The sequence below is a fragment of the Fibrella aquatilis genome, assembly GCF_017353255.1.
In the GTDB taxonomy this organism is placed as follows: domain Bacteria; phylum Bacteroidota; class Bacteroidia; order Cytophagales; family Spirosomataceae; genus Fibrella; species Fibrella aquatilis.
In genome coordinates this window covers 1-57,671 of the sequence record NZ_JAFMYU010000021.1, presented here as the reverse complement: position 1 = coordinate 57,671, position 57,671 = coordinate 1, and the positions used below count along the sequence as shown (strand labels likewise).

The following is a 57,671-nucleotide window of genomic DNA, read 5'->3' as shown; positions in this document are numbered from 1 at the left end:
TACGGAACCGCTTTGCCTGCGCAATAAACGCTGCTGACCCCAGCAGCAACGACCCCACGGGGCACCCCAGGCCCTTCGACAGGCAAATACTGATCGAGTCGAACAGCCGTCCGTAGGCTTCGGGGGCGTCGCCGGTTTCGGCCAGGGCGTTGAAGAGCCGCGCCCCGTCGAGGTGCAGGGCCAGGCCATGTTCCAGACACAGTTGGCGAATAGCGGCGATTTCGGGCAGGGTATAATAGCAGCCACCGCCCTTGTTCACCGTGTTTTCCAGCGACACGAGCCGCGACAACGGCCGGTGGGGGTCGGTGGGGTTGTTGATGGCGGGCAGGATAAGGTCGGGTGTGAGCTTGCCGCGCTCACCGGCCAGCAGGGCTACCGATGCCAGCGCGTTCACGGCAATGCCCCCGCCCTCGTAGAGGTACACGTGCGAAAGCCCGTCGCAGATGACCTCGTCGCCGGGGCGCACGTGGGTGCGAATGGCCAGTTGATTAGTCATGGTACCAGAGGGGCAAAACAGGGCCGCTTCCATGCCAAAGAGGGCGGCGGCTTTTTGCTCCAGGGCATTCACGCTGGGGTCTTCGCCAAACACGTCGTCGCCAACGGGGGCAGCCATCATGGCGGCCATCATAGCGGGCGTGGGGCGTGTAACGGTATCGCTGCGGAGGTCAATCATAATAAGAGAAAGTATTGATTAGTGGCCCTCATTTTGTCGAGGCTACCACCCTCGCTCCACCCAACTTGTTACCCAGTATAGCGGTTAGGTACGGTTGGTAAGCAGGCGTGACGTAGATGGTATAGGTACCCAACCGAACTGCCTTATAATGTGGTTTCATAATCCGGGGTAATCGTTCGCTCAGGTGTTGAAAATCGTTGTTGGGAATAATGGCCAGATCGGCGTTTTCCCACTGCTTTTCCGTTGGCCAGATGTTGTAGTGCTTGTGGAAAATGGGGATCAGAAAATCGAAGACAAATACACTGGAGCGGCCAGGGATCTGGTTTGCAAGTTGTTGGATAACAGCTAGTTCTGGCCGGGGCAATAGCGACGCTTTCTCTGGGTCGAAACGGTTGGTGAGGCGCTTGCGCAGACCCGACAGTTGCAATGAATCGGGGCGAGCGTAGGCCACAATGGGTAGCTGAAGTAGTACCAGCAACAAACCCACCACCAGCGGTTGCCAGCGTGGAACTGGCTGCGTTTCGGTCTGTTTAAAGGCAAACCAAACGGCCAGCACATATACTACCGAGAAGGCATACAGGAGCACAAAACGCGGTGGCCACGTTAGCGACACGCTGTCGTAGTAGGGGTTGGTGCCCCAGTAAGTAGCACTTTGCACGGTGTTCGACACCAGCAGTGGCAATTGTGCAAGGCAATAAATGAGCATCACACTCCCTGTTTGTTGCCAGGCCACCCGGCCTAGCCCATACAGCAACAGACACACCGACGGCAGGAGTAACAGCACCGTTTTAACTAATAATAACAGGTGCGTTTTAATAAATGCCGCCTCGTGCAGACTCATGCTGAGGGCCGTAAGGGCTTGTTGCAGCCTGGGTTCTGGCTCAGCCGCGTGATTTTTCCAGGACAAGAACAGCATCCCGATCACGAATAACCCCGCCCAGCCGCCTAGCGTATACCAAAACCGCTGTTGTGCCAGAATGCCGAATACGGCGCGCTTTGGGTTGGCAATCAGGTAGTTGAGGCTTAAGAATGCCAGGTGGATACTGCCTGCCAACAGCGCGCCATCTTCTTTCACCAGCACCAGCATAGCGCCCGCCAGTATAATCCAGCCGATCCGTTGCGCCTGCAAGGCCAACAAAAAAAGAATCGACAGGGGGAAATAGGTCAGTTCGGGATGCCAGCCAATACCGGGGTGGTCATTGAACCAGATCCAAACCGGCCCAAGCAATAACACGCTCAGCACCAGCCAGCTATCGCTTCTGGCTAACGTACGACCCATGCTGCGTAGCAACAGCACATAGCTCAGCAGGGCAAGACCTGTTTGTGCGGCAAAGGCACCATAGGCACCAAATGTGTAGATCAGTGGCCCCCACAGCAACATGGCGTAGTTGTTGTGAATGCGGTCGTCGTAGCCCCATACGTTTTCGTACAGCAGTGGTCGACCGTCCATCCAGCTACAGGAGTTCTGGAGGAAAATATAAAGATCGTTGTAGGTGTAGTAGAGTGCCTGGAAACTGAACGCTTTAAAGGCAAAAAACAGCAGCAGGGCCAGGCTGCTGATGGCAACTGGACCGATCCATTTGGTGGACATACTCAACTTTTTCGCGTAGTGAATTTGAGGCGGCAAGCTGAGGAAACATACGCACTTTAGAAAATGGGTTAGCCAAAATTTTGGCTAACCTGCACGAGCTAACGCGGCCCGATTAACCAGTTTCTCGTTTACTCCACGAAAAATTCGGGGTTGAAATTCATCAGGAATGCCTCGTCGGTGGCGCGGGTGAGGGCGGTGTAGAGCCAGCGAATAAACTCCTGATTGGTTTGGCCTTCGGGCAGATACCCCTGGTCAATAAAGACTGCGCTCCATTGCCCACCCTGCGCTTTGTGGGTGGTGAGGGCATAGGCAAACTTCACCTGTAAGGCACTCAGATACGGGTCGCGGCGAATGGCCTCGGCCCGCTCTTTTTTGTTGGTAATGTACATGTAATCCTTCGCCACGCTCTCATACAGGGCCTTGTTCTGCTCCTGACTTAGCGACGGCGTGGCCGAATGCAGCGTATCGAGGATGATCTTGGCCTCGAAATCGGGCTGCTCTTCGTAGTCGATCATGTGCAGCACCACCGTGGCAAACCGGAACCCGTGCATCTCTTCCTGCCGCCGAATGCGCTGCACTTCCACAAACTCGCCATTGGCCAGAAAACCGGCGGGCGAGTCGTCGCCGAGGATGGTGTAATTATTCCGCGCAATCATCAGCATATCGCCCGCGTCTAGTTCTTCTTCGCGCTGATCGATCATGCGCCGCACAAACTGATTATACTGCACGGCCGTCTTATTCGACCGACACAAAATGGCCGTGTTTTCGCGGCCATACTTGTTGTAGGCATACCGCACGCCGTCTTCCAGCTTCATCAGCGGCATTTTGTAGAGGTCGTTAAACTGCCTGGTGGCAATTTGGATGTTGGCCTCCGGAGCGGGTGGTTTGGGGGGAGCGTCGGCCAGGAGGTGCTCAAACGAGACGGCTTTAGGCGGGGTGCCGGGGTTCAGAATCTCGTCGGCCAGCAGGCGGCGAAGTTCGGTGGCGTTATAGAGAATGCCCGATTCTTCGTCCTGCCGCATTACTTCGGTGAGTTCCTGTTCCACTACGGTCATATCGAACGACCGCGCCAGAAACCCCCGGTCTAGGGCTGGGCTGCCGTCGCGGCCTACGGGCGGTAGCTGTGCCGTGTCGCCCACAAGCATGAGCTTGTTGCCTTTGTTCTCAAACACGAAATGGATGAGGTCGCTCAGCAGGCCCTTGCCGCCAAACTCGGCTTCGTCGGAGATCATCGAGGCCTCATCGACGATGAAGAGGGTGTCTTCGTGGTAATTTTTTTGCCGCTCAAACGCCAGCGTACCCGACCCCTGCTCAGCCACCTGCCGGTATATTTTGCGGTGGATGGTCTGGGCGGGTTTCTTGGCGTAGTTGCTCATCACCTTGGCCGCGCGACCCGTGGGGGCCAGCAACACCGATTTAAGGCCAAAGCGGGGCAGTACTTTAATGAGCGTACTGATAAGGGTGGTTTTGCCGGTACCGGCGTAGCCGCGCAGCAGAAAGCAATCGCGGTATTTTTCGTGCTCTTCGCGGGTAATAAACTCGCCGATCTTCCCAAAAAATGCTAACTGCCCGTCGGTGGGCTTGTAGGGAAACCGTTTGGTCAGCAACTGAGCCGCCGTTTGCGTTTCATTCATACCCCTAATTTACGAAAAAATGGCTAGTCGAGGAAGCAGGCCGGATCAGCTTTTGTCAGTACTGCCCATCTGATTTGTCAGGTCTTACCAGTCAGCATAAACCCATACTTTTTTGTAGGCTGCGCTTGCCTTCCATCAGACTAATGTGCAACTTAGACCCCCGCATAACTCCTTAATAGCCATGAACATCCGTCAAGTTCTCCAGCGTAAAACAATCAACACCATCTACTCTGTCGTACCCGACGAAACCGTGTACCACGCCCTGGAACTGATGGCCGACAAAAATATTGGGGCCGTGCTGGTGCTGGAAGGCGACAGGCTGGTGGGCATTTTCTCCGAGCGCGACTATGCCCGCAAGGGTATTTTACAGGGCCGGGCCTCTAAAGACACCCTCATCCGCGACGTGATGACGGGCAGCGTCATCACGATCACCCCCGAGCAATCGCTCGAATCGTGCATGGTCACCATGGCCGACAAGCACATTCGCCACCTGCCCGTTATGGACGCCGACAAACTCGTGGGCATCATTTCCATCAACGACGTGGTAAACACGATCATCCACGATCAAAAAGCCCGCATCAGCTCCCTGGAAAGCTACATTTCGGGGAGTGCGTACTAAGACAGTGCTGAGTGGTAAGCGGTAAGTGGTGAGTGAGAACAAATACGCTGGCGGCAGCAAACTCACCACTTACCGCTTACCACTCAGCACTATTTTCTTCCCCTTATCTTTGCGGCTCTTTTTTGACCGAAACAATACCGTACCGTGACGCAACTCGTTGATGCACCCCGACAGCAAGTGGTAAAGTTATATGGCAACCGGCTCCGTACCCGTGTCTGTGGCCTCTACCGCAATGGTGAGCGCCTGCTGATGGTACGCCACCGGGGCATCGGCAAAACCGATACCTTCTGGTGTCCGCCCGGTGGGGGTGCGCAGTTTGGCGAAACCGCCACAGATGCCCTCAAACGCGAGTTCGATGAAGAAACGGGACTGCTCATCGAAGTGGGTAACCTGCTGTTTGTCAACGAGTTTTTGGAGCCGCCGCTGCACGCGCTTGAGTTGTTTTTCGCCGTCGATGCCATTGGTGGTGAACTACGTTTAGGGTCTGACCCCGAAATGGACGCCGACGGGCAGATCATCTCGGAGGTGCGGTGGATGACCTTCGACGAAATCAAAGCCTACCCACCTGCCGAAGTCCACACTCTCTTCAGCCGTTGCCAGTCGCTCGATGACGTGTACCGGTTGTCGGGCTACCTTAATTAATTGTCTGTATGCGTGCTACATCCTCGCTTGACGCCACCTTGTCGGTTCGCCCTGAAGTCTTCACGGCGGGTCAGGCTGAGAAATCTGTTTTGTGCCTTGAACTAGCCCCGCAACGCCTGCGCCTGACCCTCCTCGACCCGCGGCGGCGTATGGTGTGGCTCGACGAGTTTACGCAGCCGTCGTTGCTCAACGAACCCAGCCTGACCGATCAACTCCCCACGCTCTTCAGTCAGCACCCGCTGCTCAGCTACGAGCGGTTCGAGGCCATCCTGGTGGCGGTGAGTAGTCCGGCGTTTACGTTGATACCCAGTACGCTATATCGGAAAGAATACGCCACCAGCTACCTGTCGCTCATGCGCGGCTATCCGCAGCCACCTACCGAACAGGTGTTTGGCTATGCGCACAACGAAGGTTTCGTAGGGGTATTCAGCCTGGAACGGGCGCTGATCGAGTTCATGGGTGAGCAGTATGCGCTGCAACCCGTTACCTACGTTCACCAGAACAGCGCGCTTATCCAGGCCACCAACGCCAGCGACCGGCAAATGCTGTCGCCTAAAAATCTGTTTCTCTTTTTCGAAGACGAATACGTCACCATCATTTTTCGGGAAAGCCATGTGTTGCGTTACTGCAACCGGTTTGGCGTGAAAAACGCACAGGATCTGACCTACTATGTCCTCTACGTACTCGATGAGTTGCAAACGCATCCGTCTGACTGTCAGCCGGTTGTCTACGGTGAAATCACACCTTTTGCGGAAGGATACATTGCCCTGCGGCGGTTTCTGCCCAACCTGACCATCGGCACCATGCCCCCCGGCCTGAACCAATCCGATGACCTGACCGAACTACCCGAACACCGGTTCCTAAGCCTCCAGGGCCTGTGCTTGCTGGCGTAATTTTTCGGGGAGTATTGGGGAGGGGATCTGTGTATTGCTTCGCTAGCTAGGCCCCTCGACTGCGCTCGGGGTGACAACGACCTTGAATCAAGCTAGGATAGTTGCTTATTCCCCTGTCACCCCGAGCGCAGTCGAGGGGCCTAGCTAGCGAAGCAATACATAGACACCTTCCCTTAATCCCACCTAAAAAATTACGTCCCAAAACCCCTTACCAAATGTCCAGAATTGCCCTCTTTCCTGGTTCGTTCGACCCCTTCACCAAAGGCCACGAAGACATTGTGCGGCGGGGGCTACAGCTTTTCGACGAGGTCATCATTGGTATTGGCCGCAACGCCAGCAAGCAGCGGTATTTTCCGCTGGAACAGATGACCACCTGGATTGAACAAACGTTTCAGGACGCCCCCCAGGTGCGCGTAGTGGCCTACGACGACCTTACCGCTAACATGGCCCGCAAGCTGGGTGCCCGCTTTCTGCTCAGGGGCCTGCGCAACACTACCGATTTTGAGTACGAAAACGGCATTGCCCAGGTAAACCGCTACGTCTATGAAGAAGTAGAAACGGTATTCCTGATCACCTCCCCCCACCTGGCCCCCATCAGCAGCAGCATCATCCGAGACCTCCACCGCTACGGCCAGTCAGTAGAGGCGTTTTTGCCTTATAGCATAGAAACAAGAGATGAGAAACAAGAGACAAGAATACCACCCGCGACCTGAAAGGCAGCGCAACGATTCTTGCCTCTTGCTTCTCATCTCTTGTTTCTTACTCATTAAAAAAACCCCCATTCACCGTATTCAGGTACGCCTCGAAGGGGATGTCTTCCTGTTTTAGGAAACCCTGTTGGGGGAGGGTGCCGTTGGCAACCATCTCGACCACGGCGGCAATGGAACCGGCGGTAGTCCAGGAGATGGCCCGCCACGATTGCCCGTCGATGAGGCGGGGGTGGTAGGCGCGGTAGAACTCTTCGCGGGCCAACTGCCCGTTGCGCCAGCCTTCCACTACGGCATAAACATAGACTACGTCGTCCTGCACAGGTGGCTTGGCTTCGGTCAGGATTTTCTCGACCAGTTCACGTTGATCTTTCAGGATCAGTTCATACAGCAAAAAGCGCATCAGCTTGCAGTGGCCGGGGTAGCGGATGGTCTTGTAGTTGAGCGTGTCGACCTGCCCGGCGTAGGTTTCGCAGAGTGTGCCCAGCCCGCCAGAGGTACTAAACGCCTCAAACTCCTGCCCTTCAATATTGATCACTTCGATGCCGTCCAGTGCCGGAACGAGTTTGCGCTGCCCATTGGCGATCACTTCACAGTCGTTGATGTACTCGTTAATCACCCCCGCCGGCGACCACGTGAACGAGTAGCCCAGCAGCCCGTTTGGGTAGCGGGGCAGGGCACCCACGCGCAGTTCGATGTCGCGGAGCCGGTCGAAGCGTTTGGCCAGGTGCGACCCCACAATGCCGATGAGGCCGGGGGCCAGGCCACACTGCGGGGCCATTACGCCTTTGGCGGTGGCAGCCATTTGCCGGATGGCGTCAGTAGTGGGGACGTCTTCGGTGAGGTCGAAATAGTGGATGCCCAGGTCGTAGGCTACGCGGGCAATGGGCAGGTTCAGGTTGTAGGGTAGGCAGGAAACCACCCCATCGGCCCCCTGAAGGGCTTTTTTGAGGGCGTCGGTATCGGCTACGTCGCCGTGACTGACTGGAAAAGGGAGTGGGGTAGCAGGGGTCTGCCGGTCGAAGCCAGTGACCGAAAACCGTTTGCTGAGCAACAGCCCAACCAGTGAGCCTACTTTGCCCAGCCCAACCACAACAAGGGTATGCATACAGGGTAGTGTTATGTTGATGAGGTGGGCAAGATACACAAAAAGCCAACCCCGTTCAGAGCTGGCTTTTTTGTAATCTATTAGCGGAATGAGTTGCAGGTTCAATGTCTAAGGTCTAAAGTTGGCTCACGCAAGCGTATTCCCGCGCAAGCTAACTTTAGACCTCAGATATTGAACCTGCCACTTACTTATTTGGCCACCGTACCACGCAGGGCGCGTGGGATTTCGATGCCGGCCACGGGGTTAGCCGCCTGCTCGAGCACCTCGATGCCGTCGACAACGATCTCGCCAACCCGCACTACTTTGCCCAGGTCGAGCTTCGATACGTTCACGTCAATGTAGTCGGGGATATTGTCGATGGGGCCACGTACGCGCAGTTTGCGAATACGCGTCACCAGCTTACCCCCTTTCTGCACACCCGGAGCCGTGCCCTGCAACCGTACCGGAACAGCCACCGTGACCGGCTTATCGGTCACTTGCAGGAAGTCGGCATGGATCAGCGCGTCGCTAACGGGGTGAAACTGAGTAGCCTGCAATACAGCGCGGTACTCATCGCCTTCGATGTTCAGCGTGATGTCGAACACGTTTGGCGTAAACAATAACGGGCGGAACAAAATGCCGGGCACCGTGAAGTGAACCTGCTGCTCACCACCATACAACACACAGGGTACATTGCCTTCGGCGCGTATGGCTTGTGATTCCGTCCGGCCGAGATTCGCTCGTTGATACCCTACAATCTCGATTTTTTTCATGGAAGTAACATTTAAAGAATGAAAGCGTGAAAGAGCGAAAGAGTGAATCGGCATACCGAAACAGAGTGGCTGAGACTAACGCTCTTTCACTCATTTACTCTTTCACTCTTTAATACCGTATAAAAAGTGAACTAATAGATTCATGGTCACGGATGCGGCCGATGGCTTTAGCGAACAGCTCGGCAACCGACAACACCCTGATTTTCGGGTTGGCCTGACTCAGTGGCAGCGTGTCGGCTATCACCAGTTCGTCCAACACCGAGTTGGCAATGTTTTCGTGCGCCTTCCCCGACATAATGGGGTGAGTACACACCGCCCGTACCGATTTGGCCCCTTTGTCGAGCAAAATCTGGGCGGCTTTGCAGAGTGTGCCGCCCGTGTCGATGAGGTCATCAACCAGCACCACGTTCATGCCCTCTACGTCGCCGATTACCTGCATGGAGGCAATCTCGTTGGCCCGTTTCCGGTGTTTGTCGCACAGCACGATTTCGGCGTTGAAGTGCTTGGCAAACGTCCGGGCGCGACCCGCACCACCCACGTCAGGCGAGGCAATGATGAGGTTCTCCAGGGCCAGGCTCTTGATGTAGGGCACAAATACCGACGTGCCTTCGAGGTGATCGACGGGAAAGTCGAAAAAGCCCTGAATCTGCCCGGCGTGGAGATCAATCGTCATCAGGCGGTCGGCGCCGGCGGCGGCGAGCATGTTGGCCACGAGCTTGGCGGCAATGGCCACGCGGGGTTTGTCTTTCCGGTCCTGCCGGGCATAGCCGAAGTAGGGGATCACCACCGTGACGTAGTGGGCCGAGGCCCGCCGCGCCGCATCGACCATCAGGAGCAGTTCCATCAGGTTGTCGCCCGGTGGGGGGGTAGACTGAATCAGAAACACGTCGCACCCCCGCACCGACTCCTCAAAACTGGGCGACATTTCGCCGTCGCTAAACCGGCGACAGGTGTACCCGCCGAGGTCTTTTCCGTAATAATGGGCAATTTTCTCTGCCAGGTAGGTAGACTGACTGCCGGAAAAAATCTTGACGGGATTAAACGAAGCCATGCGGTGAGGTGCCTGAATTTCCCGCAAAGGTATGAATTTCAAGGCAGGAAAGCCACCGGATTGTGGAGCTTATTTACGGTTATACTCTCGGTTGAAAGCAGCAGATATCGCTTCTTGATCAGGATGATCTTTCCGAAAGATCGCTGCTGCATACACCCGGCTCAGTTCATGAGAGAATGGTAGGCGGATATAGCCCTCACTGTGGCGCAGATACCACTGCCCAAACAAGATGCGGCGGTTGCGCTCCATGTCATTATCCAGACTACAGACGTAGCTGATGATCAGTAACGGATCGGTCGCGAAGGCTCGTTGCAGCGTATCAATGACCGTGATCTCAATACGTGGGTCGCGTATGGGTGTCCGGTTACCTATTACAATGATGGAAAACGAGTAAAGATGCTGAGCAAACTCGTCGTTGGGGAAGTAGGCTTGATCAGACCGAAAGGCCAGTTGATACACAAAACCGTTGTCTGTAGTGAAGGTAAAGCCCTCACTGTTTTCCCGCAGGGGGTAGGGTGAAGGGCTTGACGAACTTGATGTGATCGGGCTTGGGGTGGGCATTAGGGTCCTGGAAGTACTGCTCAATCTTTTGTTTGTCCTCCAGCATCTGCTGAGCGATGCTCTTGGGACGGGCAACAAGCGTAGCCATATGGAAACTGTTTAGCGGAGGAAACAACTAGTAAATTGCTAGGGTGAAGATACCCGATTGATCACAGAACACGGCTCCTGGTCGAAGAGTTTGTTTAGTTGTATCTACGTGCTGTTGCCAGAATGTTGCGTAGTCAACAGATCGCCCGGCTCCACAGACGGCAAGACCGGAAATAGCGACTCAACCACGTCGGTCAGGCCAAACTGCCTGTTCAGATCAAGCAGCGCATAATCAGCATAGGTCATCTGGCGTGGGGGGCGGTGCGAAATCAAAGATAGGCGAACTGTACTACTCGACTACGGCCAAGTTTACCCCCCCCCCTGACAATCTATTGGTTAACTCGACTATCTGCATTTCCAGCAGTTGAATCTCCCGCCGCTGCGCCGCAATCAGTTCATCGCGGTAGTCAGCGTATACCCCGGCGTTAGCGGCGCATTCACCGAAGCGCCTAAGCCCGCCTGACGGCCTGCCCCAATTGCTGGATTGGTAGAAAATAAATCGGCTATACCTACGCCATAGACCTCGGCCAGCTTAGGTAGAAATGGGTGTTTTATGCTGGTATGATCGCTTTCCCAATAATGATGCGTATGCTGCTTAACGTCCACAAAATCGGCAATTTCTCCCTGTGTTAAGTCGGTTTTGAGCCGCAGGCGTATAAGTATTTTTCCAATTTCCATAATGCATCAGTTGAGTTGAGTAGACTGCCATGTATGTAGTTGATTTTGCAATGTAAAACACGTTACTCAGTAAATAGTCTAACTTTTTATCAAAAAATCGACAATTTTTTATCAACAAAGAAGATTGCTGTATTGAAAAAAGCGCACACTTTTGTTTCACTCAACGGAAAAGAAATCGCCCTGCCATGTCGGGACAGTCAGCTATCGATAGAAATGCCATCAGCGCACTGACGCACCTGCTTCGGCTGGCGAAGGTGCTTGTGACGGGGCTGACCATACGCGAACGACTGGAAGAACACCCCGACTTTCCGGCCCTGAGTGCCTTGTGCGATACACTAACCGAACTGAACGTATCAAATTTGGCGACGAAACTTCCTGCTGAGCGTCTAACTGAAGTTCCATTACCTGCACTGGTTCAACTACGGATTGGTGATGACGAACTATTTGCGCCCGTTCGGCAACTGACTGGCGAAACGGTTGAGTGGTATAACACCACAAGCGGTTGGCAACAGGAATCGTTTGATGCCTTTGTGGCACACTGGACGGGCGTTGCGCTGTTGATTGAGCCGAATGAGCAATCGGGTGAACAGCAGTATGCACACAACCGGCGGCGCGAACTGGCGCAACAGGCACGGGTGCCGTTGATGCTAACAGGGTTAGCGGTCTGCGTTGGCTTGTTGCTGTATGCTGTCTGGCCAACGGCCACGGGGCCAATGCTGGGGTTGCTTGCCCTGAAAGGACTGGGCACGGTCGTGAGCGGGTTGTTGATTGCCTATAGTCTGGATGCTACGAATCCGGCCCTTCAGCGGTTTTGCTCATTTAACAAGCAGACAAACTGCCGGGGTATTTTACAAAGCAGCGCGGCTAAAATCATTGGCGACTTTGGTTGGGCCGACGTAGGATTGCTGTATTTCACGGGCGGATTTGTAGCCCTCTCCGGTGCGCTACTAATGAATAGCGTCAGCATACTAAACTGGCTGATGGTCCTTACGTTGCTGGCCCTGCCCTACACAATCTGGTCAGTGTACTATCAGGCGATGGTGGCCCGGCAATACTGTACGCTTTGCCTGACGGTGCAAGCCCTTTTCTGGGCTGAACTGCTCATTGGCTATCAATTCTTGCACCTCAATTCTTTAGCTGAAAGTGCGTTGCTACCTGTGCTGGGCACGTTCGTAGGCGTAGCTGTGCTGTGGGTACTTCTGCGAAAACCTTTGTACGAATCTCGGCAAGTGCGTCCTCTTCGTCGAAGGTTGCAAGCGGTTAAATTCTCGGAAACATACCTGCACTATGCATTGGCTAAACAACCTCGTCAATTACCTTATTTGGATGGGCAACGAGTGCCAATGATTGGTGCGGTTGAGGCCCAACATACGCTGGCCGTTATTTCGCATCCTATGTGTGAGGTTTGCCGTATTGCGCATAAGCAATTAGAGACGTTACTGGAAAGAATACCCAATATGCGGGTCGAACTTATTGTGCTGGGCAGCCTGCATCCTGATGATCGGGCTGGGCAGGTAGTAAAACATCTTATTACCTTGCCTGATGCGAAAGTGGGTGGGGCACTAGCGCGCTGGTTTGCAAATCCGCAGCAGTCTATTAGTCGCTGGGTACGAACCGTTGGCGCAGACCCAATCTCTGACGAATCGACCGGGCAACTGTTGCTGACAAACCATTGGGCTACCCGTATGAATGTACAGCGTACCCCCGTCTTATTTTTGAATGGAGTGGAATTGCCACCAGTTTATCGCTTGCCCGACGTGATTCACTTATACCGGGCTTGGCCGTTTAAGAAAACTGGCTCTTTACAGAAGGATTCGGTTGAATCAACATAAATCAATGTTTCACAGTTAACCATGCTAACGACATGAAAAGTACTTTGACAAATTTTTCAGGTTTTGAACTGAACCGGACGCAAATGAAAGCTGCCAAAGGTGGCAAGATGGATTGTGGTGTTTGCTCTTCGGGTGGACCAAGCACACCCGGTTATCCTTCTAGTGGAACGTGCGGTGGCGGTATGAGTTCTGCAGACGCTCGTGCATTACGCGATGAGATGAACGCTGCGAACGATGGGTATACATACACTGTTACCCCAGGCTGTTAAGTAATTTATAGACTTGACAGTTTCAAATGGTTGTCTTCCATCTGAAACTGTCAAGTCTATAAACCGTATTTTACCAATATTCAACAATTAGTCGAAATGAATTTTATGAGAACTATTCCAATTTTGTTGATCTCATATTTGTTAATACCCTATTTCGTATTTGCGCAAAAAGACAATATACAAGGTGAGCCTGTTTGTAATATTCGTGGAATATGTGTTGATACTGCCAAGGTGGTGGGGATAAAAGCTTCAATATTTGGATTGATCAATGGACATATTAAATTTTTAGGAAATTGCGATGAAGCGGGCAAATTTGATGTGCGTTTGCCGTTGAATATTGAGCAAATAATTTTTAAAAACGAAGATTATCACACAATATCAAAAACGATACATATCGCAAATAAATTACCAAGTAGATGTTATTTTCATTTAAAAAATTTAATAATGTCGCCTAAAGATATTTTGTTCAAAACCCTTGATGACCGTACTGCTTTACGTAGCGAACTTGCTCTTAGTTTTAATGTAATCGATAGTATTTCGATCAATTATATACTGACTGACTCAATATCTTCAACTATAGCTGAGCTACCTTTCACTATATTTCAATTAAAGAAATCATGGACCGTGGGTTATTACACACCTGGAGATTATACAGCTAAACTATATACAAAAGACAACAAATTGATAAGCATGGAAAAACTCATAATATATCCTGGCCTAAATTTATTTTCAATTAAAGTTATTAAGCCTGCGCAGAAAGATACATCTGCTATTCGGAGATTGAGCAGAAATTACGCAGCAAACGTTTCTACTACCACAGTATTGTATTTTGATCAAAGTAGTTCGGACTTGCGTTCTCAATCTAAAAATGCACTTGATTCCGTAGCGAGACAAATTTTAGAACATCCGAATATAAAAGCAGTAGTCACAGGATATACGGATAATGTGGGGAGTAGAGACTTAAATATAACCTTGTCAGAATATCGAGCCAGAACTGTTGAGAATTATCTAAAACAACGTGGCGTATCTCCCCAACGTATCGCCGCTAAATGGAGTGGACCAGATACGAAACTAGCGCCACAGGACAAGGAGGAAGTAAAGTCAATGAGTAGACGTGTAGTCATTCAATTACTGCTTGAATAAGATATGCCCCGCAATTTTCCGCTCTATCGCCAGCTTGACGCAATGGACTGCGGGCCAACGTGTCTTCGGATGATTACGAAGCACTATGGGCGAAGCTATTCTATCGCCACGCTGAGGGAGAAGACGGAGATTGGGAAAGAGGGCGTGTCGTTGCTGGGCATCAGTCAGGCAGCAGAGAACATTGGGTTTCGGACGCTGGCGGTGCGGGTGCCGCTGGCCCGGCTGGTGCAGGAGACACCCGTGCCGCTTATTGCCCATTGGGGTCAAAACCATTTTGTGGTGGTCTACGCCCTCAACGCCCGGCAGGTGCAGGTGGCCGACCCGGCATTGGGTTTGGTGAAGTATACACTGGCCGAGTTTGAGAGCAAGTGGGTCAGCACCGTGCAGGAAGGCGAACCCAGCGGCATTGCCCTACTGCTGGAACCCACACCCCGGTTCTTCGAGGAAGACGGCGATGCTCCCACAGCGCGGGGCCTCTGGAGTTTGTTTGGCTATTTGCGGCCCCACAAACGGCTGTTGGTGCAGTTGGGGCTGGGGCTGCTGGTGGGGGCGGGGCTGCAATTGCTGCTCCCGTTTTTAACCCAATCCATCGTCGATACAGGTGTACAGACGCGCAATTTGTCGTTTATCACGCTCGTGCTCATTGCGCAACTGATGCTGTTTGCCTCGCGCATGGCCGTCGAGTTTGTCCGTAGCTGGATTTTGCTCCATATCAGCGTCCGGCTCAACCTCAGCATCCTATCCGATTTTCTGGCCAAGTTGCTGCGGTTGCCCCTGTCATATTTCGACTCTAAACAGACCGGCGACATTCTGCAACGCATTCAGGACCACGCCCGCATCGAGCAGTTTTTGACCGGCTCGTCGTTGAGCGTGTTGTTTTCGCTGGTCAACCTGGCCGTGTTTGGCGTGGTGCTGGCCTATTATAACCTGCCTATTTTCGGCGTGTTCATGCTCGGTAGCCTGCTCTACGCGGGTTGGGTGCTGCTGTTTCTGCGGGTTCGCCGCAAGCTCGATCACAAGCGGTTTGCGCTGGCCTCGGCGGGGCAAAGCAGCCTCATTCAGTTGGTAACGGGGGTGCAGGAACTGAAACTCAACACCTGCGAACACCTCAAACGCTGGCAGTGGGAAAACGTGCAGGTCCGTCAATTTCGGCTCATGATGCGCGGGCTGGCCCTGGGGCAATACCAGCAAACGGGTGCTCTGTTTCTTAACGAAGGCAAGAATATTATCATCACGTTTCTGGCGGCGTCGGCGGTGGTCAACGGCCAACTCACACTGGGCGGCATGTTGGCCCTGCAATACATTATCGGGCAGTTGAACAGCCCCGTGGAGCAGTTGGTGCAGTTTACGCAGCACTACCAGGATGCCCAACTGAGCCTGGAACGCCTCAACGAGATTCATACACAACCTGATGAGGAACAGTCGGTTAACCTGCTCACGAGCCTGCCCGCCGAGCAGGGTATTAGCTTCCGCAATGTGTCGTTTACATACCCCGGCGCGGGCAATGATCCGGTGCTGACCAACATCAACCTGACCATCCCGGAGGGGCAGGTCACGGCCATTGTTGGCAGTAGTGGCAGCGGTAAGACTACGCTGCTGAAACTGCTCCTAAAAATCTATGACCCCAGCGCGGGCGATATCCGGGTGGGGCGCACGAGCCTGTCTACCATCAGCCACCGGGTGTGGCGCGGGCAGTGCGGCACGGTCTTGCAGGACGGCCTGATTTTCTCCGACACCATTGCCAACAACATCGCCGTAGCCGACGAACGGCCCAACATTCCCCGGCTGCTGCGGGCGGTTGATGTGGCCAATATCGAAACGTTTATTGACGGGTTGCCCCTGCGCTACAACACCAAAATCGGGGCCGAGGGCAACGGCGTGAGTCAGGGCCAAAAACAGCGTCTGCTGCTGGCACGGGCCGTTTATAAGGAACCCACGTACCTGTTTCTAGACGAGGCTACCAACGCGTTAGACGCCAACAACGAGCGGGTGATTATGCATAATCTGAATCAGTTCTTTGAAGGCCGAACCGTGGTGGTAGTTGCCCACCGCCTCAGCACCGTCCGCAATGCCGATCAGATTGTGGTGCTGGAGCAGGGCGAAATTGCCGAAATCGGTACGCACAACGAGCTAACCCAACGCCGGGGTCGCTATTACGAACTGGTTAAGAATCAGTTGGAATTGGGAACGTAAATCAGTTTACTGTCTTCTGTCTTTTGTCTTCTGTTGCTTCACGAGCGTAAACTGCACAGCACCAGCGAAGCAACGGAAGACAGAAGACAGTAAACTGTAAACTCATAATTATGAAGCCCGCTGTAATGCCCCGCGTTGAATTGCGCAACCCTGAGGTAGACGACCTGATGGGTCAGTCGCCCGCGTGGATTGTGCGGTGGGGTACGCTGCTGCTGTTCGTAGTGTTGGGTAGTGTATTTGCGGTCGGCTGGTTTATCCGCTACCCCGACGTTGTACCGGCTCGGTTGGTACTGCTGGCCGACAATCCGCCGCGTTCGGTCATTGCCCGGACGGAGGGGCGTATTGTGCGGCTGCTCGTGCGCGAGGGAGCGGCGGTGCGGTCTGGTCAACCACTGGCTTATCTGGAAAGCACTACCAACCACGCCGAAGTGCTGGCTTTAATGCATCAGCTCGACGTGGCCGGGCGGCTGTTGCAACAGAACAGACTTGCCGAACTGGATCATCTGGCCCTCACTAACTACCATCAGTTGGGTGAATTGCAGACCATCTATCAGCCTTTTGCCCAGACCTACAGTCAGTTGCAGAACTTCATGACCGACGGGTTCTATCAGCGGAAAATGACACTGTTGCAACAGGAGCTAACCGACCTTCAGGCGTTGCACCAAAACCTGCTGGCTCAGCAAACCATGCAGCACCGCGACATAGATCTGGCCCGTGAGGAGTATGCCATTCAGCAAACCCTGGCAGACCAGAAAGTGATTGCCCCGCTTGAGTTGAAGCGTGAAGAAAGCAAACACATCGGGCGGCAATTACCGGCTCAGCAACTCGCTTCGGCGTTGATAAACAGTCAGTTGGCGCAACGGGCCAAGCAAAAAGAATTGATTGAGCTGACCAAACAGGTGCGGGAGCAGCGCGACGGATTCGGGCAGGCCCTCAACACGTTGCAGAGCGCGGCTTACGCCTGGAAAGCCCGGTATGTGCTGTCGGCTCCGGTGGCGGGGCGGGTGTCATGGCTGGTGCCGCTCTACAACGAACTATCGGTTAAAGCCGGGCAGGAACTGGGGCAGGTCGTACCCACCAACGGGAACGGGCAGGTGGCCTTTACGGGCGAGATGCGGATTGGGCAGTACAATTTTGGCAAGGTTAAAACCGGGCAGGACGTATTGGTAAAATTGCCCAGCTATCCATTTCAGGAGTACGGTTTACTCGTTGCCCGTGTGGAAGCTATCAGCCCCATTTCTACCGATACGACCTTCCGCGCTCAGGTCAGTTTTCCGAATGGATTGCGCACCACCACCGGTCATCAACTTATTGCCCGGAATGGTCTGGTGGCCAACGGTGAGATCATCACCGATGATACGCGCCTGATTGAAAAGCTCTTTTACGAATTACGACGGCTCAAGGGACGATAAACACCAACGAGCCAGGTACTCTCAACGACCTGTTTGTTTATGCCAGACGGGGGTTTGGAGGGGTAAGCGCCGCCCGTCGAAGGGGGGGTGGAGGGGGCCGTAGTAGGTGGTGAGGTAGGTGAGGATGGCCGGTTCGGCGTCGCCCAGGTCCCAGAGTTTTTGGGTGCGCTGCATCCACCGAATGCGCTCTACCCATTTCTCCCGGTCGAAGTGGCTTTGCAGAATCAGCTTGCTCGAATGGCAGGCCAGGCAGTTGCCTTTCACCAGCATCAGGCTTTTGTCCAGCGCCAGGCCCGATTCGGGGTCAACGGCCACAACGCCGGTCGTAGCGCTAGGCGCTGATATTGATTTCTGAGCCTCCAGCGGGGCTTTTTTTGCCGATCCCGGTTGTTGGGCCACCCAGGCGCAGAGCCACCACAGGCACAGGCTGCACAATAGTAAAGCGTGTTTTGTAATCATTGGTTTTATTGGACAGTTGATTAGTGGGCAGTGACAATAGGCAGTAGCAGTGGCTTCGCGCTCCAGGCCCCTCGACTGCGCTCGGGGTGACAGGGACATTGATTCAGATTCTTAACTTGATTCAAGGTCGTTGTCACCCCGAGCGCAGTCGAGGGGCCTGGAGCGCGAAGCCACTGCTACTGCCTATTGTCACTGCCACTGCTACTGCTACTGCCCAACCACATTAATAGCAATACGGTGGCAGGCATTGTTGCAGTAGCCTTCGGGGTTCCACTGCGGCATCACCATCGGCTGCGAGACGCCCGCCTCGTCGGTGGCGCGGACCCAGACTTCGTAATAGCCCGATAGAGGCGGGTTTACTTCGGCAGTCCAGTGTTGCCAGGCCAGGCGGTTTTTTGGGTCTTTCAGGTTGGCGGGTTGCCAGGTGGCGCCAAAATCGATGGAAACGGCCACGGATTTCACGGCCCGGTCGCCCGCCCAGGCGTGGCCGCGCAGGGCCAGTGGCTTGCCTAGTGGTAGCTCCAGGCCCGTTTTTGGCGACGTAATCAGTGATTTTACGGGCATCGACTCAATGATTTTGAAGTCACTGGCGGGAGGGTCAACGCCCGGCACTACCGGATGAATGGGCACCCGGTAGCTTTTGCCCGTCATCTTGGCCCCGTCGTGTACCTTGTTGCGCACGGCAATGGTGTGCAGCCACTTGCCCGACACCGATGCAGGCCAGCCCCCCACCACCAACCGCAGGGGGTAGCCATGCACAGGCGGAATGTCCTGCCCGTTCATGGCCCAGGCCAGCAGCGTCTCGTCTTCCAAAGCCTTGGCAATTGGCACCCCCCGCGAAATCACGGGCTGAGCAGGGTCGCCGCTCAGGTGCAGGTCTTTGCCATAATAGCCAATGTACACCGCCGAGTTGGTCAGGCCCACGTCGGCGAGGACGTCTTTGAGGCGAACGCCCGTCCATTCGGCGCAACCCACCCCACCCTCGGTCCACTGGTTGCCCGCCGTTTTGGGCACAAACCCCGACCGGCCATTGCCCGCACATTCCATCACCAATTGGTAGGTGTGGGGTTTGAATTTTGTCTTTAGTTCGGCCAGCGTGTAGGTCCTGGGTGCCTTGACCGACTCGCCGTTGATGGTTAGCGTCCAGCCCGCAGCGTCTAGTTTTTCGGGCATCAGGCCGTTGTTGCGGATAAACAGCTTGTCGGCGGGGGTTACGGCGTCGTCGAGGAGGTAGGCCGGGGTTTCCACGTTCCAGGGCTTGTCGTTAAGCACCACTAGGTTCTTGTTTTTGGTCGCCATGGGGTCAACCGGTCCCGATCCGTTTTCGTCGATTTGGTCAAACACCAGCGGCAGGTAATGCCGGGGCAGGCGGTCGGCAAAGACAATGTTGGTCCCCAGCAGGGCGGTCAGGGTGGAAAGTGACCCTGCTTTCAGAAAACCACGGCGGTTGAAAAGGGATGAAGCGTCGTTGTTCATAGAGGTACTGATAGGCAACTAAGTTGATAAATAAACCCTGTTGGGGGCCACACCTACTCCGCAACCGCCGCCATCGTGGCCCGGCGGTCAATTTTACCGGTGGCTGTTTCGCCGAACGCCCCAGTTACGTGCCATGCTTTCGGAATGGCGTAGCGCCCAAGCGCGGCACCAATGGCGGTCTGGATGGTTAGCCACTGCTCGGTGGTCAACGTCTGGTTTTCCAGGAAAAGCTCCACCCGTTGCCCCAGCCGCTCGTCGGGCAGGCCCGCCACAAACAGGCGCGGACTGAGGCCCCATTGAAGCAGTTGCTGCTGAATAATGGCCTCTACGGCCTCTGGCTGCACTTTCACGCCACCCGTGTTAATAATCGTATCGGCCCGGCCCAGCAGGCGAAACCGCACCGCATCGGCTTCGGCAACCAGTTCCACCACGTCGTTGGTCTGGACGCGTTCGTGGTTGGTGGCGGCCGCGGTGATGTGCAGGCAACCCCGTTCGTCGGTGCCTACTGTCACACCGGGCAGCACCGTAAACAGGTCACTTTTGGCGGGGCCGTTGAGTCGCCGGATGGCAATGTGCGACACGGTCTCGGTCATGCCGTAGGTAGCATAAACCGGGGCTTCAATCACCTGGAGGGCGTTTTCGAGGGCGGCACTGGTGGCTGCTCCACCTACCAGGATGGCCTTCATCCGGTTCAGAATCGGCAGCGCAACAGGCACGTTATCGGGGCCAACGCTGGCCAGGATGGTTTGCAGTTGGAGGGGAACAAAAGCCGCAAAATCGAACTGCGTGGTAGCCGGGTCGAAGCCAGCCAGCGGGTTGCCGGTGGGTGCCACAAGGGTCAGTTGCAGGCCCAGCACTTCGCCGCGCACCAGCATCATCACCCCCGCAATGTAGGCGGTGTTGAGGCATACCAACGCCTTGTCGCCGGGTTGCAGCCCGAAGGTTTGGCCTGTAAGCCGGGCACTGACTTCCAGCTGCATCCGTGTGAGCACAATAGGTTTTGGCGTACCCGTAGACCCCGATGTATGTAGCGTGAATTGGGTATCACCCGCCCGCCAGGCCGTAAGAAAATCGGTAGTCATGTTGCTCTAGTCTCAAAGAAGACTGATAAGGAGTACTAATCGTTGCGAAACAATGATTTGCCCATTGGCCTCAACAAATAAAAGGCTCAGTCGGTAACAAGTAGACGCCCAATTTCTGCCACTTTTGCAAACAAACGGGGGATTTTGGCAGCCCAATCCTACGTTACAACAAACTCTTTAGTGAAACATCTCTCCTCTCTTCTGACCTTCTTAGTTCTTGCCCTGCCTACCCTGGCGCAAAAGAAGAACACCGCCTACCAGTACTATATTCATCAGGCCACGTCGCCTATTACACTTGATGGTAAGCTGGACGAACCAGCCTGGCAAACGGCCCAGTTGACGCAGTCGTTCTGGATGGTGCTGCCCATGGACACCTCCCGTGCCCGTATACCTACCGAGGTGCGGATGGCCTATGACCAGCAGGCCATGTACCTCAGCGCCGTATGTTACTACGACACAGCCACTAATCGGGCGCAGCAGGCCAACTATATAGTCGAATCACTACGCCGCGACTGGAATTTTGGTCGAAACGACAACTTCATCTTCTTCCTCGACTCCTTCGACGACCAGACCAATGGCTTTGCGTTTGGCACCAACGCCGTGGGGGCGCAGTGGGATGGATTACTGTATGAGGGCAGCAAAGTGAACCTAAGCTGGGATAACAAATGGACGTCGGTGGTGCGTAATTACCCTGACCGCTACGTGCTCGAATTGGCCATCCCGTTTAAGACCATCCGTTACAAGGCGGGCATTACGCGTTGGGGTATCAATTTCAGCCGACAAGACCTCAATTCGACCGAAAAATCGGCCTGGGCACCCGTACCGAGACAGTTTCCTACAGCATCGCTGGCCTACGCGGGTGTGCTGGTGTGGGATCAGGCCCCGCCCGTGCCGGGTCCCAATATCTCGGTGATTCCCTATGCGCTCAGTGGCATGTCGAGTAACTACCAGGCAAAAACGCCCGCCCAAACCCGCTTTGATGTAGGCCTGGATGCTAAAGTGGCCGTTACTACCTCGCTCAACCTCGACCTGACCGTCAACCCCGATTTTTCGCAGGTAGACGTCGACCAGCAGGTGACAAACCTGGACCGGTTTGAATTGTTCTTCCCCGAACGGCGCCAGTTCTTCCTTGAAAACGGCGACCAGTTTGCCAACTTCGGCTATGCCACTATCCGCCCGTTTTTCAGTCGGCGCATTGGCCTGGGCGGGGTGCCCATCCGGTTTGGGGCGCGGCTAAGCGGTAAGCTCAACAAAGACTGGCGGCTGGGTATCATGGATATGCAGACTGGCGCTACTGACGGCGTCGGGCCGGGTGGTGCGCAACTACCTGCGCAGAATTTCGCCATTATGGCCCTGCAACGGCGCGTTTTCTCCCGGTCTAACATTGGTGTGTTGTTTGTTAACAAAGAAACGCTTGATAACGTCATCGTGGCCGACAAGCCTCTGTACAACCGCTATAACCGCAACCTGGGGTTTGAGTATAACCTGGCCTCCGCCGACAACCTGTGGACAGGTAAGCTGCTGTATATCAAATCATTCACACCAGGGTTGCCAGCTGAGAGTGCCGTGTATGCGGGCAATTTGCAGTTCAACAACCGGCGTTGGCTGGCGCTGGGGCAGTGGGAAACTGTAGAGCGCAATTACACCGCCGAGGCCGGGTATGTTCCGCGCCGGGGCTACAGCCGCGCTACTGCATCAGTGGGCTACACGTTTTTGCCCAAAACAGGATCTATTCTGTCGCACGGGCCGCTGGCACAGTCTAGCTACGTGTTCGACCTGGCAGGTCGGGAGACAGACAACACGAGCTACCTTAGCTACAGTTTTACCACCCGGAGCCGGAGTGTATTTACGGCCTGGACAGCCACCGATTTTGTGCGTTTGCTGCAACCCTTCGACCCGACTAATTCGGGCCGTGAGACCCTGGCGGCAGGCACCGAGCATAGCTGGAAATCGTGGGGAACGGTGTTTGTCTCGAAGCCACAACGGTTGTTCACCTATGGCTTTACCACGCGTTATGGTGGCTATTATGCCGACGGCACCCGCCTGAACCTGACCGCCGACGTGGGGTACCGGTTTCAGCCTTATGTGAGCCTGGCGGCCAGTGCCAGCTATAACGACATCCGGCTACCCGGACCCTGGGGCCGCACTACGTTCTGGCTCGTGGGTCCCCGTTTCGACCTTACACTCACCAACACGCTCTACCTGACCACCTTCGTTCAGTATAATGAGCAGGTGAAAAATATGAACATCAATGCCCGCATTCAGTGGCGCTACAAACCAGCTTCTGACCTGTTTATTGTCTACACCGACAATTACCTGCCCACCGTGGGTCAGCCCAACAACGACCTGATCCCCTTCGCTATCAAGAACCGCGCTTTGGTGATTAAGTGGACGTATTGGTGGAACATTTGATTTACGAATTACGATGTACGAATTACGATTTATGGCTGACGCTAGAATACGCCTGCGTCAGCCATAAATCGTAATTCGTACATCGTAATTCGTAAATTGTAATTCGTAATTCACTCCCTCACTCTCACTTCCCCCGTCGCCTGGTCTACGGTGACGGTATATTTTTTGAGGTTAGCCGAGGATGAGCCGTTAAGTACGGCGCCTTCTGTGCTGAAGGCCGACTGGTGAAGCGGGCAGTAGAACCGGTTGTTGCCGCTTTGGAAAACAAGCGTGGTGTTACCCTGATCAGGGCAAGCAGCCGACACCGCTACAAAAGCGCCCGCCTGCGTTTGGGCCACAATGACTCCTTTCTCCACGAAGTAGCCTCCCTTGGTTTTCAGGTTGCTATAGGGACTCTGGTTCCAGTTGACGGTGAAATCGAGCGTGGTAACGGGCTTATCAATAGCTTCTTTGATGCAGCCCGACACGCTATTGACAATGGCCAACAGGCCAATGCCGGTGCCTATCAGCCGCAGGAAATGAGTGCGCGATAGGGTAGGTGGGGTGGTATGAATAGGGGTATTTTCCATGATGATACCGGTAGGGAGTGTCCCAAATAAACTAATTTTGCCCCACAATAGGGTACTCGGCTAGTCTGACTTTATCAGCAAAACTACTCGGATGACCCTCCCAAACAATCCCCCCGAACGGGTAGTTACCCACTTTATGGAAGAAGCCCAAATCGTCAATCCAATTTCGCCCGACAAGGTGACGGATCGGCCCGGCCTGCTCGAGTACGCCCACACGGCGGGCGGTGCCATCATTAGGCCGGAAGACAAAGGCAAGATCACCGGTCGCGCTGTGTCGGCCATGCGCGAACAGACCGATATGCAGATTGCGCAGCTCTACAAGCAGATGCAACTGCTGGCCGAACAAGCCACGGCTATCCGCAACCGCGTCGACGTGTCGGAGCGGATTTACAGTGCGCAAATGAGCTTTGAACCCATCGTTGGCCATACGTATTACTTCTACCTGCGCAAAAACGGCACCGACGCCCTCTCTATGATTGCCCCCAATGAGTGGGGCCGTAAATTTCCCTTCGAGCGCTGCGTGGCCACCGTGCGTATGCTCGCCGACCACACCTGGGACGTTTTTTATCACGACACAGACTTCAATGAGTGAAGAGGATTTGGGATTTTGGATTTCGGATTGGGGATTGTTGCTGACGCCAGAGAAAACGTACGCTGGCGTCAGCAACAATCCAAAATCCAAAATCCCCAATCCAAAATCTCACGAAAGCATGAGCAATTACAACTGGCAGTCTATCCGCGAGTATCGCGAGATTAAGTTTGAGTTTTTTGAGGGGATCGCGAAGATCACCATTAACCGGCCCCACAAGCGTAATGCGTTTACGCCACTGACGGTCAAAGAGATGTCGGAGGCGATGGAAATTGCCCGGCAAGACCCGGCGGTGGGTGTAGTGATTCTCACCGGCGAAGGCCCCGACGCATTTTGCAGCGGCGGCGATCAGTCGGTGCGGGGACATGGCGGCTACATCGGCGAAGACGACGTGCCGCGCCTGAACGTGCTTGACTTTCAAATGCAGATCCGGCGCATTCCCAAACCCGTGGTAGCTATGGTAGCGGGGTACGCTATTGGCGGTGGGCACGTACTGCACGTGGTCTGCGACATTTCTATTGCCGCCGATAACGCCCGTTTCGGCCAAACCGGACCTGTTGTCGGCTCGTTCGACGGGGGCTTCGGGGCGTCGTACCTGGCGCGGGTGGTGGGTCAGAAAAAGGCCCGCGAGATCTGGTTTCTCTGCGACCAGTATAATGCCCAGGAGGCGCTGGATATGGGTTTGGTGAATAAAGTAGTGCCGCTGGACAAGCTCGAAGACGAGACCATTGCCTGGTGCCGTAAAATGCTGGAGAAAAGCCCCATTGCCCTCCGTATGCTCAAGGCCGCCTTCAACGCCGAACTCGACGGGCAGGCGGGTATTCAACAACTGGCTGGCGATGCCACGCTCCTTTACTACCTCTCTGAAGAAGCCAAAGAAGGCAAAAACGCCTTCCTCGAAAAGCGCAAACCCGACTTCAGCAAGTTTCCGAAGTTTCCATAAAGACGTTGGTTATTGGACGCTGGATATTGGATAAAAGTCGCGTATGCACACGTTTTTGTCCACTATCCAGCGTCCAATAGCCAACGTCCCCTTTACCCATGAACGTAGACGTATTGTGCATTGCGGCGCATCCCGATGATGTAGAAATGACCAGCGCAGGCACGGTGCTGTCGCTTATAGATCAGGGCAAAACTGTGGCTGTGATCGACCTCACCCGTGGCGAACTGGGTACGCGGGGAACCCCCGAAATCAGGGATCAGGAAGCCGCCGAAGGTGCCCGAGTGATGCGGCTGTCGGCGCGGCACAACATGGGGTTTCGGGATGGGTTTTTCCAAAACGACGAGGCACATCAAAAGGCGCTTATTGCCTGGATTCGGCATTTTAAGCCCCAGATTGTGCTTACAAACACTGTTGAAGACCGGCACCCCGACCATGGCCGGGCCGCTCAACTGGTAACCGACGCCTGCTTCTATAGTGGCCTGCGTATGATTGACACGCTTGATCCCGAAACGGGCGAAGCGCAGGAAGCCCACCGCCCGGCTTACGTGTACTACTTCATCCAGGACCGCTCACTCAAGCCCGATTTTGTAGTCGATGTGTCGCCATATTGGAATCAGAAACTGGAAGCAATCAAAGCCTACAAAAGCCAGTTTTTCAATCCCGACAGCCCCGAACCGCAAAGCTATATTTCGGGCGAGCCGTTCATGAAATTCCTGGAGTCGCGCACCCGCGAACACGGCCACATGATCAACGTCGAATTCGGTGAAGGCTTCATCAGCAAACGCATGCTCGGCGTAGGGGATTTGTTTGCGTTGAAGTAAGGGAATGTACAATGTACAATGGCTTTGCTTACTACAACTCAGTGCGCGAAGCCATTGTACATTGTACATTATTCATTGTATATTCTCTTCAGGGTGCCAGCCTTTCCAGCGTCCACTCGCCTGCTGAAAGCTCGTAGCGGATACGATCGTGGAGGCGGCTGGGGCGGCCCTGCCAGAATTCGATGGTGTCAGGCACCAGCCGGAAGCCACCCCAGTGTGGCGGGCGGGAAATGGGCTGATGGGCAAACTGCATTTCCAGCTCGTGTTGGCGGTCTGTAAGCGTATCGCGATTGGGGATAACCTCGCTTTGGTGCGACACCCAGGCCCCAATCTGACTACCCCGCGGGCGGCTGTTGAAATAGGCATCTGACTCTTCGGGGCTTACCTTTTCTACCGATCCTTCCAGCCGTATCTGCCGTTCCAGTTCGGGCCAGAAGAACGTGAGCGAGGCCATTGGGTGGCCAATGAGTTCCTGACCTTTACGGCTTTCGTAGTTGGTGTAGAAGCTAAAGCCCCGCTCGTCTACCCCCTTCACTAGCACAATCCGCCCCGATGGACGCCCGTTTGGACCGAGGGTTGCCAGGTGCATGGCGTTGGGTTCGTGGACACCCGCCGCCAGTGCCGCATCGAACCATTGCTGAAACTGAGTAAATGGGTTGGGCGAAACATCTGACTTATCCAGTCCGTTTAATGTGTATTCTTTGCGCAGGTCAGCGATTTCAGACGTCATTTGAGGCAGTGTGAAGGGGCAAAACCCGTGAAAAAGGGTAAAACCCGCGTTTATTCATTACTTTTGTAAAAGTAATTGGTGCGTAACCAACATGACAAACGAAGACCAGCAAATCGACCGGCCAGCGGAGATCAACCAACCAGATCCCCAACCGTCGGCTTCGACATTGGCGGCTGAAGAAGCCGCTTCCCTTCCCGTTTCTACCGCAGAAGACATGCCCGTAGCCAACGAGACCACTGCTACCGAACCGGTAGCTGACCCATCGGCTATGAAGCCTACTTCGGTGGCCCCGGCGGCTGAAGAGACCGAACCAACGGATGCGCCCGAATCCGCCGACGTGTCTGCCGAAGCAGACTCGTTTGTGGCCGAGGTGCTTCCCGAACAGCCCGAACCCGTTGCTGACGTCGCGTCAGCCGCAGAAGTAGCGCCAACTGCTGAAGCAGACGAGCCTGCCGCCGAGATAGTTGTTGAGCCAACTGCGTCTACAGAAACGGAAGGTTCTGAAGGTCAATCTGTTGACGAGCCTGTTGCTGAATCTGCAACAACCGCCAGCGTGGAAGAGCCTTCGGCCGAAATGGCTTCGTTAGATCCAACAGTAGCTGAAGAAATCACGGCTAACTACGCCGAAACGGAAGCCAACGAGGAAACCGAATCCGCCGTGGCTGCTCAGCCCGCCGTTGATTATTCGGGCTATTCAAAGGCCGAACTCGTTACGCTGCTCGACGAGACATTGAACTCGATCAAAGGCGAAGCTACCACGGCTGCTCAGTTCCGCCATGCCGACGACGTACTGAAGCAGTCGAAGCCGGTGATGGACGCGCTTAAGCGCACCGAACGGCAAACTGCCCTAACCCAATATGTTGCTGATACCGGCTCGGAAGAGGGTTTCCAATTCCGTACCGATGATGCCGCCCTGCGTTACGAAGACCTCTACAAGCAGATCAAGTCGCAGAAGAATACGTATTTCCAGACGCTCGACAAAGCGAAAGATGCCAATTTCAACTCGAAGACTGACTTGCTTCGCCGCCTGCGGGAACTGGTCGAATCAGATGAGTCAAACGCGGGTGATGCCAAGACAAGCTGGAATGAGTTCAAGAAAATTCAGGACGAGTGGAAAGGTGCGGGTAATATCAACTCGCCTCATAACGCTACGCTCTGGGCTACCTACCACGCCCTGGTAGATCGTTATTATAGCAACCGCAATATTTATTTCGAGCTAAAAGAGCTTGATCGTAAGCGCAACGCCTCCCTGAAAGGCGAGGTAATTGACAAAGTCGAAGCCCTTGCCGCTGCCCAGGCCGACAAAGCCGTCACGCGCCAGACTATCGATGAAGCCAACGCGCTGTTCGAGGAATATAAGCACATTGGCCCTGCTCCTAAGGCAGAGCAGGAGGTGCTGTGGCAGCGCATGAAGGCCGCCCTCGACACCTTATATAATAAGCGTCGTGGGCAGAATGAAGATCAGCGCAAAGAGTCGGCGCAACTCTACGAAGAGAAGTCGGCCATTTACGAAGAACTCGTGCCGCTGACCTCTTTCTCATCGTCGGGTATCAACGACTGGAACGACAAGACAAAGGCCGTAATGGCCATTCAGGACCGCTGGAATGCTATCAAAGGTCCAATGCCCCGCGAGGAAGGCAAGGAACTGAGCAAAAAATTCTGGGCGGCGCTGAAAACATTCTTTGCCAATAAAGGCGAGTTTTTCCGGCAGCTGGAAGGCAAACGGGAAGAAAACTTGAAAGCCAAAACCGAACTCTGCGAACAGGTAGAAGCCATCCTGGCAGCGGGCGATGAGTCGAGCGAGGCTACGCAGCGCGTGATTGAGTATCAGCGACAGTGGAAAAATATTGGGCAGGTGCCTGAAAAGCAGAAGAACAGCATCTTCGACCGGTTCAAAGCTGCCTGTGATGCCTTCTTTGATAAGAAGCGCAATCGTAATCAGGACACCGACCGGGAATTTGAGGCCAACCTCACCAAGAAGGAAGATCTCATTGCCCGGATTGATGCCGCCGCCAGCCAAAACGCCGATCTCTCGCAGATGAATGCGTTCAAGGCTGAGTGGAACAGCATCGGCTTCGTGCCTAAAAAAGACAAAGAGCGAATTCAGAAAGGCTATATCGCTGCGATCAACGCCATGGTGCGTGCCAACGGTGCCTTGTCGACCACTGAGAAAGAGCGGGCCATTCAGGACAACGAAGCAGAAGTGACGCGCTTTGGAGGTCCCCGCAGTGATCGCCGCGGTGGTGGCAGTGAAGCACCCCGTGGTGACCGTGGTAGTGAGTCGCGTGGCCCCCGTTCCGACAGCCCTCGTCCGGGTGGTGGTCGTGAGCAGGGTCAGGGTGGCCGCCCCGGCGGCGGTAACCGAAGTAACGATCGTTCACGCGACCGTGGTCCCCGCGACGGTGGTTACAGTGGCGGCGGCTCGCGCGATGGCGGCGACTATGCAGCCTACCGGCGCAGCACCGAAGGCGGTGGAAGCGAAACGCGCCGCCGTATATCGACGCTGGAGAACGATATTGCCACGTACCGCAACAACATCGAGTTCTTCGCCCGCTCGAAAAACGCCGATCAGCTCCGTGCCGATATTGAGAAAAAGATTGCCGATGCCCAAAAACAACTCGACGCCCTGCGGAATCAGGAATAAGAGAATCAGCTAGTTAATCTATAGGTCTGTCGACACCACGTCGACAGACCTATTTTTTTTGAAGCACAGGGTTGCCTTGAAACGGCTAATTGCCTACTTTTGCATCATCAAAATCGACGAAGGCATTGCCTGATGCCGATTTAATTGCCTCCATAGCTCAGCTGGTAGAGCAACTGACTTGTAATCAGTAGGTCGTTGGTTCGATCCCGACTGGGGGCTTCCAAGCCGAAAAGCCGATCACACTGTGATCGGCTTTTTTATGCTTAACCTACATACACCACCGTTAGGTCGATTAGCTAGCGATAACCTAAGCAATAATACTTACCATAATAGTAGGATCAAGTTAGTGCACTATACGCCTTTATACTATATAAATACGCTTGCACTTAAATCTTTGCATTATTGAAAATAACAGTTTATGTTTAGGAGGTAGTTAAGTATGAGCGCCGACAAGCCACACCCGTTATGCCGCCATATCACTTACAATCTGCATCCGGGATGCTATCAGCACCCAAATTGCCATTACGAGAGACGGAAATAGATGCTCTCCTTACTAAAGCAGTCGTGTCGAAATAACCGCATTTTAGTCGGCGGAATTTAATTGAAGTTGCTTGTTAGTATAAGTAATACTACAGTAGTTGATAGTAAGCGTGACATAAAAACTGTGTTAGCTCGCTACCATTACGTATGCCATTTTGAGTTATTCAGTAAGTAAAAATCGGGTACATACGAATAAGTCTCTGTGACTTTAGTGGCGAAGCTGTAAGCGGATCAGCTTGTAAACAGCCAAAATGTACCGTAATCACCTAATGTACTGCTGCCTGACAGGATTCTTTCAGGTTGCCTTTGCTGCGTTGCCAGCAACCAATCACCTGCCATTTCTCCTCTAGTTCGAGTCTCACCTGACTCGCATTGTCGCATGTTCAGCATGGCCTGAATAGTGACTACTAAGTCGTTCCATAACCTTTAGTTATACCATGAACATCACGGCACATTCGTTGATTAACTCCGCTATGGCTCAACCGGAGTGGTACGCTGTTTACACCTACCCAAAAGCCGAACGGAAGGTTTATGAAAAAATCTCGAGAATGAATGTCGAGGCATTTTTGCCTATGCACAAAGTAATTCGGCAATGGAGCGACAGAAAAAAGAAAATGGAAGTACCCTTATTCCCTAATTATGTGTTTGTTAAAACTACGCCAAATTTACAGTTCGAATTATGTCAAATTAAGGAGCTTGTGCGATTCATTACCTTCGAAAAAAAACCTGTATGTATTCCTGAAGGTGTTATAAGCAGTATTAAAAAGATAACGCTGGGTGATATAGAAGTAAGCGACCATACGCTAGACTACAAATTGGGACAGCAAGTGGAAGTAGTACAGGGGCAATTTGCTGGTATTCGGGGATATCTGGTCAACATTAAAGGAAAGAACAGGCTCGTTATTTGTATTGAAGCCTTGCAGAGTTTGGTGTCTGTAGAAATAAGCGCCAGTTGCGTTATGCCGCAGTCGAAATAAGATCTTCTGTGGGAATATTAATGCCGTGCAAATTAGGCCTTGGAATATTATTAAGCCACAAGGTACTTGCCATTTATCCACTACGAGTAAAATTAGCCTACTTTCATCTAAAATTGGTAGCTAGTAGAAATAAAGTGGGCTCTTTACTCTCTTTCAATAGCACAATATTGATAAAGAATTCAAGTTCTTGCCGACCTTATTTTTCTACGGGGCGTTTCCACATCACATTAGCTTCACTACCAATGTTTTTACCCGGTAGAGAGTCAAATGCTAATCTCTATTCTTATTAGAAAGCCCTGCTTGTGCCGATTGATTCTGTTGCGAGTAAGGCCACATTCTATTCACCAACGCAAAAATTTACCCTTCTTCTTTTGTTATGAAGCCTAAAGTAGCACTGCTCACCGATATAAATTTTTGGGATGAAAATAGTGGTGGACCTACTCGAATTAGCAAATTAGTTTCTTACTTAAGTAAGCACACAGATTTGGTCGTAATTTACGGCAATCTGAAGGGAACTAACGATAGTAGCGTTCTATCAGAGTGCTATGAGGGTGTCTATGTACATTACTTGTCACCTGATATTCGAAAAGAAAATGTTGAGTACATTCAATTAATGCAAACATATCTGCTTGATCACCCTGTTGATGTGTGTATTCTTGAATACTTAGCATCAACATTCATATTAGACTATTTACCTATTGGCTTACCTGTAATCCTCGACTCTCACGATTTAGTGAGTGATCTTAATAACAGTTTTTCTCAGTATAACGTACCATGTGGAAAAATTAATGTTATCAGTATTGAGGACGAAATTGCATTATATAACCGCTATGATTACGTGATGATGATTCAACAGAATGAATATCAAAAAGTTCAGCCGTTCATCGGAAGAAAAGCTCTCTTAACGCCGCATCCGGTCACTTATACACAAGTTACTATACAGCAGAAGGCTACCCGTGTCGGTTTCGTTGCTAGTGCTACGAATCCAAATCTGGATGCTATCGTGTGGTTTATACGGAACGTATGGCCTAGTGTGTACCGTCCTGGACTTAGTCTAAACCTTTTTGGAGCCATCTGTGATATGCTGAGGTATAATGACCTATCGGATAAACGTATGACTTGGCTAAGTACAATAGAAGAAAATTTTCCCGGAATCACCCAGTTCTACCAGAGCCGCTCGTTGGACATTGAGGCCCAACCAGGTGTGATCCTGCATGACTATTTGCCCAACCGCGACCAGATCTACACGCAGGTCGACGTGGTCATCAACCCCGTTCGCTTCGGGTCAGGACTAAAAATCAAGAACGTGGAGGCTCTGGGTTATGGTCTCCCCCTACTGACAACCACCCATGGGGCGTGCGGGCTAGAAACCCACGTTGGAGAGGCCCTGTTGGTGGCTGACCAGCCCGCCGACTTTGCCCAGCAACTCAGCCGCCTGCTGGCTGGCTACCCCCTGCGTAAGGCCGTAGGCCAGGCCGCCTACCAACTGGCCCGTAGTGAGTTCTCGCCAGATGCCTGTTTTGGGCCATTGCTGGCGGCCATTCAGACCCTGCAACGCGCATAAGATTAGTACAAGAGGCCAGGATTGGGTGAGACAATATTTAATTCGCTAGATGAGATTTTTTATCCATTTTTTATTATGACAGCTAAAGTAGCATTGCTTACCGATGTGCACTTTTGGGAGCAACACAGTGGTCGTCAAACACGTACGAATTCGATGATGAAATACTTAAGTAATCATATTGAATTGGTAATTCTTTATGCTGGTGTAGAGCAATTTGACGAAGACAGTTGGGAAGGTAATTACGATCATTTGACCGTGATACATCTTTCCCCTGACGAAAAATTAACGCATGCTGAATATGCCAAACTTGGACAGAATTATTTGCAGAATAATAAAATCGACGTTTGTATTATAGATAATTTGGCAGCTACGTTCCTAATAGATTATCTACCAAACGACGTATCGGTAATCCTTGATACAATTGATTTGGTGAGCGATCTAAATAAAAGTTACGCTCAATTCAACATATTGTGTGGTTTGCAAGGAGAAGAAATCAACACTATAAATCTAGAAGAAGAAATACATTTATTCAAGCGATATAATTACGTTTTGCTAATTCAAAAATTCGATTACCAAAAGATACAGCCCGCTCTCGGACAGAAAGCATTATTGGTTCCACATCCAGTAGACTTTCCTCAACAAACTATCCGCCAGCAAGGCCTACATGTAGGGTACGTAGCTTTTGGAACTAAACCTAATTTAGATGCTATCGTGTGGTTTTTAAATGAAGTGTGGCCATCAGTTTACGTAGACGGGCTGTATCTCCATTTATTTGGCGATATATGTAATATGCTTCGATTTAATAACTACTCTGATATACATCAAGAGTGGTTACGGAATCAGGAAAAGTACTCTCCCGGAATCACCCAGTTCTACCAGAGCCGCTCGTTGGACATTGAGGCCCAACCAGGTGTGATCCTGCATGACTATTTGCCCAACCGCGACCAGATTTACACGCAGGTCGACGTGGTCATCAACCCCGTTCGTTTCGGAGCAGGACTAAAAATCAAGAACGTGGAGGCTCTGGGTTATGGTCTCCCCCTACTGACAACCACCCATGGGGCGTGCGGGCTAGAAACCCACGTTGGAGAGGCCCTGTTGGTGGCTGACCAGCCCGCCGACTTTGCCCAGCAACTCAGCCGCCTGCTGGCTGGCTACCCCCTGCGTAAGGCCGTAGGCCAGGCCGCCTACCAACTGGCCCGTAGTGAGTTCTCGCCAGATGCCTGTTTTGGGCCATTGCTGGCGGCCATTCAGACCCTACAACGCGCTTAGTCGATTGAATACTTGTGAGCGACGTATGTTCATCAATAATTACGTTACATTACTAATACTTCGCTTCAATTATTCAATAACAACTGATGGTATCAAAGTAAGCCATCTACCTCAATGCTGCGATAATACAATGCGATTCTCCCCTTTGTAATAAAATACAAAGACGAAAGATTCGGCTATGATTGGAAAAAGTAATACGTTCAATTTGGTAGAAAGTTTAAGTCAGCATTTCGAAGCCGAGGAGCTTGTCGGGAAATTTAGTTTAACCCCTATCCAGCGGCTAAACATAAGAGGTTTATTCCGATTAACCCTTAGAAGAAAGTAGGCCATTTTTACTTGTGGTTGGGACCCATCCTGAGTGTATTGCCTGATTTAGTAGTATTTCGTCAATAAAAATGATGAGGAAAGTATCATTCTTATTGACGAAATATTGCCTTATTAAAACCTGTTAAATGACAACTGTTCTTATAGATTCTCCTGACAAGGAAAGAGCACTTGAGAAGGCCATCGTTATTGGAGACGAATTGCTTCGTCAGGCGCTGGTTACTCCGTGCGGCCTTACCTGGCCTGTGGAGTACTCGGAAGATGGACGTGGGCTAACATGGCAGCAACCTGAAAGTATCTATTCAGGTGTTTCAGGCATTGTCCTGTTTCTAACAGAATTGTACCGCCATACCCAACATAAGACGTACTTAGAAGCCGCTAAGGAAGGAATGCGCTGGGTGGTTGATTATTGCCATAAAAATGCAACGCAACAATATGGTTTTTATATAGGGCGTCTAGGTGTGGCCTACGTGCTGCTGAAACTGCATGCCATAACACACCAGCCAACGTTGCTGACCGAAGCACTGGACATGGCCAAGCCCGTTGCGGACAGTTACCTGACCAATGAACATACTACCAGTGCTCTTTTCGATGGGCGGGCGGGTGCCCTGCTGGTGTTGCTACACCTGCATCAGGCTAGTCAGGAACCGTGGCTTGTAGGCACCATTACGGCGTGTATCGATACGCTGCTGGATCAGGCTAGCTATGACCAGGCTGGCATTTGCTGGGACCGATCTCGTAACAGTGTACAAGGATTGTGTGGGTTGGCGCATGGGGCGGCTGGTATTGGTTACGTGTTTGCCGAGCTTGGCCAGTACGTCAACAACGCTGCTTTCCTGGCCGTGGCCCGGCAGGCGTTCGACTACGAAAACCAGTATTGGCATGAAGTAGCCCAGAATTGGCCCGACTTCCGGAAAGATATCACCACGCCCGAACGCGAGCTGTTTTACCAACAGGCGTACCTTAACCATGACCTTGAGGCGTTTGCTGGCACCTTCACCAATACGTCGTTGGCGCACGGTACGGCTGGCATTGGTCTGACCCGGCTGGCTGCTGTTGAAGCCTACCAGACTGACGTAAGCCGGGCGGCAACTGCCCTGGCAGAGCGCCATGACCGGTTTATGGCTGAACCATTGTCGATCAGGCAACAATCGGTGTATGCGGGGCTGGCAGGCGAGGGTGTATTTTTTCTGGAGGCCTACAAGGCCACCGCCGAGCCGATGTATTTGCAACATGCCCATGCCATTGGCCTGCTGCTTCAGGCGCAGGCCGAAGCCACAGAAAGCACTACCTCAGACCTGGGCTTGTTGACAGGTCAGGCCGGGCTGGGCTACTTCTATTTGCAATTGGCACGCCCCACCGCCGAGTCTGTTTTGCTGCCCCGGCTGCGTAGTGAGAACCTAGGTGCGGCTGCCGGGTTAAGTGGTTTTTCAGGCAGCTCGGTTCAACGAAAAATAGTGGCTGGATCGTTTCCGCGTGTGGTGAAGCTGATGGATGAATGGGCGCCCGAACAACTGGCCTCGTACTTGGAACGTGAAGCGGGCGAGTTGCTTGGGGCCAACACGTTCATCGACCGTGTTCGGCAGTGGGTGCCGCAACTACCCGACCCCGGGCAGGAGTTTATGCAGCAAGCGCTGGCCATTGAATCGTCGCGGTTTTCCATGAAGTGCGGCGTGAACAATGCCTACCTGGCTATGCACGAGCGTTTTGCCCAAGTCAGCATCAACCAGATCCTGGATGTAAGCGATGAGGTATTGCGCCAAACATACTTCACAATTAATGAGCAGGCTATCCTGCTGAGTACCAAGCAGGACGAGTTTTTGCTGTATCAGGCTGGTGCCGGGCTTACCGAAGACACCCTTGAGCATTTTATGCAGTGGTACGGAAGCCAGGCCGTGCTACTTATGCCGTCTGGCGATCATGATGTGCAGGAGTATGGCTTGTTCATGGAACTGATGATCCTGACTAAGTTCACAGTCCCTACCACCCCCGGTAAGGTGTGCGACGAACTGACCGCTTTTTTTATGCCTAATACTGAGTTGTTTATTCAGCAGATGGCTTACTTCTGCATGATCCATCCCGGCGATGTGTTTCAGGAGCAATTCGACCGGCTGATGCTTCAACTGATCAAAAAACACATTAGCGTGGGGGTTCTGCTACCCCTGACGGTACCTGGCGCGTGATCCATCATCGTTGCCCGATTTTATAACCTACTTAACCAGTTAACTCATGAAAATTGTAAAGCTATTGTACCTTCTAGGGGCGCTATTGCCCTTGTTTCACCCATGTGCCGGGCAGAATAACCCCCCTCAACTGAAGGATATTCAGGTAGTAACCGACACGGTGGCTCGGCAGATTACCATCACTTATAGTGTGGCCGATAAGGAGGAGAAGAAACTGAGAATCAGCCTCAAAGCATCGGCCGATCGGGGGGAAACGTATGGGTTAACTACGAGTACGGCCAGTGGTGATCTTGGCTTTCCGGTGCTGACCGGGAAACGTAAAAAAATTGTCTGGCCCTACGACAGCCGGCTAGTCAAGCTAACCGACCTACGGATAAAGCTCATTGCCGATGACCTGGTGAAGGTTGACGTGGCCACGCTCGTGGACCAAGTAGACAGCAACCGGATTGCCAGTACGATGGCTGCCATCTACGGACAGCGCAGCCACCTGACGCCTCAGGGGCTGGCCCGGCTGGCGACCGTGAAAGATTTCATCGACAAAACGTTTACCGATACAGGGTTGGAGGTGAGCCGCCAGCCCTTCAAATTCTCGAAGTTCGAGGCTAGTAACCTCTTTGTGAAGCAGGCAGGCCTGATAGACGAAGCCAAAACATTTATTGTCTGCTCATATTACAATTCCTCGTCGGCCGAAAGCTTTGGGGCCGATGCGAGTGCGTCGGGTATGGCGGGGGTATTGGAAGCTATGCGGATATTGACCAAGTATAACTTTGCCCATTCGCTGCTGTTTCTGGCCCTCGACGACATTGACGAGATCGAGTCGCGGGGGAGTGCCGAGTTTGTGTATAAAGGCGGCATCAAAGAGACTGACCAGGTGCAAGGTGCTATTTGTCTGGATGGCATTGGGCACTACTCCAACGAAGCCAACAGTCAGATTCTGCCCAGCGGCATTGCTGAGGTGTTTCCCCAGGTGTTTGAGACCGTAAAGAGCAACCGGTTCCGGGGCGACTTTGCGCTCAGCATTTCCAACGAGTCGTCAAACCCGTTCACCAACCGGTTTATGAGCGTGGCGGCAAAGCTGGTACCTGACCTGAAAATTCAGTCGATGGTGGTGCCGGGCAATGCCGAAACGATGGCGGCCCTGGCCGAGGGCGACCACGTGGCGTTTTGGTACGGCAAAATTCCGGCGCTGGAACTCTCAGATGGCGGCATCACCCGCAAGAAGGACCTGGTCTATGACAAGATCGAAGACATCAGCTACACGTTTGTGAGCACGGTAGTCAAGAGCGTGGTGGCCGCCCTGGCCGACATGGCCGAACCGCAACACAGCACGGCGGTGGTAAGTGGGGTAACGATGAAGCCATAGCCAATAGCCACAACAGGGACGCTACCCAAACCCCATCGGTATGTCGACCATTGTTTTCATTGTCTACCCGGCTCCGAGCCACCACAACGCTACCCTGAAGCTAGCCCGCCGCCTGCAGGCCAACGGCCACCACGTGGTGTATGTGGTGCACGAAGCTTTCCGGGAGTGGATTGAAGCCCAGCAATTTGCCTGTTATGTACTGAGAAAGAAGGTGCTGCCCAGCCCGTTCAAAAAACACCTGCACCGCCAGGACCATCAGCGGGCGTTCATTGCCGATTTCAAAGAGGGTACGTTCTTCGACGATATGGTTGACGAGTTGAAACCCGACCTGATTTTGCTCGATTTCCCATTTCTGCCGTATGCGGTTTTTTTGCAGCGGTTTGGGGTGGCCATCATCTCGCTGCAAACGATGGTGTGCCTGCAAAAAGACCGGCTGATTCCCCCCGTAAACCAGACAACCGTACCCAAGTCTACCTGGTGGAGCTACCTCAGGATTGAAGCTTCCTGGCTGGCTTATTTTCTGACCCGGTGGCTGACCGACCGCCAGCAGGAGTACCGCTATGGTGAGTCGGAGACATCGTTGCTCAGGAAGGCGGTAGCCCAAAGCGCCCATTTCACCACTGCCGATATCGACACCAACGTGTACCTTCACTACGGTCTCACAACCTACCCGCAGCTCCAGTTTTCGCCCCGCGAATTTGATTTTCCCCGCGCCAACCAGCACAATCTTCACTACCTCGGTTCGGTGGTAGATCTGTCGCGTCAGGAGCCTGTAGCAGCCCGGTATAGCAACAACGTTGTGGCGCTGCTGGCCGACCTAGAAGCGAAAAAAAGGGCCAACCCAGCCCACCAGGTCGTTTTTTGTTCGCTGGGTGCTAATAATCATCTGCATTATGCGGGTTGCCCGGCGTTTTTTGCTAAGCTGATCACCGTCTTCGAGGCCATGCCCCACACCGACCTGGTGCTGGCCGTGGGGGTGAAAACACCACTCGACCAGTTTCGGGTCCGTACGGCCAACATACACCTGTTTGCGGCGGTGCCACAGCTGGAAGTTCTGCCTTTGGCCAGCCTGATGATTACCCACGGCGGTATGAACTCCCTGACCGAATGCATCTATTTCGGGGTACCGGTGGTGGTCTACCCGCTCAGCACCGACCTCGATCAGAAGGGCAATGCCGCCCGGGCCGTATATCACGGGCTGGGGGTGCAGGGCAACATCCGCCGCGACGGTACCGCACAGATTGCCAGTCGCACAGCCCAGGTGCTGGGGAATCCTGCCTTCCGGGAACGGATAGCACACATGGGACAGGCTGTACGCGACAGCACCGATTTTGAGACGGGTGTCCAGTTTATTGAATCCCGCTTGCCCGCCAACACCAACACACTGCTTGCTGCCGATGCTATACCTCAATCAGGAACACCTTAACGAACTAGGGATTAGATGGTCCGACACCATCGACTGTATTGGCCAGGCCATTGCCATCGGTGCGGCAGCAGATATGTCGCAGCCCATTAAGCCCTACCTCCGCTACGGTGACCTTCGTAACCGGATCATTGCCATGCCGGCCTACATCGGGGGTGGTATTCACCTGGCTGGTATCAAGTGGATAGCCAGTTTCCCGGGTAACCTCGAAAAAGGCCTTGCCCGCGCTCATGCCGTGATGGTCCTGAACGATGCCGATACTGGTGTGCCGGTGTGCGTGATCAACACGGCCCTCATCAGCACTATCCGAACGGCGAGCGTCACGGGCTGGGTGCTGGCACAATGGCTACGGCGAAAAGGGCCGGACGGCCGGTACCGGGTGGGTATTTGCGGCTTCGGGCCTATTGGTCAGCAACACCTGACCATGCTTCAAGCCGTGCTGGGCCACCAGCTGGTCGACGTTTACCTATATGACATAGGCGACATTCGGCCCGACACGCTACCCCGGCAGATACCGTTTCGCCTGGTGGTTTGCGCTACCTGGCAGGAGGCCTACACAGAGGCCGACATCTTTATTACCTGTACCGTAAGCACCCACCGCTACATTGACCTGGCCCCCAAAAAAGGGTCGCTGCACCTCAATGTGTCCCTGCGCGATTATCAGCCCACGTTTCTCCGGCACGTAACCAGGGTCATCGTAGACAGTTGGGACGAGGTATGCCGACAGGATACGGACGTAGAGCGGATGCACCACGAACTGGGCCTTCAGCAGGCCGATACGCTGTCGCTTGGTGAATTGCTGGCCGGTGGCCTGGACAAATATACCGACCCCGACGCGGTCTTTATGTTCAACCCTATGGGTATGGCCATATTCGACATGGCGGTGGCGGGGCACTATCACAGCAGGGCGTTAGCGCAGGGCGTGGGACAGGAACTGGCATAAAAGGTGGTCGCTGCGAATGACCAATGACTACTGACCAATGACCATAATCAACCGATTACGCGCCTGGGCCAGAAAAGGAAAGAAGCCAGCCTCGCCCCAAGCCGACGAGGAAGACGCGCTGATTTCGTTTCAGGAGCAGTTGCTGGCCATGAGCAACCTGCCCCGGTTCTTTAAACTGGTCTGGGAGACAAGCCCCGTGTTGACGCTGCTCAATGTGCTACTGCGGGCTTTGCGCGGTGTACTGCCGTTTCTAATTCTGTATGTTGCCAAACTGCTCATCGACGAGATTGTCCTGCTGCATGGTATTACCGGACCCCGCCACCTGGAACACCTGTGGCTGCTGATCGGGGCGGAGATGTTGCTAGTGGTGATCTCCGACGCCTCCGGTAGGCTGGTGATTCATTATGCCGACACGCTGAACGATCTGTTTGCCACCCGAAACTCGGTGATGCTGATGGAACACGCGGCCCAACTGGATCTGGTGCAGTTTGAGGATTCTACGCTGTATGACAAACTGGACCGCGCCCGCAACCAAACACAGGGACGCACCGCGCTGCTGGGTCATGTGCTGCATCAGCTACAGGACATCAGCACGATGATTTTTCTGGTGAGCGGGCTGGTTACCTACAACGCCTGGCTGCTGGTACTGCTGGTGCTGGCCGTGATTCCGACGTTTATTGCCGAGTCGTATTTCAACCGCAAGAGCTATTCGCTCATTACCAACTGGACACCTCAGGCCAGAGAACTCCAATACTTGTGTTGGGTGGCCTCGACGCATGAAACCGCCAAGGAAATCAAGATATTCGACCTATCTGATTTTTTGGTAGGCCGCTACAAGACCCTTGCTTACCAGTATTATAATGAAAGCCGCGTGTTGTCGGGCAAGCGGGCGCTCTGGAGTTCTTTTTTTGCGGTACTCAGCACCCTGGCCTACTACGCGGCGTTTGTCTACATCGCCCAGCAAACAGCCTACGGGGTGCAGTCTATCGGGAGTCTCACGTTCATTGCCGGTACGTTTCGCCACCTGAAGGGCATCATTGAGGAAGTGGTAGAGCGGTACATATACATCTCGCGGGGGGCGCTGTACCTGAAAAACTTCTACGACTTTCTGGCCATTACGCCCACCATACGCTCAAACCCGCTGCCGCTGCCCTTTCCCCAGCCTATTCAGGAAGGGTTTGTGTTTGAGAACGTGGGCTTCCGGTATAAAGATGCCAGCCGCTGGGCCATCCGCAACCTGTCGTTTACACTGCGGGCGGGCGAACGGCTGGCCCTGGTGGGTGAAAACGGCGCTGGCAAGACCACCGTAGTGAAGCTGCTGGCCCGGCTTTATGAACCCACTGAAGGCCGTATTCTGCTCGATGGCCACGACCTGAGCTGTTACGACGCGCAGGCCCTACGCCGCGAGATTGGCGTTATTTTTCAGGATTTTGTAAAATACCAGATGTCATTTTCCGACAACATCGGCGTGGGTAACGTGTGGGAAAAAGACAACAAAGCGTGGGTGACACAGTCGGCCCGGCAAAGTCTGGCCGATACCGTTGTGGATCGACTGCCCAACGGTTACGAACAGATGCTCGGGCGGCAGTTTGCCTCGGGCGTAGAACTGTCGGGCGGCGAATGGCAGAAGGTAGCCCTGGGTCGGGCCTACATGCGCGATGCTCAGTTGGTGATTCTGGATGAACCTACGGCGGCGCTGGACCCCCACTCGGAATATGAAGTGTTTCTGCGGTTTGCCAGCCTCACCGAAGGAAAAATGTCGATCCTGATTTCGCATCGCTTCTCTACGGTGCGTATGGCCGACCGCATCCTGCTGCTCGAAAACGGGTGTATTAAAGAACTGGGTAGCCACCAGGAACTGCTGGAGCAAAACGGCACCTATGCCTATCTGTTCAACTTACAGGCCCAGGGCTATCAGTAACCTGTTTACGATGAAAGCCACTGTTGCCCTTGTTACCGATGTGTGCTTCTGGCAGGAAGGTGGCGGTGGTCAGGCGCGTATAAGTGCCCTGGTAGCCTACCTACACCAGCACACTAACCTGCTGATTTTGTATGCGGGCCTGAAACAGCCCACTGATGAAACCATGCTGGTGGCCCGCTACGGCCCGCTGAACGTGGTCTACTTCTCGACGCAACAGCCGCAAAGCCCTACCGACTACGGGCTGCTCCTGCAAACATACCTGCTGCAACACCCGGTTGACGTTTGTGTACTGGAATACGCGGTGTTGACGTTTCTGCTAGAATATATACCTGAAGGACAATGCGTTATGCTCGACACGCACGACCTGATGAGTGACCGGAGACAAAACTTTGACCGCTTCTATGCCCCCTACAGTACCCTGAACGTGTCGGCAACCGAAGAGTTTGCCTTGTTTGATAAGTACGCCTATCTGCTGTTGATCCAGCGGCATGACTACCAAAAAGTGCGGGCAGTTCTTGGCGAAAAAGCCCTGCTCGTACCCCATCCGGTGGTTTCGACCCAACGTCCGGCGCGGGCGCAGGCCATACACATTGGGTATGTAGCCGGTGCCAGCGAGCCAAATCTGGATGCCATTGTGTGGTTTATCCGCGAGGTGTGGCCGCTGGTCTACCGCCCTGGCATCGGCCTTCATATCTACGGCGGCATCTGCGACGTGCTTCGGCAAAATAGCCAGCCGCAGCGCCCGGGTAGCCAACTACGCCACCTGGAAGTGGATTTCCCGGGCATCACCCGCTTCTACGAGAGTCGTTCGCTCGACGTTGAGGCGCAGGACGGCGTGGTGCTGCATGGTTTCGTACCTGAGTTAGAGCAAGTATACGCCCAGTTCGACGTGGCCATTAACCCCGTGCGGTTTGGCTCTGGGCTGAAAATAAAAAACATGGAAGCCTTGGGCTATGGTCTGCCGCTGCTAACCACCACTCACGGGGCTATTGGTCTGGAAGATTACACGCAGGAGGCTATGCTCATTGCTGATACCCCCGCCGACTTTGCCCGTCAGCTCAACCGGCTCTTAACCGATTACCCCCTGCGTCAGTTGCTGGGAACAACCGCTTACCAACTGATTCAGACCCGGTTTTCGCCCGATGCCTGCTTTGGCGGGCTGCTGGCGGCCATTCAGCAACATAGTCACGCATAGCTTATTTGTCCGCTGCTGTCATGCTTCAGAAACTATCGACAATCCAACCGCTGATTGGCCATACGCCGCTGGTGCAACTGGAGTCAGGCAGTTTGCCGGTCGACCTGTTTGTGAAACTGGAGTATACCAACTACTCGGGCAGCATTAAAGACCGGCCCGCGTTTCATATGCTCCAGGAAGCCATCTATAGCGGAGCCGTTACCAGCACCACCACCATTGTGGAGTCGAGTTCAGGCAATTTTGCCATTGCGCTGGCGTCACTTTGCCAGCGGCTGGGGTTGAACTTCATTCCCGTAATCGACCCCAACATTAACCCGATCTACGAAAGCCAGCTTACTCTGCTGTGTCGGCAGGTGGTGAAGGTAGACCAGGTCGATTATACGGGGGGCTATCTGCTGAGCCGGATCGAAGCGGTGAAAAGCATCTGCCAGCAGCCAGATACCTACTGGACCAATCAATACGAAAATCCGAACAACTACCTGAGTTACTACAAAGGCCTTGGCCCGGAATTGTGCGCCCAGTTGCCCACGCTCGACTACGCCTTCATTGGGGTTAGTTCGGCGGGGACCATAACGGGGCTGTCGCGCAAACTTAAGGAGCGGTACCCCCACATCAGGGTGGTGGCCGTCGACGTAGAGGGGTCCATTATTTTCGGTAACGCTCCCAAACCCCGCTACATATCGGGCATCGGGGCCAGCAAGGTGCCGCCCGTATTGCAACACGCCGCTATTGACGAAGTGATCCACGTACCCCATGCCGACATTATTGCCGGGAGCCGGGCCTTGCTGACCGAGCAGATGATTTTCGGCGGTGCCTCTACAGGGGCAGTGTACTGGGCCATTAAAAACTACCCCTGGCAGGCTGACAGGCAACGGAAGCCTACGGTGCTGTTTCTCTGTACCGATAAAGGCACAGCCTACCTCGATACCGTCTATAACGAGCCGTGGGCGCAACTAACTACCGAAAAGTCAGCACTGGTGCCGAGCGTAGCGAAATGACCAATGTCCCATGACTAAACAGATAACCGTGCTCGGCGCTGGGCCTGTGGGTTCGCTCTTGGCCATTATGCTGGCCCGGCGTGGCCATCAGGTAGCCCTGTATGACAAGCGGCCCGATCCGCGTGGGGCGACTGTTGACCACGGCCGCACCATCAACCTGGCCATTAGCGAGCGGGGCTGGCAGGCCCTGGGGCGGGTGGGTCTGGCCCACCTGGTACGGCACGAAGCCATGCCGATGTTTGGGCGAATGGTACACGACAGCAGCGGGCAAACCCACGTGCAACCCTATGGTAAAGAGCAGCAGGCTATCTACTCTGTGTCGCGCAACGGGTTGAATAACAAGCTACTATGTCAGGCAGAGGCCGAGCCAAATGTAACGCTTCAATTTGGGCAGCTCTGCACCCAGGTAGACCTGAAGCGGCCTGCTATCTATTTTACCGACATCCATACGCAGGCCACTTCGGTCGTTACGCCCGACCTGCTGATTGGGGCCGATGGGGCACTGTCGGCGGTTCGGGCCAGCCTGCAACGCACGGGCCGTTTCAATTATTCGCAGCAGTTTATCGACCATGGGTATAAAGAACTGACTATTCCGGCGGGGCCAGATGGCAAACCAGTGCTGGCCGCCGATGCCCTGCACGTGTGGCCCCGGGGCCATTTCATGTTCATTGCCCTGCCCAACGCCGACGGCAGCTTTACGGGTACGCTGTTTTTTCCGTTCGAGGGCTGCCCGTCTTTTCAGTCTGTGCAAACGCGTGAGGAGGTGAACGCTTTTTTTGCCACCACCTTTCCCGATGCCTTTGCCCTGATGCCCAATCTGGCCGACGAGTTCCTGCGAAGCCACGCCTCACCACTAGTGACCATCAGTTGTTACCCGTGGAGCTACCAGGGTAAAGTGTTACTAATTGGTGATGCCTCGCACGCCATACTGCCGTTTTATGGACAGGGCTTGAACGCTGGTTTGGAAGACTGCATGGTGTTCGACGACACCCTGAACGCCCTGGGTGAAAACTGGCCTGCGGTATTTGACTCCTTTCAGCAAGCCCGGTACCCCAATGCACAGGCCATTGCCGATTTAGCGCTTTGCAACTTCATCGAGATGCGCGACAAGGTGTCGGACCCCAGGTTTGTGTTGCAGAAAAAAATTGAAGCCCACCTCCACGCCAGCTACCCCACCCACTGGACCCCCGTCTACACGATGATTGCCTTCTCGACCGCACCCTATGCCGATGCTCTGAATGTGGGCACGAGGCAGGAGAAAATCATGACCGAAATCATGCGCTTGCCCAACATCGAGTCTGACTGGTCCACTCTGGACTACGGCCCAATTTTGCTGGCACATGCTGAGTAGTCATTGGTCAACTAACCCCAATCTTGTATGAATCACGCTACTGATATGGATGAAGACTACGTGTACCTGTCGCCCAACACAGTACTGGAGCCGTTGATTGACCGCTGGTATGCGTGGTCGCACCTGGTGTCGCCAGCCACGGCGGCCATGAATATTTTGAACCGGCACCTGAAAATCATCAACTCATTTATTCAGGCCCCGGACGTGCACGTGGCGGCGGTGCAGAACCCCAAGCTGCTGGGGGGGCCGTTTATGGACACACCCAAAGCCCGTGTTGGTGAGGTGAAAGACCTGAAAGCCCGCACCCTGGACGAACGAAGCGACCTGATCGAGTTGGCCAAAGCAATAAAGGAACTGGATCAGTTGCTGAAACAACAAGCCAAAGGCTATTCGCTGGAACCGCTGTACGAACAAATTCCGCCGTTGCTGAAGGGCTACGTAGAGCTGCTCTATGACCTCAACGGTAACCCGTCGTACCGTTTTTTTGAGTCGCTGCTCTACAGAAGCAAGTTTTATAACCCGGCTAGTCAAAGCATTGCCCTCTGGCTGACCCACAATGATAGCCGCCCGTTTGTGCTGAGTACGCCCCGGCTCGATGAGCCTGCTGTACTGCACCTGCCCATTCCCTTCAACCACCCGGCTATCGACCTGCTGGCCAGCATGAAACGCCAGCCGCGCCGCCTGTCGGACGTGAAGCGACTGCTCGACGTACCGGCGTTTGACGAGGCACTACTGGCTTCGTTTTTCACCACCGACACTCCGCCAACCTACAGCAAGTACGAAGGTGATTTTATCAGAATGCGTTATTTCGGCCACGCCTGTGTGCTGATCGAAACCAACGATGTGTCGGTGCTGGTAGACCCGGTGGTGAGCTACTACGGGTACCCGTCGGACGTGTCTCGTTTTTCGGATGCCAACCTGCCCGACGTGATCGATTACGTGCTCATCACGCACAACCACCAGGACCACGTGCTGCTCGAAACGTTGCTGTCGCTGCGGAGTCGAATTCGGCACATTGTTATTCCTAAGTCGGTGGGAGGGAGCCTCCAAGACCCCAACCTGAAGCTGATGTTTCAGCACATTGGCTTTGACCAGGTGGTGGAAATAGACGAAATGGAATCGTTGCGGTTCAGCAACTGCACCATCACGGGCATTCCGTTTATTGGCGAACACTGCGACCTCAACATCCGTACGAAGATGTGCTACCTGGTCAAAATCGCTGATTTTTCGATCCTGTTTGTGGCCGATTCCTGCATTGTTGAACCCCAACTCTACGACCATATCCACGCCCTGACCGGCGACGTCGACGTGTTGCTGCTGGGTATGGAATGCGACGGTGCCCCGCTCACCTGGCTCTACGGCCCGCTGCTGACAGAAGACCTGGCCCGCGATAAAGACCAAAGCCGCCGCCTGGCTGGGTCGAACTACGAACGGGGCCTTAGCCTGGTTGACCGGTTCAACCCCAAAGAGGTATACGTGTATGCCATGGGCATGGAACCGTGGCTGGAGTTTATCAGTAGCATCCGTTACACCGACGAGTCGAACCCCATTGTGGCCTCCAACGCCCTAATCAACGCCTGTCGGGAGCGGGGTCTGCTGGCCGAGCGGCTGTTTGGCGAAAAAGAATTGCTCTACGTGCCCGTAGAAGGGTAACAGATCTGTCTACGCATCATGTCGACGTCAGCCCTTCTTGCCCGCCGAATCCACGAACTGGGCCTTCACCTGGACTACCTCAACCAGCTCTGCGCCGCCGAAATGGCCAGGCCAAGCTACCTGAGGCAGTACAAGCTGCTGTCGTTTATTTATAAGGAGCGGTGTGTGTATGAGTTTGCCCTGGCCGAGTTAACCAATTTGCTGAAACAAGTGGAAGCCGACACGCTGGTGTAGCGCACGATGGGAAAGCAGGTGTTTAGAGTACTCTTGTGGGGTGGGCTTGGCGATGCGCTGCTGGCGTCGCCATCGTTCAAGGCCCTCAAAGCCGCGCATCCCGGCTGCACGCTCATTGTCTACTGCGACTCTGATGCCCACTGGAATATCTACCGCCACAACCCCCATATCGACCACCTGCGGAAGGTGTCGGACTATCGCTCGTGGGTCGATGTGCTTTGCTACCGGTTCAAGTGGCGGAAATTTATTGTTCCGAACTATGGCTGGTTTGGGCCGACCAAAATTTATACCAAACAGGCTGCCGACATCATTGCTGAGTATTTCAGCCTCACCCTGACCGACAACAAACCGGACGTATTTCTCACCCCGGCTGAAGAAGCCAAAGGCCAGCAGCTGGTGGCCTCGTGGCGCAATCCGGTGGTGATCAACCCCACCTCGCGCAGCTCGAAAAACCAGGAGTGGCTCAACGAACGCTGGGAGGCGGTGATTCAGGCGCTGCCGATGTACACGTTTGTGCAACTAGGTCTCACCGACGAATATGCCCTGAAGGGGACTGTAGACCTGCGGGGTACCATCAGCCTGCGCGAAAGCATGGCGGTGGTCAAATACAGCAAAGGCGTAGTGGGGGTCGATAGTTTTTTCGGGCATGTGGCCCGGGCTATGGACCGCCCGGCCGTGACTTTGTTTGGGGCCTCCAACCCCGATATCTGGGGCTATCCCGGTCAGGGTAACATTTACAAGAAAGTACCCTGCGCCCCCTGCATCGACGTGTTGATGGACGAACCCTGCCCTTATGGCCGGACATGCATGCAGCAGATTGCGATAGGGGAGGTGACGGCTGCTATTGAAGCCAACCTGCCGCTGGATTAACTTTTTTGAAAACGACCAACGAACATTTCTATGCGTCAACCCCAAACGCTCCGCCCAGATCAGCTACTGCTGGTCTGCCTGCTGGTTCTGGGTATGTTGCTTTGGCAACCGACACTGGCACAGGTAGTTAGGCCGCGCACAGAGGCCGTGGAAGCCGCCATCAAACGGATCGAGGCTGGTTTGCTGCCCTCGTTCAGCATCGCCGGTCGCGCGCCCATCACGTTCCGGCTCACCGACCGGATGCAGTACCATCAGGTGCCTGGATTCAGCATCGCTGTTATCAACGGCGGCGTGGTGGAGTGGGCAAAAGGCTATGGTCTGCTGGAGGCGGGCGGCTCGGCAACTGTGACTGAAGACACGCGTTTTCAGGCTGGCTCTATCAGCAAACCCCTGACCGCCCTGGCTGCGCTTGGCCTGGTGCAGGAAGGTAAACTGGCCCTCGACGAAGACCTGAATACTAAGCTGACATCTTGGAAAATACCCGCAAATGCGTTTACCAATAAAGAGAAAATAACCCTGCGGCGGGCGCTGTCGCACAATACGGGCCTGGGCGACACCGGCCTGAATGCTGCCAACGGCTACCCCGCCACTGACTCACTGCCCACGATCACGCAGATTTTGCGGGGCGACCCTCCGTCGCTCACGTCTCCCGTGGTGGTGGTGCGGGTGCCGGGCAGCGGTGCCCAGGTGTCGAGCGAAGGGTATTGCATCGTGCAGCAGGCCATGATGGACGTAACGGGCGAACCCTTCGCCACGCTGATGGCCGACCGCATACTCGCGCGGGTGAGCATGACGCATAGCACCTTCGAGCAGTATCGCCCGGCGCAGTGGCGCGAGGGCGTAGCAGCGGGCCATGTGAAGGGAAAAATGCTGTCGGGCAAGTGGCGGCTACACCCCGCCATGGCGGCGGCGGGCCTCTGGTCTACGCCCTCCGACGTGGCCCGGCTGATGATCGAGGTAGGGCGCACCCGGGCCGGGCAGAGCCACAAACTGGTCGACAAGCGCTGGGTCGATTCGCTGCTGACCCCACAACCGGGCAACGAGATGCGGGGGCTGGGCTATTACGTACACGGCAGTGGACCCAACCGCTGCTTCTACCACCGGGGCTGGAACTACGGCTACACGTCGTATTCCATTGCCTTTCCCGACCTGAACAAGGGGCTTGTGCTTATGACCAACGCCGACGGCGAAGGCTACCGGCTGATGATGGAGGTGGTTCGGGCGGTGGCCCGTGAATATGACTGGCCGACCGATCTGCCAGTCGAGGCTGCTCCTCAGACCGTGAAGCGGGCAATTAGCCCCGGTCTGGAGGTGTATGAGCGGCTGGTGGGGCGCTACCTGCTGGCCAACAGCACCGTTGGCGAGGTGGTAGTGACCGACGGACAGCTCTACCTCCAGGCGGTCGGTAAACCTCCCGTACGCCTCTATGCCGAGACCGAAGAAGATTATTTCTCTGAAGACGGCCTGGACCTGCTTTTCCCCACCGAGCGGGGAGTACGCATTGGGCTGCTTTTCAAAGACCCGATCAACCGTTACCTGGCCTCGCGGGTGTTTACCCCGCCCGTACGCACGAAACCAGCGAAGGGCAATGGTCAATAAATGCCTTATTAACCAACCGGTCATATGCCTGGGATAAACCTATCTTTTCAACGGCTGATTAGCCGCATTGGTACGCTGTTGCTGCTGCCCCTGCTGGCCGTTGCTCCGCAGGCTGTTCCCGCCAGCGGTACCTACGCCGTAGATGCCAACGAGAGCCAAGTGTACTGGACGGGCCGCAGCGAAATTGGCAAGTACAGTCTGTCGGGCGTGGTGCCGGTGGCATCGGGCAGCATCACGGTTGAGGGGGGGCTACTCAAAACCGGTCTAGTGGAGATCAACATGACGGCCATCTCGTGCAACACCCTCGACAACGGTGCCAGCAATCAAAAGCTGATTACACACCTGAGCAGCCCCGATTTTTTTGACGTAAAGAAATATCCGAAGGCCACCTTCGTCATGACCCGGGCCATACCGAAGGGCGGCAACGCGTATGAGCTGGCGGGCAACCTGACCATCAAAGACAAAACGAACCCTATTCAGTTTCCTGCTACCCTCCAGGAGCAACAGGGAAAACTGCTGCTGAAAACCCTGCTGGTGGTAGACCGCGCCAAATTCGATGTGCGCTACGGGTCGAACAGCTTTTTTGACAACCTCGGCAACGATGCCATCAAAAACGAGTTCGAACTGGACATCGAGTTGCTGACCCAAAAGAAAAAGTGACCGCCTGCTGGCTGTTTGCCGGTTTATTCCTACCCACTGACGACGTGAAAATTTGCGGTTTAAAACTCACCCACGACGGTTCGGTGGCGGTGATCGAGGACGGGACGCTGCTGTTCAGCATCGAACTGGAAAAGCTCAGTAACCACCCCCGCTACCAGGACATCGGCGACACGCGCTGGATCGAGACCATCCTGGAAGCGCAGGGTTGCCCTCTGGCCTCCATCGACCAGTTCGCCATCGACGGCTGGGGGGGCAACGACCAGGAAGCGCTGGCCATTCAGCCCCGACTCACTATTGGTGAGGAACATAACTACTTAACTATCAGTAACTACGGGTCGCCCTACCAGTTGGCTGTGGCCCAGTATCAGGAGCGCAGCCGACACCAGCACGTGCTGGAGCCCCTGGCCTGTCAGGGCTTGGCTATTGGCGACCAGACATTTTCGTATACCAGCTACCTGCACGTGGCGGGTCACATTAGCAGTGCCTACTGCACGAGTCCCTTTGCCCAGCGGGGCGAAAGCAGCTTTGTGCTGGTGTGGGACGGTGGCATGTATCCGCAACTGTATTTCTTCGATGCCGAGACGCGGCAGGTCGACAACCTGGGGCCTATTTTTCTGCTCATCGGCAACGTATACACGATCTTTTCACAGCACTTCGGGCCGTTTAAAGTGAGCGGTTCGTTTGCCAAAGATGACCTCTCTATTGCGGGTAAGGTGATGGCCTACATTGCCCTAGGCCAGGAACGGAGGGAGCTGTTTGCCCATTTCGATCAGCTCTACAACAATCATTATAGCCACCCGATGGGCTTTGCCAACAGCCTGGCTAACGAGTTCAAACAACGCATTGAGGGGCAGGCCTATACAGACGAAGACATCCTGCTCACGTTTCACCTGTATCTGGAAGAGATGCTGGTGAGCAAACTGGCTAAGAAAATAGCCCGATCTGGCAGGCAGGCTGCCAACCTGTGTCTGGTGGGTGGCTGCGCCCTGAACATTAAGTGGAACAGTGCCATTCGGCAGAGTGGGTTGTTTGGCGCGGTGTATGTGCCGCCGTTTCCTAATGACTCGGGCAGTGCCGTGGGGGTAGCCTGCGCCGCCATGCTCCGCCACAGCCAGACCACGGCCCTGCACTGGAACGTATACAGTGGTCCGGCTATCATAGAGAACGCCCCCGCGCCGGGCTGGACGGCCAGGCCCTGTTCCGTGGCCGAGCTGGCCAGCCTCCTCCACGTCAGCAACGAGCCGGTGGTGCTGCTCAACGCCTGCGCCGAACTAGGCCCGCGGGCGCTGGGCAACCGCAGCATTGTGGGCAATGCTACCAACCCGAACATGAAGGCCATCCTGAACGCCGTGAAAAAGCGCGAAAGCTACCGGCCCGTGTCGCCCATCTGCCTCTGTGACAAAGCCCCGGCCCTGTTCGACCCCGGCACGCCCGACCCGTTCATGCTGTTCGATCACCAGGTTCGGCCCCACTGGCTGGATCGTATTCCGGCGGTGTGTCACCTCGATCAATCGGCTCGTTTACAGACCATTACCCGCGAAGACAACCCCCTGGTGGGCGAGTTGCTGGAGGCGTATGAGGCACTGAGCGGCATTCCGCTGCTGTGCAACACCAGCGCCAACCTCAACGGCAGCGGCTTCTTTCCCGACGTCTACTCGGCCACGGCCTGGAACCAGGTCAACTACGTCTGGTGCAACCAGGTGCTGTACGAAAAAGCAGATAAAATTCAGTTTTAAGTCATTGACCAATAACGAATGACTATGAACCGAGAGATTGCCATCATTGGCATGGCCGGGCGTTTTCCTGACGCCAGCAACGTGGACGCGTTATTTCGGAACCTGAGCAGCGGCAAAGACAGCATTGGTCCCATGTCGGCAGCGCGGCTCCGTAGCACAACGCTGCCGCCCGACCGTGACTACCACGTGCGCGGCTACCTCGACGGTATCGACCGGTTCGACCATGCGCTGTTCCAGATTTCGCTGGCCGAAGCCCGTGGCATGGACCCCCATCAGCGGCTGCTCCTGGAGGTAGCCTATGAGACCTTCGAGAACGCGGGCTATAGCCTCGATGCCCTCGACGGGTCGAACACGGGTGTGTATGTGGGCGACTGCCAACTGCATTACGACGCGCTGATCGACGAGGCCACACCCACCACCATGACGGGTAATACCAGCGAATTTCTGGCCACCCGGATCAATCGTTTTTTCAACCTAACGGGCAGCGTGGCCCTCTTCGATACGTCCTGCTCGTCGTCATTGGTGGCGTTGCATCATGCGTGTAACGAGCTGATTTTGGGCGACGTTGCCCAGGCGCTGGTGTGTGGGGTCAACCTGGAGTTATTTCCTTTTAAAGACGCCCACCTCGACCCCGGCGTTAATTCGCCCGACGGCAAGTCGAGGCCTTTTTCGGCGCAGGCCAACGGCATGACCTACGGCGAGGTGGTGGCCTGTGTGCTGCTAAAACCCCTGGGCCAGGCGCTGGCCGATGGCGATCTGATTCACGCGGTCATCAAAAGCACGGCGGTCAATAACAACGCCCGGCGGTCGGCCAGCCTCACCGCCCCCGACAGCCTTGCCCAGGCCGAGGTGATTGGCCGGGCCTGGCAAAAAGCCCAGGTGCCCCTGGCGAAGGTGCGTTACATCGAAGCACACGGGTCGGGTACTCAACTGGGTGATATTCTGGAAGTTGGCGGGCTGAACAAGGCATTTGGCCCTGACAACGCCGGGCAACGACTCTGCCATATTTCGTCCATCAAAGCCAACATCGGCCACGGTCGGTCGGCGGCGGGCATGGCTGGGCTGGTGAAGGCGGTGTTGTCGCTGAAGCACCGGGTGTTGTTTCCCAGTATGCATGCCGACGACCCAAATCCGCACCTGGATTTAGCCAACGGCTCGGTCTACCTCGACGGGGTTTGCCGCGACTGGGATATCCAGCCCGGCGAGGTGCGCTACTGCGGCGTGAGTTCGATGGGGTTCAGCGGTACCAACTGCCACGTGGCCTTGCAGGAAGCCCCGCCCCGCCCGCCCCACCCCACCACTGACAACAAGGATACAACGTACCTGTTGCCCCTGTCGGCCCACTCATCGGAAGCGCTGCTGTGCAATAGGCAGGCGCTGCTGGACCATACCGACCACCTGACCGACGCCGACCTGCCCGCTATGCAGTATACGCTGACGGTGGGGCGAAGGCATTACCGGTACCGGCAGGTGGTCAGCGCTACCTCGCTGGCGGCTGTGCAGGCAGCCCTGCGTCACGGGATGCAGGAGGCGATGCTAACCCCGTCGAGGCCCGTTGAGAAGTTGTTTTTCGTCTTTGCCGATGCCCTGTCGACCACCGATGCCGATTTGGCCTGGTACCGCGCCTATTACCCGGTCTTTGACGCCGCCTATGCCGACTGCCTGCCTTTTCTGACCGAACCAGTGCCGCCGCTGGTGCTGGGATTCATTCAGCAGTATAGCTATTACAAACTCCTGCTGGCCAATGGGTTGGCCTCGCAACATGTGCTGGCCGTAGGCAGTGGTAAACTCGTGGCCGAAGTTGTAAGAGGAACCCGCTCGCTGCGCGACAGCCTGGCCAGCGCCTACACGTACGTGCCCCAGCCAGACCCCACCCTGACAAACCGACTCAACGCCCTGCTCGACAACGAACTGGCTAAGGGCTGGGTGCTTTTCGCCCAGATGGGTTGCCCAACTAGCCTTGCCCCGCTTTTGGCCAGCCACCCGGCCTGCGGCACTGGTTTCGGGCTGGTTCGAGCGGGCGAAAACGAAGACCGTCAGGCGTTGTCAGCCCTGTTTGGTGAACTCTATAGCCTTGGTTATGAGGTAGATTGGGCGGCGTATGGTCATCCCGCCGCTGCCCGCCGAATGGAATTACCCACCTACCAGTTTTTGCCTACCCGCTGCTGGGCCTGCGAGGTGCCCCCGGCCCGGTTTTACCCCAATGCTCCGCTTGAACAAACCCAAACAGCCACCCTGCTGCTGCTGGAAGCAGATGCCACCGACACCGAACGGGTGCTGGCCGGGTTCTGGCGGGAGGCGCTGGGGCGAAACACCTTTTCCCGCCACGATGACTTTTTCGACGTTGGGGGCGATTCGCTCAAAGCCACCCGCGTCATCAACCGGGTTCGGGACGTTTTCGATATGGCCGTTCACTTCGAGGACGTGTTCGACTACCCAACCCTGCAAAGCCTGGCCGAATACATCGACCAGCTGAGCAGCACTGAACAAAAAGTGGCCCTGATCTGGCGGCAGGTGTTGCAGCTGGAAACGATAAACAACCACGCTAACGTCTTCGATCTGGGTGCCCATTCGCTGCTGGCCAACCAGGTGCTCAACCGAATTCGGGACATTCACCACGTGGTGCTCAATTTTGACGACATTTTCCGGTACCCCACCGTCAGGCTGCTGGCCGGCTACATCGATCAGCTAGCAGCCGGGGGGCAACCGGCCATTGCCGAAGATGCCATTGTCGCTTTGCCCCCCGCCGCGTACTACGACCTGTCGGATGGCCAGAAACGGCTGTGGGTGATAAATCAGTTTGCCGAGGCGCTGGTGGCCTACAACACCCCGGTAGCGTTCAGGCTCACGGGCCAACTTGATCAGGCCGCCTTCCGCCGCGCTGTGGCGGCGCTGGTAGACCGGCACGAAAGCCTGCGTACCGTTTTTCGGCTTACCGAAGATGGGCCAAAGCAGGTGGTCATGAGTGCCGGTCAGGTGCTGGTGCACTACGCCAGTCTGCGCGGCCAGGCCGAGGCGGCGCAGGCCCTGCTGGTGGATCAGGCGCGCCAGCCGTTCGATTTCAGCGAGGGGCCACTGCTGCGGCTACAACTGGTTGAACTGGCCGACGAAGACCACCTGTTGCTGCTGGTGGTGCACCATATTATCTCCGACGGGTGGTCGTTTCGGGTGATTTTTCAGGAGATGGCGGCCTTGTACAACGCGTTCCGGGCGGGGCTGCCCAACCCACTGCCGCCGCTCCGAATTCACTACAAAGACTATGCCCACTGGCAAAATAACCGGCTGAGCGGCAACTGGTTAGCCGATCACCAGACCTACTGGCGGAATCAGTTTGCCGACCGTTTTCCGGTGCTGGAACTGCCCTTGAGCTATCCCCGGCCCATCGAAAAAACGTACAACGGCAACCGGGTAGAGACCGTACTCGACAAGCGGGAACGCGACGGTCTCTATGGCCTCAACCGGCAGTATGGCAGCAGCCTGTTTATGACCCTGCTGGCTTCGCTGAAAACGTTTTTGTATCGCTACACGGGCCAGGACGATATCGTGATTGGCTATCCGGTAGCAGGTCGCGAGCGCCTGGAACTGGAAAATCAGATCGGTTTCTACGCCAACAGCCTGCCCATTCGTACCCGTTTCGACGGGCAGGAAGGCTTCGACCGGCTGCTGGAGACGGTAAAACAAAACACCCTGGAAGCTCAGAAATACCAGCTTTACCCGTTCGACAGGCTGGTAGACGACCTGCACGTACCCCGCGATGCCAGCCGATCACCGCTGTTCGACGTGGTGCTTGTGCTCGAAAATGCCGAGACCGCCACTACCGTCGATGCCGGGCTGATGGATGGTCTCGAAGTGGCTGGACACGACCTGGGGTTAAGTCCCGGTCTGGTCGATTTGCGGGTAATCTTTTTTGAATCGCAGACCGACATTACGCTGGCTTTCGAGTATAACCAGGACCTGTTCAGCCATGATCTCATGGCGCAGATGATTGCCCACTACCGGCAGCTGCTCAATGCCATTCTTGCCGACAGCCGAATGCCCCTGTGCCAGTTGCCCTACCTGTCGGAAGCGCAGGAGCAGCAGTTGCTTTTTTCCGTCAACGATACGGCGGTGGCAGTTGACCAGGCGCTCACCATGCACGCCCTGTTCGAGCAGCAGGTGCAGCGCACACCAGCGGCCATAGCCGTTATTGATGAGGGCAACTCGTTTACATACAGCCAGTTAAATGCCGATGCCAACCGGCTGGCGCACCACCTCCGTACTCATTTTGGCGTAACCAGCCAGTCGGTGGTTGGTGTGCTGACGGGCCGTTCGGTGCACATGGTTATCAGCATGCTGGCCATCCTGAAAGCGGGTGGGGTATACCTGCCCATTGAACCCGATTACCCGGCCAGTCGCAAGGATTACATGCTGACCGACGCCGGTGCCGCACTGATGCTGGTCGATTCGGCGTACCTTTTTGACGTGGGTGATTTTTCGGGCGATCTGTTTGCCCTCGACATTCAACTCGATACGCTGGACACCGACAGCAGCAATCCGGTACCCACCGGCAGTGCTACCGACCTTGCCTACTTGATCTACACGTCAGGCTCTACCGGAACCCCCAAAGGCGTGATGGTGGAACACCGAAGCAGCGTGAATATGACCCTGAGCCAGATCGAGACGTTTGGTATCACGGCACAGGACCGGGTGGTTCAATTTGCGTCTATCGGCTTCGATGCATCGATATCGGAGATTGGTATGGCCCTGTATGTGGGGGCGGCGCTGGTGTTGATCAGGCAGGCGCAAATTATTGATAAACAGCTATTTGCCGACTTTGTACGGACTAATAAAATTACGGTGGCCACCCTGCCACCGCCCTATCTGCAACTGTTCGACATAGATGAACTGCCCACCCTCGGCGTGCTGATTACGGCTGGTGAAGCGGCATTACCTCTACGTGGTACCCGAAAAAACCTTCGTTATTTCAACGCCTACGGACCTACCGAGTGTTCGGTGTGCGTGTCGATCCACCGGGTTGAAGAGACCGCAGGTGGTAGGGCGGCTATTCCCATTGGTAAGCCTATTGCCAACACGACAGTCTACGTGCTCGACAGCGGGCGGCGGCTACTGCCCCCCGGCGTGACGGGTGAACTTTACGTGGGTGGGCTGGGTCTGGCCCGGGGCTACTGGCGGCGACCCGACCTGACGGCCGAACGCTTTGTAGCCCATCCGTTTGTGGCTGGCCAGCGCCTCTACCGCACCGGCGACCTGGCCCGCTGGAACAGCTCGGGTGAACTCGTCTATGAAGGTCGACTT

The 57,671-nt window shown here is 54.7% G+C and carries 46 protein-coding genes and 1 tRNA gene (1 of these 47 running past the window's edge); 32 read left to right on the top strand and 15 right to left on the bottom strand.

Translation table 11 applies throughout. The features are described from left to right. The 3 genes from J2I48_RS21590 to J2I48_RS21580 all read right to left on the bottom strand — a co-directional run. A protein-coding gene (locus J2I48_RS21590; RefSeq protein WP_207337644.1) for a threonine aldolase family protein crosses the window boundary here: on the bottom strand, positions 1-676 show its 5' portion. 359 nt of this gene lie to the left of the window's left edge; only the first 676 of its 1,035 coding nucleotides appear in the window; its start codon is at positions 674-676; its stop codon lies off the left edge, out of view. A gap of 25 nt (positions 677-701) precedes the next feature. Continuing rightward, complete coding sequence (locus tag J2I48_RS21585) at positions 702-2,264, bottom strand: hypothetical protein (RefSeq protein ID WP_207337580.1); 1,563 nt, start codon at positions 2,262-2,264, stop codon at positions 702-704. A 128-nt stretch (positions 2,265-2,392) separates the two neighbouring features. Continuing rightward, a complete protein-coding gene (locus J2I48_RS21580; RefSeq protein ID WP_207337579.1) occupies positions 2,393-3,898 on the bottom strand; it encodes an ATP-dependent DNA helicase in 1,506 nt (501 codons plus the stop codon). A gap of 181 nt (positions 3,899-4,079) precedes the next feature. Here J2I48_RS21580 and J2I48_RS21575 point away from each other — a divergent pair, with 181 nt between their 5' ends. The 4 genes from J2I48_RS21575 (at position 4,080) to coaD (ending at position 6,765) form a co-directional block, all read left to right on the top strand. Next, complete coding sequence (locus tag J2I48_RS21575; RefSeq protein WP_207337578.1) at positions 4,080-4,517, top strand: CBS domain-containing protein; 438 nt, start codon at positions 4,080-4,082, stop codon at positions 4,515-4,517. Between the two features lie 144 nt (positions 4,518-4,661). Then, positions 4,662-5,159, top strand: a complete 498-nt coding sequence (locus J2I48_RS21570; protein ID WP_207337577.1) for an NUDIX domain-containing protein — start codon at positions 4,662-4,664, stop codon at positions 5,157-5,159. Between the two features lie 8 nt (positions 5,160-5,167). Then, positions 5,168-6,052 carry a DUF3822 family protein gene (locus J2I48_RS21565; RefSeq protein WP_207337576.1) on the top strand — a complete coding sequence of 295 codons (885 nt, stop codon included), beginning with the start codon at positions 5,168-5,170 and terminating at the stop codon, positions 6,050-6,052. A 215-nt stretch (positions 6,053-6,267) separates the two neighbouring features. Then, complete coding sequence (coaD, locus tag J2I48_RS21560) at positions 6,268-6,765, top strand: pantetheine-phosphate adenylyltransferase (RefSeq protein ID WP_207337575.1); 498 nt, start codon at positions 6,268-6,270, stop codon at positions 6,763-6,765. Between the two features lie 46 nt (positions 6,766-6,811). Here the strand turns inward: coaD and J2I48_RS21555 are convergent, their stop codons facing one another. The 7 genes from J2I48_RS21555 to J2I48_RS21525 all read right to left on the bottom strand — a co-directional run bounded on the left by J2I48_RS21555 (position 6,812) and on the right by J2I48_RS21525 (position 10,996). Further along, positions 6,812-7,867: a saccharopine dehydrogenase family protein gene (locus tag J2I48_RS21555; RefSeq protein ID WP_207337574.1), complete on the bottom strand. Its 1,056-nt coding sequence runs from the start codon at positions 7,865-7,867 to the stop codon at positions 6,812-6,814. Positions 7,868-8,055: 188 nt separating this feature from the next. Further along, a complete protein-coding gene (locus J2I48_RS21550; protein ID WP_207337573.1) occupies positions 8,056-8,619 on the bottom strand; it encodes a 50S ribosomal protein L25/general stress protein Ctc in 564 nt (187 codons plus the stop codon). A 109-nt stretch (positions 8,620-8,728) separates the two neighbouring features. Then, a complete protein-coding gene (locus tag J2I48_RS21545; RefSeq protein WP_207337643.1) occupies positions 8,729-9,670 on the bottom strand; it encodes a ribose-phosphate pyrophosphokinase in 942 nt (313 codons plus the stop codon). Positions 9,671-9,739: 69 nt separating this feature from the next. Next, positions 9,740-10,129: a hypothetical protein gene (locus tag J2I48_RS21540; RefSeq protein WP_207337572.1), complete on the bottom strand. Its 390-nt coding sequence runs from the start codon at positions 10,127-10,129 to the stop codon at positions 9,740-9,742. A gap of 31 nt (positions 10,130-10,160) precedes the next feature. Continuing rightward, positions 10,161-10,319, bottom strand: coding sequence for a hypothetical protein (locus tag J2I48_RS21535; RefSeq protein ID WP_207337571.1), 159 nt, complete (start codon positions 10,317-10,319; stop codon positions 10,161-10,163). Positions 10,320-10,423: 104 nt separating this feature from the next. Further along, the gene (locus J2I48_RS21530) at positions 10,424-10,564 is read right to left on the bottom strand and encodes a hypothetical protein (RefSeq protein WP_207337570.1); all 141 of its coding nucleotides are present in this window, start codon (positions 10,562-10,564) and stop codon (positions 10,424-10,426) included. A 144-nt stretch (positions 10,565-10,708) separates the two neighbouring features. Beyond that, positions 10,709-10,996, bottom strand: a complete 288-nt coding sequence (locus J2I48_RS21525; protein WP_207337569.1) for a helix-turn-helix transcriptional regulator — start codon at positions 10,994-10,996, stop codon at positions 10,709-10,711. A gap of 185 nt (positions 10,997-11,181) precedes the next feature. Here J2I48_RS21525 and J2I48_RS21520 point away from each other — a divergent pair, with 185 nt between their 5' ends. The 4 genes from J2I48_RS21520 to J2I48_RS21505 all read left to right on the top strand — a co-directional run bounded on the left by J2I48_RS21520 (position 11,182) and on the right by J2I48_RS21505 (position 17,845). Then, positions 11,182-12,828 (top strand): vitamin K epoxide reductase family protein, encoded by a 1,647-nt coding sequence (locus J2I48_RS21520; protein ID WP_207337568.1) that lies wholly within the window; start codon positions 11,182-11,184, stop codon positions 12,826-12,828. A gap of 374 nt (positions 12,829-13,202) precedes the next feature. Then, a complete protein-coding gene (locus tag J2I48_RS21515; protein WP_207337567.1) occupies positions 13,203-14,240 on the top strand; it encodes an OmpA family protein in 1,038 nt (345 codons plus the stop codon). A gap of 3 nt (positions 14,241-14,243) precedes the next feature. Further along, a complete protein-coding gene (locus J2I48_RS21510; protein ID WP_207337566.1) occupies positions 14,244-16,433 on the top strand; it encodes a peptidase domain-containing ABC transporter in 2,190 nt (729 codons plus the stop codon). Between the two features lie 110 nt (positions 16,434-16,543). Further along, the gene (locus tag J2I48_RS21505) at positions 16,544-17,845 is read left to right on the top strand and encodes an HlyD family secretion protein (RefSeq protein ID WP_207337565.1); all 1,302 of its coding nucleotides are present in this window, start codon (positions 16,544-16,546) and stop codon (positions 17,843-17,845) included. A 21-nt stretch (positions 17,846-17,866) separates the two neighbouring features. Here the strand turns inward: J2I48_RS21505 and J2I48_RS21500 are convergent, their stop codons facing one another. The 3 genes from J2I48_RS21500 to J2I48_RS21490 all read right to left on the bottom strand — a co-directional run bounded on the left by J2I48_RS21500 (position 17,867) and on the right by J2I48_RS21490 (position 20,862). Next, positions 17,867-18,304, bottom strand: a complete 438-nt coding sequence (locus J2I48_RS21500; RefSeq protein WP_207337564.1) for a hypothetical protein — start codon at positions 18,302-18,304, stop codon at positions 17,867-17,869. Between the two features lie 207 nt (positions 18,305-18,511). Further along, a complete protein-coding gene (locus J2I48_RS21495) occupies positions 18,512-19,780 on the bottom strand; it encodes a sulfite oxidase (RefSeq protein ID WP_207337563.1) in 1,269 nt (422 codons plus the stop codon). 53 nt (positions 19,781-19,833) lie between these two features. Next, positions 19,834-20,862: an AMP-binding protein gene (locus J2I48_RS21490; protein ID WP_207337562.1), complete on the bottom strand. Its 1,029-nt coding sequence runs from the start codon at positions 20,860-20,862 to the stop codon at positions 19,834-19,836. A gap of 180 nt (positions 20,863-21,042) precedes the next feature. On the opposite strand from J2I48_RS21490, the gene J2I48_RS21485 reads away from it, so the two are divergent. Then, entirely contained in the window at positions 21,043-23,274 is a 2,232-nt protein-coding gene (locus J2I48_RS21485) for a carbohydrate binding family 9 domain-containing protein (protein ID WP_207337561.1), read from the top strand. A 110-nt stretch (positions 23,275-23,384) separates the two neighbouring features. Here the strand turns inward: J2I48_RS21485 and J2I48_RS21480 are convergent, their stop codons facing one another. Beyond that, entirely contained in the window at positions 23,385-23,843 is a 459-nt protein-coding gene (locus tag J2I48_RS21480; RefSeq protein ID WP_207337560.1) for a QcrA and Rieske domain-containing protein, read from the bottom strand. Between the two features lie 136 nt (positions 23,844-23,979). Here J2I48_RS21480 and J2I48_RS21475 point away from each other — a divergent pair, with 136 nt between their 5' ends. From J2I48_RS21475 to bshB1, 3 genes are all read left to right on the top strand, one after another. Continuing rightward, a complete protein-coding gene (locus J2I48_RS21475) occupies positions 23,980-24,435 on the top strand; it encodes a DUF2452 domain-containing protein (protein WP_207337642.1) in 456 nt (151 codons plus the stop codon). Between the two features lie 118 nt (positions 24,436-24,553). Continuing rightward, a complete protein-coding gene (menB, locus tag J2I48_RS21470; protein ID WP_207337559.1) occupies positions 24,554-25,375 on the top strand; it encodes a 1,4-dihydroxy-2-naphthoyl-CoA synthase in 822 nt (273 codons plus the stop codon). Between the two features lie 98 nt (positions 25,376-25,473). Continuing rightward, positions 25,474-26,196: a bacillithiol biosynthesis deacetylase BshB1 gene (bshB1, locus tag J2I48_RS21465; RefSeq protein ID WP_207337558.1), complete on the top strand. Its 723-nt coding sequence runs from the start codon at positions 25,474-25,476 to the stop codon at positions 26,194-26,196. Positions 26,197-26,284: 88 nt separating this feature from the next. Here the strand turns inward: bshB1 and pdxH are convergent, their stop codons facing one another. Continuing rightward, positions 26,285-26,926 carry a pyridoxamine 5'-phosphate oxidase gene (pdxH, locus tag J2I48_RS21460; protein ID WP_207337557.1) on the bottom strand — a complete coding sequence of 214 codons (642 nt, stop codon included), beginning with the start codon at positions 26,924-26,926 and terminating at the stop codon, positions 26,285-26,287. 91 nt (positions 26,927-27,017) lie between these two features. Between pdxH and J2I48_RS21455 the strand changes: the two genes are divergently transcribed. The 20 genes from J2I48_RS21455 to J2I48_RS21360 form a co-directional block, all read left to right on the top strand. Beyond that, a complete protein-coding gene (locus tag J2I48_RS21455; protein WP_207337556.1) occupies positions 27,018-29,570 on the top strand; it encodes a DUF349 domain-containing protein in 2,553 nt (850 codons plus the stop codon). Between the two features lie 146 nt (positions 29,571-29,716). Next, positions 29,717-29,789: transfer RNA gene (locus J2I48_RS21450), tRNA-Thr, on the top strand. A 758-nt stretch (positions 29,790-30,547) separates the two neighbouring features. Continuing rightward, on the top strand, positions 30,548-31,087 hold the full coding sequence (locus tag J2I48_RS21445) for a UpxY family transcription antiterminator (protein WP_207337555.1): 540 nt from the start codon (positions 30,548-30,550) through the stop codon (positions 31,085-31,087). 376 nt (positions 31,088-31,463) lie between these two features. Further along, on the top strand, positions 31,464-32,651 hold the full coding sequence (locus tag J2I48_RS28570; RefSeq protein ID WP_207337554.1) for a glycosyltransferase: 1,188 nt from the start codon (positions 31,464-31,466) through the stop codon (positions 32,649-32,651). A 75-nt stretch (positions 32,652-32,726) separates the two neighbouring features. Then, positions 32,727-33,923 carry a glycosyltransferase gene (locus J2I48_RS21435; RefSeq protein WP_207337553.1) on the top strand — a complete coding sequence of 399 codons (1,197 nt, stop codon included), beginning with the start codon at positions 32,727-32,729 and terminating at the stop codon, positions 33,921-33,923. Positions 33,924-34,375: 452 nt separating this feature from the next. Beyond that, positions 34,376-36,430, top strand: coding sequence for a lanthionine synthetase LanC family protein (locus tag J2I48_RS21430; RefSeq protein ID WP_207337552.1), 2,055 nt, complete (start codon positions 34,376-34,378; stop codon positions 36,428-36,430). A gap of 46 nt (positions 36,431-36,476) precedes the next feature. Next, the gene (locus J2I48_RS21425; protein ID WP_207337551.1) at positions 36,477-37,793 is read left to right on the top strand and encodes a M28 family peptidase; all 1,317 of its coding nucleotides are present in this window, start codon (positions 36,477-36,479) and stop codon (positions 37,791-37,793) included. Between the two features lie 40 nt (positions 37,794-37,833). Beyond that, positions 37,834-39,219 carry a glycosyltransferase gene (locus J2I48_RS21420; protein ID WP_207337550.1) on the top strand — a complete coding sequence of 462 codons (1,386 nt, stop codon included), beginning with the start codon at positions 37,834-37,836 and terminating at the stop codon, positions 39,217-39,219. Beyond that, positions 39,191-40,159: a 2,3-diaminopropionate biosynthesis protein SbnB gene (locus J2I48_RS21415; protein ID WP_207337549.1), complete on the top strand. Its 969-nt coding sequence runs from the start codon at positions 39,191-39,193 to the stop codon at positions 40,157-40,159. Before J2I48_RS21420 ends, J2I48_RS21415 begins: the two co-directional genes overlap by 29 nt. 37 nt (positions 40,160-40,196) lie before the next feature. Next, positions 40,197-42,080 carry an ABC transporter ATP-binding protein gene (locus J2I48_RS21410; protein ID WP_207337548.1) on the top strand — a complete coding sequence of 628 codons (1,884 nt, stop codon included), beginning with the start codon at positions 40,197-40,199 and terminating at the stop codon, positions 42,078-42,080. A 10-nt stretch (positions 42,081-42,090) separates the two neighbouring features. Then, a complete protein-coding gene (locus J2I48_RS21405) occupies positions 42,091-43,275 on the top strand; it encodes a glycosyltransferase (protein WP_207337547.1) in 1,185 nt (394 codons plus the stop codon). A 20-nt stretch (positions 43,276-43,295) separates the two neighbouring features. Further along, positions 43,296-44,273: a 2,3-diaminopropionate biosynthesis protein SbnA gene (gene sbnA / locus J2I48_RS21400; RefSeq protein WP_207337546.1), complete on the top strand. Its 978-nt coding sequence runs from the start codon at positions 43,296-43,298 to the stop codon at positions 44,271-44,273. Between the two features lie 10 nt (positions 44,274-44,283). Then, positions 44,284-45,624: an FAD-dependent oxidoreductase gene (locus J2I48_RS21395; RefSeq protein ID WP_207337545.1), complete on the top strand. Its 1,341-nt coding sequence runs from the start codon at positions 44,284-44,286 to the stop codon at positions 45,622-45,624. A 27-nt stretch (positions 45,625-45,651) separates the two neighbouring features. Next, the gene (locus J2I48_RS21390) at positions 45,652-47,277 is read left to right on the top strand and encodes an MBL fold metallo-hydrolase (RefSeq protein ID WP_229376621.1); all 1,626 of its coding nucleotides are present in this window, start codon (positions 45,652-45,654) and stop codon (positions 47,275-47,277) included. 18 nt (positions 47,278-47,295) lie between these two features. Beyond that, a complete protein-coding gene (locus J2I48_RS21385) occupies positions 47,296-47,511 on the top strand; it encodes a hypothetical protein (protein ID WP_207337544.1) in 216 nt (71 codons plus the stop codon). A gap of 18 nt (positions 47,512-47,529) precedes the next feature. Then, positions 47,530-48,381 (top strand): glycosyltransferase family 9 protein, encoded by an 852-nt coding sequence (locus J2I48_RS21380; protein WP_207337543.1) that lies wholly within the window; start codon positions 47,530-47,532, stop codon positions 48,379-48,381. Between the two features lie 30 nt (positions 48,382-48,411). Continuing rightward, positions 48,412-49,980 (top strand): serine hydrolase domain-containing protein, encoded by a 1,569-nt coding sequence (locus J2I48_RS21375; protein ID WP_207337542.1) that lies wholly within the window; start codon positions 48,412-48,414, stop codon positions 49,978-49,980. A gap of 24 nt (positions 49,981-50,004) precedes the next feature. Next, positions 50,005-50,640 (top strand): YceI family protein, encoded by a 636-nt coding sequence (locus tag J2I48_RS21370; RefSeq protein WP_207337541.1) that lies wholly within the window; start codon positions 50,005-50,007, stop codon positions 50,638-50,640. Beyond that, complete coding sequence (locus tag J2I48_RS21365) at positions 50,637-52,376, top strand: carbamoyltransferase N-terminal domain-containing protein (RefSeq protein ID WP_207337540.1); 1,740 nt, start codon at positions 50,637-50,639, stop codon at positions 52,374-52,376. Before J2I48_RS21370 ends, J2I48_RS21365 begins: the two co-directional genes overlap by 4 nt. 24 nt (positions 52,377-52,400) lie before the next feature. Next, the coding region (locus tag J2I48_RS21360) for a polyketide synthase (RefSeq protein WP_207337539.1) at positions 52,401-57,671 on the top strand (5,271 nt) is incomplete at its 3' end.

Coding starts and splice junctions, on each gene's coding strand:
- J2I48_RS21585 (WP_207337580.1), bottom strand. CDS start 2,264: ATGTCCACCAAATGGATCGGTCCAGTTGCCATCAGCAGCCTGGCCCTG.
- J2I48_RS21580 (WP_207337579.1), bottom strand. CDS start 3,898: ATGAATGAAACGCAAACGGCGGCTCAGTTGCTGACCAAACGGTTTCCC.
- J2I48_RS21575 (WP_207337578.1), top strand. CDS start 4,080: ATGAACATCCGTCAAGTTCTCCAGCGTAAAACAATCAACACCATCTAC.
- J2I48_RS21565 (WP_207337576.1), top strand. CDS start 5,168: ATGCGTGCTACATCCTCGCTTGACGCCACCTTGTCGGTTCGCCCTGAA.
- coaD (WP_207337575.1), top strand. CDS start 6,268: ATGTCCAGAATTGCCCTCTTTCCTGGTTCGTTCGACCCCTTCACCAAA.
- J2I48_RS21555 (WP_207337574.1), bottom strand. CDS start 7,867: ATGCATACCCTTGTTGTGGTTGGGCTGGGCAAAGTAGGCTCACTGGTT.
- J2I48_RS21550 (WP_207337573.1), bottom strand. CDS start 8,619: ATGAAAAAAATCGAGATTGTAGGGTATCAACGAGCGAATCTCGGCCGG.
- J2I48_RS21545 (WP_207337643.1), bottom strand. CDS start 9,670: ATGGCTTCGTTTAATCCCGTCAAGATTTTTTCCGGCAGTCAGTCTACC.
- J2I48_RS21535 (WP_207337571.1), bottom strand. CDS start 10,319: ATGGCTACGCTTGTTGCCCGTCCCAAGAGCATCGCTCAGCAGATGCTG.
- J2I48_RS21530 (WP_207337570.1), bottom strand. CDS start 10,564: ATGACCTATGCTGATTATGCGCTGCTTGATCTGAACAGGCAGTTTGGC.
- J2I48_RS21525 (WP_207337569.1), bottom strand. CDS start 10,996: ATGGAAATTGGAAAAATACTTATACGCCTGCGGCTCAAAACCGACTTA.
- J2I48_RS21520 (WP_207337568.1), top strand. CDS start 11,182: ATGTCGGGACAGTCAGCTATCGATAGAAATGCCATCAGCGCACTGACG.
- J2I48_RS21515 (WP_207337567.1), top strand. CDS start 13,203: ATGAGAACTATTCCAATTTTGTTGATCTCATATTTGTTAATACCCTAT.
- J2I48_RS21510 (WP_207337566.1), top strand. CDS start 14,244: ATGCCCCGCAATTTTCCGCTCTATCGCCAGCTTGACGCAATGGACTGC.
- J2I48_RS21505 (WP_207337565.1), top strand. CDS start 16,544: ATGAAGCCCGCTGTAATGCCCCGCGTTGAATTGCGCAACCCTGAGGTA.
- J2I48_RS21500 (WP_207337564.1), bottom strand. CDS start 18,304: ATGATTACAAAACACGCTTTACTATTGTGCAGCCTGTGCCTGTGGTGG.
- J2I48_RS21495 (WP_207337563.1), bottom strand. CDS start 19,780: ATGAACAACGACGCTTCATCCCTTTTCAACCGCCGTGGTTTTCTGAAA.
- J2I48_RS21490 (WP_207337562.1), bottom strand. CDS start 20,862: ATGACTACCGATTTTCTTACGGCCTGGCGGGCGGGTGATACCCAATTC.
- J2I48_RS21480 (WP_207337560.1), bottom strand. CDS start 23,843: ATGGAAAATACCCCTATTCATACCACCCCACCTACCCTATCGCGCACT.
- J2I48_RS21475 (WP_207337642.1), top strand. CDS start 23,980: ATGGAAGAAGCCCAAATCGTCAATCCAATTTCGCCCGACAAGGTGACG.
- menB (WP_207337559.1), top strand. CDS start 24,554: ATGAGCAATTACAACTGGCAGTCTATCCGCGAGTATCGCGAGATTAAG.
- bshB1 (WP_207337558.1), top strand. CDS start 25,474: ATGAACGTAGACGTATTGTGCATTGCGGCGCATCCCGATGATGTAGAA.
- pdxH (WP_207337557.1), bottom strand. CDS start 26,926: ATGACGTCTGAAATCGCTGACCTGCGCAAAGAATACACATTAAACGGA.
- J2I48_RS21455 (WP_207337556.1), top strand. CDS start 27,018: ATGACAAACGAAGACCAGCAAATCGACCGGCCAGCGGAGATCAACCAA.
- J2I48_RS21445 (WP_207337555.1), top strand. CDS start 30,548: ATGAACATCACGGCACATTCGTTGATTAACTCCGCTATGGCTCAACCG.
- J2I48_RS28570 (WP_207337554.1), top strand. CDS start 31,464: ATGAAGCCTAAAGTAGCACTGCTCACCGATATAAATTTTTGGGATGAA.
- J2I48_RS21435 (WP_207337553.1), top strand. CDS start 32,727: ATGACAGCTAAAGTAGCATTGCTTACCGATGTGCACTTTTGGGAGCAA.
- J2I48_RS21430 (WP_207337552.1), top strand. CDS start 34,376: ATGACAACTGTTCTTATAGATTCTCCTGACAAGGAAAGAGCACTTGAG.
- J2I48_RS21425 (WP_207337551.1), top strand. CDS start 36,477: ATGAAAATTGTAAAGCTATTGTACCTTCTAGGGGCGCTATTGCCCTTG.
- J2I48_RS21420 (WP_207337550.1), top strand. CDS start 37,834: ATGTCGACCATTGTTTTCATTGTCTACCCGGCTCCGAGCCACCACAAC.
- J2I48_RS21415 (WP_207337549.1), top strand. CDS start 39,191: ATGCTATACCTCAATCAGGAACACCTTAACGAACTAGGGATTAGATGG.
- J2I48_RS21410 (WP_207337548.1), top strand. CDS start 40,197: ATGACCATAATCAACCGATTACGCGCCTGGGCCAGAAAAGGAAAGAAG.
- J2I48_RS21405 (WP_207337547.1), top strand. CDS start 42,091: ATGAAAGCCACTGTTGCCCTTGTTACCGATGTGTGCTTCTGGCAGGAA.
- sbnA (WP_207337546.1), top strand. CDS start 43,296: ATGCTTCAGAAACTATCGACAATCCAACCGCTGATTGGCCATACGCCG.
- J2I48_RS21395 (WP_207337545.1), top strand. CDS start 44,284: ATGACTAAACAGATAACCGTGCTCGGCGCTGGGCCTGTGGGTTCGCTC.
- J2I48_RS21390 (WP_229376621.1), top strand. CDS start 45,652: ATGAATCACGCTACTGATATGGATGAAGACTACGTGTACCTGTCGCCC.
- J2I48_RS21385 (WP_207337544.1), top strand. CDS start 47,296: ATGTCGACGTCAGCCCTTCTTGCCCGCCGAATCCACGAACTGGGCCTT.
- J2I48_RS21375 (WP_207337542.1), top strand. CDS start 48,412: ATGCGTCAACCCCAAACGCTCCGCCCAGATCAGCTACTGCTGGTCTGC.
- J2I48_RS21370 (WP_207337541.1), top strand. CDS start 50,005: ATGCCTGGGATAAACCTATCTTTTCAACGGCTGATTAGCCGCATTGGT.